Origin of the sequence: Streptomyces sp. NBC_00285 (genome assembly GCF_036174265.1) — a bacterium.
Classification (GTDB): Bacteria; Actinomycetota; Actinomycetes; order Streptomycetales; family Streptomycetaceae; genus Streptomyces.
This window is the reverse complement of sequence record NZ_CP108055.1, coordinates 7,690,967-7,748,637: the sequence shown is the minus strand read 5'-3', so window position 1 is coordinate 7,748,637 and position 57,671 is coordinate 7,690,967. Positions and strand designations below refer to the sequence as shown.

Genomic DNA, 57,671 nt, shown 5'->3' with positions numbered 1-57,671 from the left:
TTGTTGGCGCCGGTGATCCAGGAGGTGCCCGGGGCCACGCGCGGGTCGGCGATGTACCTGACCTTCTCGCCCAGGCCCTGCGGACCGACGTAACCGCGCACCAGATCCGGGCGGCCGACGAAGTCCTCGGCGGTGACCAGCTCGACGGCGGCGGGCGCGAAGTGGGCCTCCACCTTGCCCAGGTCGACCTCACGGTCGCCGGGGACACCGACGGCCACGATCTCGCCGTCGACCTTCACCAGGAGGTTCTTCAGGGTGGCGGAGGCCTCGACGCCGAGGTGGGCGGCGAGGGTCTCGATGGTCGGGGTGTCCGGGGTGGGGATCTCCTCCAGCGCGGCGACGCCGTCCGCGTCCACCGGCTTCAACTCGTACGTGATCGCCTCGGTGTTGGCCGCGAAGTCGCACTTCGGGCAGTCCGCGAAGGTGTCCTCGCCGGCCTCGGCGGGAGCGAGGAACTCCTCCGACTTCGAGCCGCCCATCGCGCCGGCGGTGGCGGCGCAGATGCGGTAGTCGAGGCCGAGACGCGCGAAGACCTTCTCGTAGGCCTGGCGGTGCAGGGCGTAGGAGTGGGCCAGGCCCTCGTCCTCGGTGTCGAAGGAGTACGAGTCCTTCATCAGGAACTCGCGGCCGCGCAGCACGCCGGCCCTCGGGCGGGCCTCGTCCCGGTACTTGTTCTGGATCTGGTAGAGGATGACCGGCAGGTCCTTGTAGGAGGACGCCTGGTCCTTCACCAGCAGGGTGAAGATCTCCTCGTGGGTCGGGCCCAGGAGGTAGTCGGCGCCCCTGCGGTCCTTCAGGCGGAACAGCTCCGGGCCGTACTCGTCCCAGCGGCCGGTCGCCTCGTACGGCTCCCGCGGCAGGATGGCGGGCAGCAGCACCTCCTGCGCGCCGATCGCGTCCATCTCCTCACGGACGATCCGCTCGACGTTGGACAGCACCTTCTTGCCGAGCGGCAGCCAGCTCCAGATGCCGGCCGCGGTGCGGCGGACGTAGCCGGCGCGGACGAGCAGCTTGTGGCTGAGGACCTCGGCGTCCGCGGGGTCGTCGCGCAGCGTCTTCGCCATCAACTGGGACATGCGCTGGACCGGTGCGTTAGCCATGGTTCTCGTACTCCTGCCGGGAAAGGGTGATGGGTGTCGGACACCCCCCAGGAGGTTAGCCGGGCGCCCTGCGCCGGTGGTAATCCGTCAGCGGCGGCGCAGGGGAAGCGGGGCGCCCATCACGGCGTACGGCTTCGGGGCGCTCGGGAAGAGGACCTGGCGGGCGAGGTCCTGGTAGCCGAGGGAGTGGTAGAGGCCGCGGGCCGGGCTGTCGGTGTCGATCGCGGAGAGGATCGAGCGGGGCTCGTCGGCGCCGTCGGTGATCGTGGTGATCAGGGTGCGGCCGATGCCGCGGTTCTGGTGGTGGGGGTGCACATGGAGCTCGGTGATCACGAAGGAGTCGTCGAGCCAGATGTCGTTGTGCTGGGCGCGGAGGTAGGACTCCACGACGGTGGACCACCAGTGGGTGCGGTCGTTGGGCATGCCGTACACGAATCCCACGAGGCGCCCGCCGGCCGTCGCGCCGAGTGCCCGTGCGTCCGGGAAGGTCATGTGGCGCAGGACGATCTGCCTGCGGACCGCCACCTCGTCGGCGCCGAGACCGAATGCGAGGGCCTGGACCGCCAGGGCCTCGTCCACGTGGGCGGACAGGTCCAGGGGGCCGATGACGAGGTCCATGCGGGGAGCGTACAGGGGAGTCCAGGTCGTGTGCCGGTCCAGGTCGGGAGCCGCGGACCGTCCTTCAGAAGAGAACGCTCATGAACGCGCCCACCTCTTGGAACCCCACCCTCGTGTACGCCCTTCTCGCCGGCGTGTTGAAGTCGTTCACGTAGAGGCTCACCACCGGGGCCACGTCCGCCAGCGCGTAGCGCAGCACCGCCGCCATCCCGGGGGCCGCCACTCCCCTGCCCCGGTACTCGGGGGCCACCCACACGCCCTGGATCTGGCAGGCACGGTTCGTCGCCGCGCCGATCTCCGCCTTGAAGACGACCTTGCCGTGTTCGTCGAGGCGGGCGAAGGAGCGGCCGGCGCCGACCAGTTCGGCGACGCGGGCCTGGTAGAGCAGTCCCCCGTCCCCTGCCAGCGGCGAGACGCCGACCTCCTCGGTGAACATCGCCACGCACGCCGGCATGATCGTCTCCATCTCGTCCTTGCGGATGCGACGGACGTACGGATCCGGGGCGATGTCGGCCGGCATGCGGTCGGTGACCATGAGGGGCTGGCGGGTGCGGACCTCCCGGGCCGGGCCCCAGTTGGGCTCCAGCAGCCGCCACAGCTGGGCGGTCGATTCGGCGGCGCCGACGATGGAGGAGCAGCGGCGGCCCGCTCGCCGGGCCCGGTCGGCGAAGGCGCGGATCGCTCGTGGGGTCGCGCAGATCGGGACCAGGTTGGCGCCGGCGTAGCAGAGGGACGTGAGCATGCCGTCCTCGTACCAGCCCCACATCTCGCCGCCGAGCCGCCACGGGTCGAGGCCGGCGACCTGGACCCTCGACGTCACGAAGGCGTTCGCAACCGGCTCACGGTCGAGGACGGCGAGCGCCGCGTCCAGGTCGCTCGGTTCGAGGACCCGGGAGGTCGTCTGGGTCAACACGGGCGGAGCCTCACACTGGGGTCTGCTGATCTCCGCACTGTACCTGCGGAAGCTGAGCCGCGCCGCCCTGAGTTCGGGTGCCGTTCGCCGAACCGTGACCACCGCCCCGCCCCGGCGCTGAAGGGGCAGGTGCTCGCCGCCCTGCGGGACGCGGGAGAGGACGCGGGGCTCCGGCAGGTCATCGCGCCCGTGCGGCCCACGGCCAAGGCCCGCTAGCCGCTGACGCCCATCGAGTCGTACATGCGGTGGCGGCGGGACGACGGCAGTGCCCTCGACCCGTGGATCCGCACGCACGAACACCTCGGCGCCGAGATCCTGGCCGCCGCCCCCGCCTCACAGACGATGACCGGCACGGTCGCCGAGTGGGAGGGCTGGACGGGCCTGGCCCTCCCGGAGTCCGGCGACCACGTGATCCCGGACGGGCTGAATGTGCTGCGGACCGACCGGGACGCAAACGCCGGCTCCTACCAGGAGCCGGACGTCCGGATGCGGCACCGCTGAAACGTACTAGCCCGCGACCGACACCGAAGGCTCGCCCGAGGCGATGCCGTCGGCCTCCATCTGCTCGGCCAGCTTCATGGCCTCCTCGATGAGGGTCTCCACGATCTTCGACTCGGGTACGGTCTTGATGACCTCACCCTTGACGAAGATCTGCCCCTTGCCGTTGCCGGAGGCGACACCGAGGTCGGCCTCGCGGGCCTCGCCGGGGCCGTTCACCACGCACCCCATGACCGCGACGCGCAGCGGGACCTCCATGCCGGTCAGGCCTGCGGTGACTTCCTCGGCCAGCTTGTAGACGTCGACCTGGGCGCGACCGCAGGACGGGCAGGAGACGATCTCCAGGCCGCGCTGCCTGAGGTTCAGCGACTCCAGGATCTGGTTGCCGACCTTGACCTCCTCCACCGGGGGCGCCGACAGGGACACACGGATCGTGTCGCCGATGCCCTGCGAGAGAAGGGCGCCGAAGGCCACCGCGCTCTTGATCGTGCCCTGGAACGCCGGACCGGCCTCGGTCACGCCGAGGTGCAGCGGGTAGTCGCACTGCGCGGCGAGCTGGCGGTACGCCTCGACCATGATCACCGGGTCGTTGTGCTTGACCGAGATCTTGATGTCCCGGAAGTCGTGCTCCTCGAACAGCGAGGCTTCCCACAGCGCCGACTCGGCCAGCGCCTCGGGCGTCGCCCTGCCGTACTTCTTGAGCAGCCGCTGGTCCAGCGACCCGGCGTTGACGCCGATCCGGATCGGCGTGCCGTGGTCCTTCGCGGCCCGCGCGATCTCCTTGACCTTGTCGTCGAACTGCTTGATGTTCCCGGGGTTCACACGCACCGCGGCACAGCCCGCCTCGATCGCCGCGAACACGTACTTCGGCTGGAAGTGAATGTCCGCGATCACCGGGATCTGCGACTTGCGCGCGATCGTCGCGAGGGCGTCCGCGTCGTCCTGCGTCGGACAGGCCACCCGCACGATCTGGCAACCGGACGCCGTGAGCTCCGCGATCTGCTGGAGCGTGGCACCGATGTCCGACGTACGGGTCGTCGTCATCGACTGCACGGAGACGGGGGCGTCGCCGCCGACCGCCACAGACCCGACCTGGATCTGCCGGCTCTTCCGGCGCTCGGCGAGCCTGGTCGGAACGGACGGCATGCCGAGAGAAATCGCAGTCATCTGCTGTGCAACCCCAAGTCGTGGATCAAGGTCCAGGTCCCGTCAGCGGCGGGCTCCGGACTTCGAGATTACGGCACGCGCGTGAACGCGGGCGCACGGTGGCCCGTCGGTTCGCCCTACGGCGTCTCGTATCGGCGGACGGGGCATGGCGTCACCCAAAGGGGACATGCTCTCTGACTGACCACCGTGCCCGGCCTGCTCGATGACCGGCGCCTGGTGGTGTCGCACAGCCGACAACCGGGGTGCTTGCCCCCTCCGCGTCGAGCAGCACCACGATGTCGGCCCCTCTACACCGCAGCTCGGGCCCTGTGACGTACGCACGAACCCCACCCTTCGCTCGTGCGAGCTGCGTGACTGAAGGGTGGGGCCGGAGCATCCAGCGAAGGAAATATCCGTTCAGCTAATTTTGACCGGATTAACTACATCGGCGATCAAAACGAGGACGGTAAAGCAGATGAAGATCCCCGCCACCACATAGGCGACCGGCATCAGCTTCGCCACGTCGAAGGGGCCCGGGTCCGGGCGCTTGAGGACCTTTGCCAGGTTGCGGCGCAGGGACTCCCACAGCGCTCCCGCGATGTGGCCGCCGTCCAGGGGGAGCAGCGGGAGCATGTTGAAGAGGAACAGGGAGAGGTTGAAGCCCGCCACCAGCATCAGGGCCATGGCGAGTTGCTGGGTCGCGGGGATGTCGAGCGTGAAGATCTCGCCGCCCACCCTGGCCGCGCCGACCACGCCCATCGGGGAGTCCGGTTCGCGCGGGGCGTCGCCGAAGGCCGCGTTCCACAGGGCCGGGATCTTGCCGGGCAGGGCGGCGAGGGAGTCGACGGCCTCGCCGACCCGGTCGCCCATCCAGACCACGGAGTCGCCGAAGTCCTGCTTGACGATGCCGGTGGCGGCGCTGAAGCCGAGGAAGCCGGCGGTGACGTACTCGCCCTGGACGTACTGACCGCTGGAGTCCTTCTTCGCGACCTGGTTGCTGGCGATCTTCGCCGTCAGGGTGACGTCCTTGCCGTCGCGCTCGACGACGATCGGGACCGTCCTGTCGGGGTTGGCGCGGATGAGGTCGGAGAGCTTGTTCCAGTCACCCGTCTTCACCCCGTTGAAGGAGAGGATCTTGTCGCCCGCTTTGAGGCCGGCGGCCGCGGCCGGGGAGGCCGGGTCGGAGGCCTTGCAGTTCTCGCGGTTCTGGCTCTGGGCGATCACGCACTTGGAGACCGAGCTGACCGTGTTGGTCTGCTGCGAGATGCCGAAGCCCATGAGGACCGTGAGGAACAGCGCCACGGCGAGGACCAGGTTCGCGAAGGGGCCCGCGAACATCACGATGACGCGCTTCCAGGGCTTACGGGTGTAGAAGAGGCGCTTCTCGTCGCCGGGCTGGAGTTCCTCGAAGGCCGCCGAACGGGCGTCCTCGATCATGCCGCGCCAGGGCGAGGTGGAGCGGGCGCTTATACGGCCGTCCTCGCCGGGCGGGAACATGCCGATCATGCGGATGTAGCCGCCGAAGGGGATGGCCTTGATGCCGTACTCCGTGTCGCCCTTCTTGCGGGAGAAGACGGTCGGGCCGAAGCCGACCATGTACTGCGGCACGCGGATGCCGAACAGCTTGGCGAAGGACAGGTGCCCCAGCTCGTGCCACGCGATCGAGATCAGCAGGCCCAAGGCGAACAGCCCTATGCCGAGGATGAACATCAGGGTCGTCATGCACGGGCCTCCGCCGTCTGTGCCGTCAGTTCCCGGGCCCGGGTCCGCGCCCAGGTCTCCGCTTCGAGGACGTCCGCGACGGTGAGCGAGGTTCCGGCGCGCGGGGTGCCGTGCTCGTCCACCACCCGGGTCACGGTGTCCATGATCCCGTCGAACGGCAGCGCGCCGGCCCGGAAGGCCTCCACGCACTCCTCGTTGGCGGCATTGAACACCGCCGGAGCCGTGCCCGCGAGCTGCCCGACGTGTCTCGCAAGGTTGACCGAAGGGAACGCGTCGTTGTCGAGCGGGAAGAACTCCCAGGTCGACGCCTTGCTCCAGTCGAAGGCCGGTGCCGCGTCGGGGACGCGCTCGGGCCAGCCGAGACCGATGGCGATCGGCCCGCGCATGTCGGGGGGCGTCGCCTGGGCGATCGTGGATCCGTCTGTGAACTCAACCATCGAGTGGACATACGACTGGGGATGCACGACCACCTCAATGCGATCGAAGGGAATGTCGTAGAGGAGGTGCGCCTCGATGACCTCCAGTCCCTTGTTGACGAGGGTCGCGGAGTTGATCGTGATGACCGGGCCCATGGCCCAGGTGGGGTGGGCGAGGGCGTCCTCGACGCTGACGTGGGCGAGTTCTTCCTTCGTACGGCCGCGGAAGGGGCCGCCGGACGCCGTGACGACCAGCTTGCGTACGTCGGCCCTGCTGCCGGAGGCCAGGGCCTGGAACAGGGCCGCGTGCTCGGAGTCGACCGGGATGATCTGTCCGGGCTTCGCGAGGGCCTTGACCAGGGGGCCGCCCACGATGAGCGACTCCTTGTTGGCGAGCGCGAGGGTGCGGCCCGCTTCCAGGGCGGCGAGGGTGGGGGCGAGGCCGATGGAGCCGGTGATGCCGTTGAGGACGGTGTGGCAGTCGGAGGCGGCGAGCTGGGTGGCGGCGTCCGGGCCGGCGAGGATCTCGGGGAGCGGTTCGCCCGCGCCGTAGAGGCTTCCGAGTGCTTCGCGCAGTTGCGGTACGACGTCCTCGCGGGCGACCGCGACGGTCCGGGCCCCGAGTCGGTGCGCCTGCTCGGCGAGGAGCGCGACCCGGCCGCCGTTGGCGGAGAGTCCGGTCACCCGGAACCGGCCGGGGTTGCGCAGCACGAGGTCGATGGCCTGGGTGCCGATCGAGCCGGTGGAGCCGAGGATCACCACGTCCTTGGGGCCGTCGCCCGGGACGGGGTCGTAGACCAGGTGCGGGTCGGCGAGGACGCGGGGCGGGTCCTGCGCCCGCCCCGGAGCGGCAGATGTCGCCCGTGGGGGCGTGCTCTCGGCGTGCCGGGCGTCGAGCCTCGTACCGGATGTACTCGGGTCGGCGGCCGGTGCGGCGCTGGGTGCGCTTGCTGGGCGTCGCGGGGCAGACGGGGCTTCCGGCCCGTGCCCTCGATGGGCTGGACTGTCGCTCATCCCCCCATTGTGGCCGTAAGCGCGGTGTAGGAGGACAGCGCGTCCCCTCTCGGGGGACGCGCTGTCATGGTGCGGTCACCGCACGGGGCGGTGGAGGTTCTCCTTCTCGGACGGTCCGGGTGTCGCGTCGGCGATCCAGGCGCCTTCGCCGGAGGGGTCGACGATGCCGTCCTCCAGCCAGGTGTAGGTGCCGGCCATGACGCCCTTGACGACCTTGCGGTCCTGGTCGTCGGTGTTGTTCCAGAGGCGGCCGAAGAGTTCCTCGACGCGCAGGCGGGACTGGTGGCAGAAGGTGTCGGCGAGCTGGTAGGCCTCGCGGCCGTGGTCCTCGGTGGTGTAGAGGAGTTCGGCGCGTACGCAGGCCGCGCTCATCGCGAAGAGTTCGGCGCCGATGTCGACGATCCGGCCGAGGAAGCCCTGCTTGGTCTCCATGCGGCCCTGCCAGCGGGACATGGCGTAGAAGGTGGAGCGGGCGAGTTTGCGGGAGGTGCGTTCGACGTAGCGCAGGTGCGCGGAGAGGTCGATCTCGCGTTTGAACTCGCCGTAGGAGGTGGGGAGTTGTCCTGGTCCGGCGACCAGTTTGGGGAGCCATTTGGCGTAGAAGACGCCGGCGTTGGCGCCCGCTTTCGCCTTGTCGCCGAGGGACTTGTCCGGGTCGATGAGGTCGCCTGCGACGGAGAGGTGGGCGTCGACCGCCTCGCGGGCGATCAGCAGGTGCATGATCTCCGTCGAGCCCTCGAAGATGCGGTTGATGCGCAGGTCGCGCAGGACCTGTTCGGCGGGGACGGCCTTCTCGCCGCGGGCCCGCAGGGAGTCGGCGGTCTCGAAGCCGCGGCCACCGCGGATCTGGACGAGTTCGTCGGCGATGAGCCAGGCCATCTCGGAGGCGTACAGCTTGGCGAGGGCGCCCTCGATGCGGATGTCGTTGCGGTTCTCGTCGGCCATCTGGGAGGACAGGTCGAGTACGGCCTCCAGGGCGAAGGTCGTCGCCGCGATGAAGGAGATCTTGGCGCCGACGGCCTCGTGGTGGGCGATCGGCTTGCCCCACTGTTCGCGGGCCGCGGACCATTCGCGGGCGATCTTCAGACACCACTTCCCGGCGGCCACGCAGGAGGCGGGAAGCGAGAGGCGGCCGGTGTTGAGGGTGGTCAGGGCGATCTTCAGGCCCTGGCCCTCCTTGCCGATGAGATTCGCGGCCGGGACCCGGACCTGGTGGAAGCGGGTGACGCCGTTCTCGATGCCGCGCAGGCCCATGAAGGCGTTGCGGTTCTCGACGGTGATGCCGGGTGAGTCGGCCTCGACGACGAAGGCGGTGATGCCGCCCTTGTGTCCTTCGCTCTTCGGCACGCGGGCCATGACGACCAGGAGGTCGGCGACCACGCCGTTGGTGGTCCACAGTTTCACTCCGTCGAGGACGTAGTCGTCCCCGTCGGGTACCGCGCTGGTCGCGAGGCGGGCCGGGTCGGAGCCGACGTCGGGCTCGGTGAGGAGGAAGGCGCTGATGTCGGTGCGGGCGCACCGGGGCAGGAACTTCTCCTTCTGTTCCTGGGTGCCGAACAGCTTCAGCGGCTGGGGTACGCCGATCGACTGGTGGGCCGAGAGCAGGACGCCGATCGCGGGGCTCGCAGAGCCGGCCAGGGCCAACGCCTTGTTGTAGTAGACCTGGGTGAGGCCGAGGCCGCCGTACTTGGTGTCGATCTTCATGCCGAAGGCGCCGAGCTCCTTGAGCCCGTTGACGACGTCGTCGGGGATGCGGGCCTCGCGTTCGATGAGGGCTCCGTCGACCTTCGTCTCGCAGAAGTCGCGGAGTCCCGCGAGGAACTCCTCGCCGCGCCGGGCGTCCTCCTCGGGGGGCATCGGGTGGGGGTGGATGAGGTCGAGCCGGAAGCGTCCGAGGAAGAGTTCCTTGGCGAAACTGGGCTTGCGCCAGTCCTGCTCCCGGGCGGCCTCCGCCACCTCGCGGGCCTCGCGCTCGGTGACGACGGGCTTGATGGGTGGTGCGGACATTGACGCTCACCTCGCCATGAATCGGGATCATGGGGCCGTATGGTTACCGACGGGTGCTACTCGATCGTATGTACCCGATCCGGGGCGCGGCCACCACCCCTCGCGCGGCCGTTCGGTCGATGTCTACGGAATACGACCCGGTGTCAAGCAGTCGTGTGCATGTGCGAACCTCGGCGCCGGGCAGGCTCGTGTCGTCGACTCGCGCCTGCCCGTTCGGCCCGTTCGGGTCGCGTCCCAGGTGTAGCGTGCCCACCCACCCGATCTCCGGGTTCCGCGAGGATCCGACAGGGCCCCGCCCGCCCGTTCCATGGCCCGCCGCGACCGGTCGTGGTAGGCAGGACGCGGCTGCCCGGCCTCCCCACATGGCCCGGCTCCGGAAGTCCGTGTCGAAGCGCTTCGACAACCTATGGACACCCACCCCCGGTGGAGCTACTGTCGAACCACCCCCACCCGCCCTTGTTCTTACTGCGCGCTGTCGAAGCGCTTCACAAAGCTTGGAGAGCTGGATGGTCACCCTCGCCGAGGTCGCCCAGCACGCCGGAGTCTCGGCGAGCACGGTGAGCTATGTCCTCAGTGGCAAGCGGTCCATCTCCACGACCACCCGGCAGCGGGTCGAGCAGAGCATCCGCGACCTCGGCTACCACCCGAACGCGGGCGCCCGGGCGCTCGCCAGCAGCAGGTCGAACATCATCGCGCTGATGGTCCCGCTCCGCACCGACATGTATGTGCCGGTGATGATGGAGATCGCCATGGCGGTGGCCACCACCGCGCGGACGCACGGGTACGACGTCCTGCTGCTCACCGGCGAGGAGGGTCCCGACGCCGTGCGCCGGGTCACCGGCAGCGGTCTGGCCGACGCGATGATCCTTATGGACGTCGAACTCGACGACGAACGGCTGCCGTTGCTGCGCGGCACCGACCAGCCGTCCGTGCTCATCGGCCTCCCCGCCGACACCTCGGGACTGACCTGCGTCGACCTCGACTTCCGGGCCACCGGCGCGCTGTGCGTCGAGCACCTCGCGAAGCTCGGTCACCGCGACATCGCTGTCATCGGCGAGGCCCCTGCGGTCTACGAGCGCCATACCGGTTTCGCCGAGCGCACGCTCGACGGACTCCGGTCCCGCGCCCAGGAGTTGGGCGTACGGCTGCTGCACCGGCCGTGTGACGGCGGGTACGACGCGATGGCCGTCACCGTCGCCCGCATCCTCGACGAGCGCCCGTCCACCACGGGCTTCGTCGTGCAGAACGAGCAGGCCGTCGAACCGCTGCTCGCGCTGCTGCGCCAGCAGGGCAGGGCCGTTCCCGAGGATGTCTCGGTCGTCGCGATCTGCCCCGACCCGGTCGCCGTGCAGGCCTCGGTGCGGCTGACCTCGGTCGCCATCCCCGCCCAGGAGATGGGCCGGCACGCGGTCGAGCGGCTCGCCGCCAAGCTTGCGGGCCACGGTGAGGACGAAGTCGTCCTGATCGAACCGGAGTTGACAGTCCGGGGTAGTACGGGTCCGGCGCCTTCGGCGTCCTGACGACCCGCACGCCACACACCACCGCCCGCTCGCCCCACCCCACACACCACGCATGCCGTGCCTGTGCGGCACGCCCCTGTCTGCATTCCTTCAGGAGCACCCCTCGTGAATCAGCCTGCCGAAATCCAGCCCAAGGTCAGCCTCGCGCAGTCGTCCCCCACCGTCGGCACGTTCCGGGAGCGGGACGGCGCACTGGAGTGGAGCGGGCGCCAGGAGACCGTACGGGTCGAACCCTGGGGTCCGGACGCGGTCCGGGTGCGTACCAGGCTCGGCGGGCCGATCCTTCAGGGGCTGCCCGGTGCCCTGCTCGACGAGGCGCCCGCCACCGAGAGCACGGTCAAGATCGGTGACTCAGAAGCCCAGTTGACCGTGGGCGCGCTGACCGTCCACGTCGACGCCGAGGGACAGCTCCGCTTCCTGCGCACCGAGGACGGCGCCGAACTCCTCGCGGAGGCCCGGGCCCACTTCTGGTGGCCCGGCTCACGTCTGTACACCGCGGTCGGCAACGGCCATCACCGGCTGGAGCAGCGCTTCGCCGCCTACGACGACGAGAAGCTGTACGGCCTCGGCCAGCACCAGCACGGCCGCTTCGACCAGAAGGGCCTGGTCCTGGACCTGGTCCAGCGCAACGCCGAGGTCAGCATCCCGGTCCTCGCCTCCAGCCGCGGCTACACCCTGCTGTGGAACAACCCGGCGATCGGCCGCGTGGAGCTGGCCGGCAACGGCACGCGCTGGGTGGCCGACTCGGCCCGCCAGATCGACTACTGGATCACCGCGGGCAACCCGGCCGACGGGCAGCGCCGCTACAGCGCGGTGACGGGCCGTACGCCGATGCTGCCGGAGTGGGCGGCGGGCTTCTGGCAGTGCAAGCTGCGCTACCGCACCCAGGACGAACTCCTCTCCGTGGCACGGGAGTACAAGCGCCGGGGCCTGCCGATCTCGGCGATCGTCTGCGACTTCTTCCACTGGACGCACCTCGGCGAGTGGAAGTTCGACCCGGCCGAGTGGCCCGACCCCGCGGCGATGGTCCGTGAACTGGACGAGCTCGGCATCAAGTTGGTGGTCAGCGTCTGGCCGTCGGTGTCGCCGCTCAGCGAGAACCACGCGGTCATGGAGCAGCGCGGCTACTTCATCGGCACCCAGTACGGTCCGATGGCGCACGCCGACTGGCCGGACAAGGGGGTCGCCTCCACCGTCCAGGTGGCGTTCTACGACGCCACGAACCCGGAGGCGCGGGAGTTCATGTGGTCGAAGGTGAAGGCCAACTACCTGGACCCGTACGGCATCACGGCCTTCTGGCTGGACGCCTGCGAGCCGGAGCTCAAGCCCGGCCACCAGGAGAACCTGCGCTACTGGGCCGGTCCCGGCCTGGAGGTCGGCAACAGCTATCCGGCCGAGAACTCCCGCACCTTCCACGAGGGCCTGAGCGCCGAGGGCGAGGAGGTCATCACCCTCAACCGCTCGGCCTGGGCGGGCAGTCAGCGCTACGGCGCCGCGCTGTGGTCCGGGGACATCGGCACCGACTTCACGACCCTGCGCCACCAGATCGCGGCCGGTCTCAACACCGCGCTGTCCGGGATCCCCTGGTGGAACACCGACATCGGCGGCTTCCACGGCGGCGACCCGGACGACCCGGCGTACCGCGAGGTGATGGTCCGCTGGTTCCAGTTCGGCGCCCTGTCCCCGCTGATGCGGCTGCACGGCTTCCGCGACCCGGGCATGGAGCTGGGCCCCGACATGACGGGCGGCCCCAACGAGGTGTGGTCGTACGGCGAGGAGGCCGGCGCGATCCTGGAGAAGTACCTGCGGCTGCGCGAGCGGCTGAAGCCCTATGTCCTGCACGTCATGCGTGAGGCCCACGAGGAGGGCCTCACACCGATGCGTCCGCTGTTCCTGGAGTTCCCGCGGGACCAGGCGGCGTGGACGGTCGACGACGCCTATCTCTTCGGCGCGGATCTTCTGGTCGCCCCGGTCCTCACGGCGGGGGCGACGGTCCGCACGGCGTATCTCCCGGCGGGCGCGACCTGGACGGACGCGTGGACCGGTGAGACGTACCCGGGCGGCACGACGGTGACCGTCGACGCCCCGCTGGACCGGATTCCGCTGTTCCTGCGGGACGGGGCGCGGTTGCCGGTTCAGGAAGTGGCGCAGTAGGTCTTCTGCCGGCTGCGGCTTCGCTGTGGCTGGTCGCGCAGTTCCCCGCGCCCCTGAATTGCGTGCTGTTTCTCGGTCAGTTGCGGCAGATCGAGGGCAGGGCGCGGTACAGGGCGCGGGTGTGCAGGGCGTCCAGGTGGTCCTCGTGGCGGACCTGGAAGGCGGCCAGGGCCAGTTCGGGGCGGCACGCCAAGGTGCCGCGGTTCTCGGAGGTGTCCGCCAGGGCCTGGACCAGCGCACCGGTGATCCGGTTGATCTGCTCCCGGACGACGCTCAGGTCCGGCTTGGTCGTCGGCGCCTGGTCCGGGTGGTCGGTCCAGCGCTGGAACAGGCCGCGCTGGACGGTCTTGTTGGCCTCGATCTGGTCGCGGAAGATCATCCGGATCTCGTCCGGGTCGGCGCCGAGCTGTGTGGCCTGGGCGGCCACGTTGTCGAGGACCTGCTGTTCACGGGCGGGGTCGTCGATGGGGCTGTCGGTGCCCCACTTGGCGGCGGCGACGAGGTCGGCGGTGGCCAGGCGCTCGGCGGCGAGCTCGACGACGGGGTGCAGGGCGGAGACGGAGTAGGGCGTGGAGAGGGTGTGGGGGGTGGTCACGGGTGCCGCGGTGGTGCCGGAGGCCGGAACCGCGACCGCGGTACCCGTCGCGGTGAGAACGACGGCCGCGGTCGCGGTCACGGTGGTCAGGGCACGTCGGAGGGGGGTGGTGGTACGCATGTCCCCATCCAACCCGACGTCACCCCACGGTCAGGTCAACTACTGCTTACGGTCAGGTTGTTGGTGGTGAAGTTCAGTCCGCCGGACGAGCTGGTGATCTCGAAGCCGAACTGCACGTCACCGATCGTCTCGTTGCCGAACCAGCCCTTGGTGTCCTTGATCCACTTCAGGATCGGCAGGACGTTGACCGAGCCGGAGGTGGAGTTGGAGGTGCGGATGAACGAGAACACCGCGTTGGATCCGTTGGTGCCCTTGTAGACGGTCCACGTGTGGCCGCCGAGCGTCACGTTGCCCTGCGAGGTGCCGATCGGGCCGACGGCTCCGGTCTTGTTGACCCAGAGCATGATCTCGTAGCGGTGCGCGGTGTCCCAGATGTCGTACGACGTGTTGTACGCGCCGGACGACGGGACCGTGACGTTGTAGTTGCTGGTGAGCGAACCCAGCGAGGTGATCGACTTGTTGACCGCCTTCGTCGAGTTCGGGTAGGACTTGATGCCGCCGGTGTTGGGGTGGTTGGCGTTGACGCCCCAGTTGGTGCCGGAGTTGGCCCAGAAGCACTGGCTGCCGGCGCCCGAGCCCCAGATGTTGTTGTAGAGGGTGTAGCCGTTCAGGCTGGTGTTGCCGTACTGGGCGCAGGAGCTCCAGACGGCGGCGGAGGCGGGGGCGGAGGCGAGTCCGACGGTGGCGCCGATGGCCATCGCCGGGGCCAGTACGGCCATGGTGATCTTGCGCAGTGTGCTTGCCATGGTGTCCCTTTCCATGGGTGGGGGGAAATGCGGGGGTGATTACCACGCCTCCAGACGGAGGACGTGGTCTTCTCCGGCGACAAGGTCGAGCGGCTCGGCGCCGGAGAAAGTCCGGAGTTCGATGCGGTGGGTCCGGGTGGGGCGGATCACCGCGGTCGCTTCGTGCGGGCTCCAGGTGAGGTCGAGTGCGGCCCCGAACCGGGTGCGGACGCCCTTGAGGTGTCCGGTCGGGTACGCCTGCGGCACCGCCGGCAGCAGCACCAGCCGGTCCGGAGTCGACTGCACGAGCATCTCGACGATCACGGCGGGCAGGGTGTGCGCGGCGTCCGCGTTGTAGACGTCCCGGTTCGGATAGTGCGCGCTCATCAGGGAGTTGTGGAAGAAGTCGCCCTTCAGTACCTGGCCGAGGGCGTGTGCGACCCGTTCGCCGTCACGCAGCCGGGCCGCGACGAGGGCGTGGTGGAGGTGTCCGTGGGCCGAGTCGTTCTCGGCGCCGCGCAGTTCGAGGGCACGGTGGGCGGCCTTGGCGAGGTCGGGGGTGTCGTAGGGGGTGATCTCGTCGAGCGGCCAGACGCCGTAGAGGTGGCTGAGGTGTCGGTGGTCGTAGGTGTCGTCGAGGCCGGGCCAGGCCCATTCGGCGAGGGCGCCGTCGGTGTTGGTCCGGTGGGGCGGGAGACGGTCGGCGAGGGCCCGCCAGATCTGCGCCTGCTCGGTGCCCGGGTGGTAGTCGGCGGCCGTGCGCAGGGCGTGCCGGGCCGCCGAGAGGTCCATGGCCGCGTTGATCGCGCCCCAACTCGCGTTCGCCGGGCGGTTCTCGGGTGAGTAGGAGGGGACGACGACGAGGTGCCCGTTGTCGTCGACCCGTGTCAGGAAGTCCTCGTAGAACCGGGCGGCTTCGGCGAGGGCGTGTGCGGTGCGCGGGTCCCGCTCGCCGCGTGTCTCGTCGTGGTCGACGAGTGGCTTGAGCAGCCAGTCGGCCCCCGCGGTCCACAGGTGCAGCGGGTACTCGCGGCTGAAGTGGTACGTCAGCCCGGACTCGCCGTCGGAGTGCGGCGGGGCGACGATGCCTCGGGTGCCGAAGATCTCGCGGGCGTTGTTCTGCCAGTCCGGTATCTGACGGTGAATCAGGGAGGCGAGCGCCGCGGTGACTTCGGGGAGGGCCGCGCAGGCCGCCGACGCGGTCTGGAGGTTGACGTTGGCGTCGTTGGTGAACGCTCCCGACCAGGCCGTGTCCCAGTCGCCGGTCCACAGGCCGGTGAGGCGGGGCGGGAAGAGGCCGCTGGCGGAGAGCAGGTGGTAGCGGCCGGCGGCGAAGAGGCGTTCCAGGAGGGCGGGGCTGTCGGGCTTCCGCAGCAACGCCGAGCCCGGCAGGGCGCGTTCGGCGGGGTCGGCGCCGAGGTCGAGGGTCACCCGCTCGTAGGCGGGGCGGTGCGACTCGGTGTGCCGGGCCAGCAGGCCGTCGAAGGGGTCCTGGTCCGGCAGCAGCTCCCCCAGGGACCGGGCCTCGGCGAGCGCGTCCGGTTCGTGGGTGTGCCGCAGGACGCGGGTGAGGAGGAGGACGGAGTCCGCGCCGGTGACGCGGATGCCGGGAGGTGTGAGGGTCGTACGGCCACCCGAGACCGCGACGAGGGTGATGCCGGTGTAGGCGCGGTCGCTTCCGGGGTAGCGGGCGCGCAGGGTGAGCAGGGCGCCCTCGGGGGTGAGGACGGCGCCGTGGCCGACGCCGAGGCCGTGGGGTGCGCCCGGGAGCCGGTGGTCCAGGGAGATGTCCAGGTCGGAGGTGGTGACCTGGTGGACGATGACGTCGTCGGCGCGGGAGACGAAGACGCGGCTGAGGCGGCCCTCGGACTCGGTCTGCGCCACGCCGGTGGTGAAGTCGACGGAGCGGCGGTGGCCGTGGGTCCCGGCGGGCCCGGTCCGTCGCAGCCGTACCGCGAAGGCCGGGTGGAAGGGCTGCACCCACTGCAGCTCGCGCCGGTCGGTGAAGGCCTCGGCCGCGTGCAGGTCGCCGGCGAGCAACCGGTCCTGGAGTGCGGGGAGTTCGGCGGCCAGCCGGGGTGGGCGGGCGTGTTCGGAGCCGTTGGGGCGGACCAGGGTGTGATGGGTGACGACGACCCGCTCGTCACCGGGGTCGCCGAACAGGAGGGCGCCGTGACGGCCGTTGCCGCTCAGGAAGCCGTCCTCCCAGCGCGTGGCCGGTTCGGGCTCCCAGGTGCCGTGGACGGGGTGGTCGCTCGTCACGCGAGTACCGCCGCTCCGTAGCGGCCCAGTGTCACCCGGTCCGTGACGGACTCCCCCGTCAGCAGGTCCCGGTGGGTGCCGGGGACGTCGACCGTCACCGGCTCGCGGTCGTGGTTGAGGAGGAAGAGCAGGTCACCGCGGCGGACCGCCTCGACCCGGTCGGGCAGTCCGCCGAGCGCGGGGCGGGCTCCGGCGTCGTGGGCGATGCGGCCGAGGAGTTCGCGCAGGGCGTCCGGTTCGGGGAGCGTCGAGAAGTACCAGGCGCGGTCCCTGCGGAGCACGGCGGGCTGCCCGTCGAGCTCACCCCCCTTGTAGGCGGCCTCCGTTGTGGCGTTCTCGTCCTTGTCGATCTCCTCCGACCACAGGGTGCCGCGAAATCCTCCGGGTGAGCCGTCGCACTCGGCGTGTTCGCCCGCGTCGAGCGGCCACCACTCGTGCAGGGTGCGGATGCCGAACAGTTCGCGCAGGCGGGCGTCCATGCCGCCGGGGCGTACCCGGTCGTCCTGGTCGGCGACGCCGGTGAGGAAGCCGGAGACGAGGGTGCCGCCCTGGCGGACGTAGGCGAGGAGGTTGTCGATCGCCGTGTCGGTGAGGGCGTAGAGCTGGGGGACGACGACCACCTTGTAGGCGGTGAGGTCGTGTTCGGGGTGGGCGAAGTCGGTGGTGAGGTGGGCCTCCCACAGGGCGCGGTGCCATGCCTTCAGGAGGTCGGGGTGGTCGACCCGGTGGGAGAGCCGGCCGTCCTGGGCGCCGGCCCACCAGGCGTGCCAGTCGTGCAGGACGGCGATGTCGTTGGGTGTGTGACTGCCCGTCACCTCACCGGCGATCCGGGCGAGCTCGGCGCCGAGCTGCTTGACCTCCTGGTAGGTGCGGCCTTCCTCGCCCGCGTGACTGACCATCCCGGAGTGGAACTTCTCCGCGCCCTGCCGGGACTGGCGCCACTGGAAGTAGCAGACGGCGTCGGCACCCCGGGCCACTGCCTGGAGGGACCAAAGACGGTTCAGGCCACGGGGTTTGGGGTGGTTCACGCCCCGCCAGTTGACCGGCCCGGCGGCCTGCTCCATGAGCATCCAGGGACCGCGGGCCTGCGAGCGGGTCATGTCCTGGACGAGGGCGCCCTGTTGGGCGCCGAGGGGGTCCCGCGGGTCGGGGTAGATGTCGACGGAGACGACGTCCTCCTCCTCGGCCCAGCGCCAGGCGTCCTGGCCGACCCACAGCGGCATGAAGTTGGTGGTCACCGGGATGTGCGGGGTGACCCGGCGGACGATGTCCCGCTCGGCGACGTAGCACTCCAGGAGCATGTCGGAGGTGAACCGCTTGAAGTCCAGAACCTGGCTGGGGTTCTTCATGTAGTGGGCGTGGCGTGGCGTGTGGATCTCGGCCCAGTCGCCGTAGCCCTGGCTCCAGAAGGCGGTGCCCCAGGCCTCGTTGAGCGCGTCGAGGGTGCCGTACCTGTGCTGGAGCCAGGTGCGGAAGCGGGCGGCGGCCTCGTCGCTCCAGTCGTAGGTGCAGTACTCGTTGTTGATGTGCCACATCGTGAGGGCCGGGTGGCCGCCGTAGCGGGCGGCGAGGTCCTCGGTGATGGCGGCGGCGTGACGGCGGTAGGTGGCGCTGGAGTGCGAGAAGTGCTGGCGTCCGCCCCAGTGCTCGGTGCGGCCGTCCTCGGTGACGGGCAGGGTGTCGGGGTGGAGATGGCCCATCCACGGCGGCGGCGAGGAGGTGGGGGTGGCGAGGACGACCCCGATGCCGCCCGCGTGCATGAGGTCCATCAGCCGGTCCAGCCAGCCGAAGTCCCGCTCCCCCGGCTGCGGTTCGAGCTTCGCCCAGGAGAACACGCCGAGGGTGACGGAGTTGACGCCGGCGGCCTTCATCAGCCGCACGTCCTCGTGCCAGGTCTCCTCGGGCCACTGCTCGGGGTTGTAGTCGCCGCCGAAGAGGATGCGGCCGCGGGTGGCGTCGCCCAGGTTCGGCCTCTTTTCCGCGGCCATCAGACGGGCTCCCCGTACTGGATGCCCCGGCCGTTGGTGGCGATGTAGACGCGGCCGTACACCCGCGGGTCGGCGGCGATGGTCGCGCCGATCCAGCCCCACTGGTGCTGGTCGTCGTTGATGCGCACCCAGCTCTTCGCGCCGTCGTCGGAGCGGTACACGGCGGTGATCGACTCCGTGGAGCCGACCATGTAGATCGCCGGGTGGTCGGCGCCCTTGGCTGCCTTGCCGAAGGCGAGGGTGTGCGAGGCCCAGCAGCTGGTGAGCTTGGCGAAGGCCGCTCCGCCGTCGGTGGACCGGTAGAGACCGTTCGTCTTGGTGCTCAGCCACAGGTCGCCGGAGCGCCCCGGGGCCGCGGTCAGCTGGAACTGGCTGTCGCCGGAGGGCAGTTGGCCCGCGCGCCCGGTGAAGGTGAGGCCGCTGTCGGTGCTGGCGAACAGGGTGCCGGTGTCGGTGTCGTACGCGTAGAAGCGCGTCGGGTCGGCCGGGTCGGCGAGCGGGGTGGCGCCCTTGGGGTAGCCGGCGACCTCGGTCCAGGTCGCCCCGTTGTCGGTGGAGCGCTGGGCGGGGTACTTGGTGCCGTCCCAGTGCACGAAGGTCCACAGCAGCACGCTGCCGTCGGTGTTGGTGGCGATCGGCCCCGGCGAGTCCTTGGCGACAGCCGGCTGGGCCGCGAAGGGCGCCCAGGTCTTGCCGCCGTCGTTGGAGAAGGCGCCGTTGCCGTGGTCGCCGAAGCCCGTCCGGACGACGTACGACGGCTTGGCGGCGGCCTGGGCGAGTCCCGTCGCCGACCCGAACACGGGGTTCGAGGCCATGCCCCGCGACGGCGACGCCGTCAGCCGCTCGTGGTACATCACACCTATGTCCCCGAGACCGCTGAGCAGATGCGCCTGCCCGGTCGAGGGCGAGATCAGCTGGCGTACGGAGGTCTCCTCCAGGCCGCGGATCTGCGGGGCCCAGTGCTTCAGGTCCCGGGTGCCGTAGAGAGTGGCGCCGGTGCCGTAGACGACGTGCTTCGAGTCGTACGGGTCGAGGGCGACGGCCTGGATCCACCAGCCGAACTTGGGCTTGTCGGCGCCGAAGGTGAGGAACGGGGTCTCGGAGACGTCGAGGACCGCGGAGTCCTTCAGGGACGTCCAGGTGCGGCCGCCGTCCGTGGTCCGGAAGAGGGTGTCGACGGCCGCCCAGCGGTTGTTGGTGGAGACGACGACCGTGCCGGGGCGGCGGGCGTCCACGGCGACGCCTCCGTAGGCGAAGGTGTCCGAGGAGCCGTCGGCGGTGGTGCCGCCGGGCTTCACCGGGGTGACGTCGGTCCATTTGCCGCTCGCCGTGGCCAGCTTGTGCACACTGCCGTCGGACTGGCCGCCCGGGCCGGGCGCGTTGGCGTAGCTGACGTACAGCTCGCGGGTGTGGCAGTCGTAGGCGGCTCTGATAGGCACCTTGGCGGAGGTACCGGAAGGCTGCGCGGGGACGGTCTCCCAGGTGGTGCCGTCGGTGGTGCGGTACAGGTTGGGGGCGGTGCCGTCGGAGTCGCCCCAACCGGCGTAGACGCTGCGGCCCGCGGCGACGAGGAGGGTGACGCCCTGGCCGGTGGCCTTCGGCGTGCCGGGGAAGGTGCTCGCGGCGGCCCAGGTGGCGCCCCGGTCGGTGGACCTGAGCAGCCCGTCGTGCCGTGTTCCGAGCCACAGGGTGTCACTGTCCCGGGGGTCGACGAGCAGCCGCTCCCCCGTTCCCCGGCCGTCCTCGTTCCCGCCGAGCTTCACAGCCAGGTCGGTGCGGGCCCACGTCGCGCCGCGGTCCTCGGAACGCAGAACGGCCCCGTTGCCGGCCCAGGACTGGGCGTAGGTGCCGAGGGACACGTACACGCGATTCGGGTGGGCGGGGTCGACGGCCATGGCCTCGACACCGAGGAGGTTCCAGTCGTCCCAGCCGAGATGGTCGGTGAGGGGGATCCAGCGGTCCGCTCTGTCGTCCCACCGGTACGCACCGCCGATGTCGGTCCGTGCGTAGGCGAGCCCTCGGACGGAGGGGTGGAAGAGAACTCCGGTGACGAAGCCGGTACCGCCGATGGCGACCTGGCGCCAGCGGTAGGAGGGGGTGGCCGCCTCGGCGGTCCCCGAGAGGGACGGAAGGGTGGTGATCGCGGCGGCGGCCGCGGTCCCGGCAAGAACGGCACGCCGACTGAGCCTGGACGCAAGCATGACTAACCTCGCTCTGAACTAAGGGAAAGTGAACCCAACCAGGGGCGCGGGGCCGCATCGATCTGCGGCTCCGCCGCGTGGGCGCGCCCAGCCACCGACAACCCGCAGCCGCCGTCCGTCAGCACCACCCCTCCGGGATGGCGAACGGTCAGCCCTTCACCGCTCCGGTCAACATGCCCTTCTTGAAGTGCCGCTGGACGAACGGAGAAGCAATCGCCACGGGAATCAACGCCAGCACCATCACGGCCATCTGCAGCCCCAGCGATGACAACTGCCCCGTACGCACCGCCTGCGCCAACCCCGTGGGCGCTTCCGTGTTCTTCTGCACCAGCTGGATGAGCACGTTCTGCAACGGCATCATCGACTGGTCGCTGAGATAGATCGACGCGTTGAACCAGGCACTCCAGTACCCGACCGCGTAGAAGAGGGAGATCACGGCCAGCACGGCCCGGGACAGCGGCATGATGATCGTCAGGAGGATCCGCATGTCGCCGGCCCCGTCGATGCGCGCGGACTCGGTGAGTTCGGGCGAGATCCCCATGAAGAAGGCCCGCAGCACCAGGATGTTGAAGACGCTGACGGCACTCGGCAGGATCAGCGACAGATAGGTGTCGGTCAGTCCCAGCGACTGCACCAGCAGATACGTCGGGATGAGCCCGGCCCCGAAGAACATCGTGGCCATCATGGTGATCAGGAAGTACCGGTGCCCGAGGCTGCCCGGCCGGGACAGCCCGTAGGCGGCGAGCACGGACACGGCCATCGAGAACAGCGTGCCGAAAAGCGTGATCCCGACCGAGACCATGATCGCCCGGCTGACCTGTCCGCCGCTGAGCAGTTCCGTGTAGTTGACGAAGGTGATGCCCTGGGGGATCACCACGAGCCCGCCGACCCGGTCGATCACCGGCTTCGGGGAGAGGCTGGTGACGATGACGATCCACAGCGGACCGAGCACCCCGAGGCAGCACAGGAGCAGCAGACCGCTCTTCGCGGTGATGCCGGCCTTGTTGGGCTCCTCCTCCCATGCGGGCCGGGCGGGGGCCTGGAGGCTGCGGATGAGCTGCGTGTTGAGGCTCACTTCTGATACACCCCCTGCTCACCGAGCAGGTGCGCGAACTTGTTCGCACCCAGGACGAGGCACACTCCGATGGCTCCCTTGACGAGGCCGACCGCGGCCGCGTAGCTGAAGTCGCCGTTCTGGATGCCCATGTTCCACACATAGGTGTCGAGGACCTCGCTGGCCCCGGCTCCGACCGCGGACCGCTGGAGCAGGAACTGCTCGAAGCCCACGCTCAGCGCGTCGCCCACCCTGAGGACCAGCAGCAGCGCGATCACCGGGCGCAGCGCCGGCAGCGTGACGTGCCACATACGGCGCCAACGTCCCGCGCCGTCCATGGCGGCGGCCTCGTACAGATCGGTGCTGACGGCGGCCAGCGCGGCGAGGAAGACGATGATCCCCCAGCCGGAGTCCTTCCAGACGGCCTGCGCGGTGACCAGGAACTTGAACAGGCTCGCGTTGGTCATCAGGTCGAAGCCGCTCCGCCCGTGGTCCTCCAGGGTCTGGGCGATGATGCCCGCGCCGCCGAAGATCTGCTGGAACACGGTGACGACGAGGACCCACGAGAAGAAGTGCGGCAGATACATGATCGCCTGTGCCACGGCCCGCACCCGGGGCCGGATCACGCTGTTGATGAGCAGCGCGAGGGCGATGGGGATCGGGAAGAACAGCACCAGCTGGAGCACGAACAGCACGATGGTGTTCTTCGCGGCGCTCCAGAACAGCGGGTCGTCGATCATCCGCGAGAACTGCTCCACCCCGACCCAGGGGCTGTGGAAGATCGCGGTGATGCCGTTGCTGGAGACGTAGGGGTCGTAGTCCTGGAAGGCGACGACGTTGCCGAGCAGCGGAACGTAGTTGAAGAGCAGGAGCAGGGCCATGACGGGCAGCGTCATCAGGATCAGCGTGCGGTCGCGGCGCAGCCGGATCCGGAAGGGGACCTTGCCCGCCTTGACTGCCTTGCCTGCCTTGCTCGCTTCGCGCGGCGCCCGCTCCTTCGTCGCCGAAGCCGCCACCGCCGTGGCGACCGCGGCCGTCGGTTCCTCGACGGCCGCGGGAGGACGAGTCCCGTCGGGCCTGCTCCCGGCCGTGAGAGACATCAGTTGCCGCTGCCGTTCTTGTCGATGAGCTGCTTGTACCAGGCGCGCAGCTTGTCGCCGCCGGAGGACTTCCAGGTGGAGATCGCGGCCTGGACGTCCGACAGCTTGCGGTTGCCGCGCACGTAGTCGATCTCCAGCTGCTCGAACTGGCTGGAGAGGTTGGCGTAGCGGGTCGGCTCGACGATGTTCATACCGAAGGTCGACGTCTTCTTCATGAAGGCGCCCATCCGCTGCTGCCACTCGACCTGCTTGCGGGCGACGTCCGGGAAGTCGGGGTGGGCGTAGTAGGCGGCCGGCGCGGCCAGCATCACCCAGGCGTTGACCACCTCGGAGTTGCCCAGGTCGTTCTTGACCGGGACGCCGTTCTTGACCGTGTAGTGGGTGCCCTCGACGCCGTAGTCGACGAGCATCCGCTCCTTGGTGCCGTAGGGCGCGGCCGAGAAGTCGGCGGCGGCCAGCGCGTTCTCGATCGTCGCCTTCGAGGCGCCCTTGCGGATCATCGACCAGATACCGGCCGGCTGGGCCGCCCACAGCTTCGGGTCGCCGCCGTCGGCGCCGAAGAGGTCCATGCCCTCGATGTCGAAGTCCGGGTTGGACGCGGCCTGTTCGGCGGTCTTGCCGTACCAGGAGGACATGTCGTTGTTGAAGACGAGGATCTGGCCCGCGGTGAAGCGGTTGCCCGCGTCGCCGGTGCGCGCCTTGTCGTCGGGGTGGACCACGCCCGCGTCGAACAGTTTGCGGGTCCACTCCAGGGCTTCGAGGTACTCGGGCTGCTCGATGCGGTACGTCAGCTTGCCGTCGTCGCCGATGTTCCAGCCGATCGACCCGGAACCGCGGACACCGAAGATGTTCCACGCGGTCCAGTTCAGGTCGCCGCAGGCCCACACCTTGGCCTTGGCGCTGGTGGCCTCCTTCGCCCAGCTGAGGAACTCGTCGGGCGACTTGGGGACCGTGTACCCCTTCTTGTCGAAGATGTCCTTGCGGTAGTACGGCACGATGGTGGACGCGCTGGCGGCCGGCATCGGGATACCGCGCAGCGCCCCGCCGAAGATGCCCATGCGCCAGGCGTCGGAGGGGATCGCGGCCAGGTTCGGGTACTTCTTGACCTTGTCGCCCGCCAGATAGGGGCCGAGGTCCATGAACTTCGCGGTGACGGCGTTCGCGATCTTGCCGACCAGTTCCCAGCCGGGCACGACCACCATGTCGGGTATGGAGCTGGAGGCGAGGACGGCGCCGAGCTTCTCGCCGTAGGTGTTGCCGTCCTGGTTCTGCCAGGTGATCTTGGTGCCCGCGGCGGCGTCGAGCGCGGTGTAGTAGGCGCAGCCGGCCTTCGGCGGGGAGCCCCAGAACGGGGACATGATCTTGAAGGAGGCGCCCGTGCCGAGCTTCTTGGGGACCGAGGCATCCAGGGCCGCGAGGTCGACCTTTCCGGTGAATCCGGCCGCCGAACCGTTCTTCGACGGAAGGTCGGGATTGGCTACCTTGCTGGCGACGTACGTCGGGAGCAGCTTGTCCGCGGCCTTGCCCGACGTGGTCCCCTCACGCGATTCGCTGTCCGAGCCGCCACAGGCGGAGAGCAGCGGCATCCCGCCCGCCACGGCGGCGGTGGCGACCGCTGTCGAGGCGAGGAAGCTTCTCCGGCTCGGCCCGTCAGGACCGGAGGAGGGGGCGGCGGCGTTCGGCGTCATTGCGTCAACCCTTCATGGCGCACCAGGACACCCGGCGGTGGAGCCGTCGGCTGTGGTGTCTTGAGTGGAACTGGCTGAGCTGAAGCTGTTCTTCGACCCTTGGTGCGGCGATCCGTAGTCGAAGCGCTTCGATGTTGCTGTGAGGTTAAGTGAACACCCAGGGGTGCACAAGGGTCGGATGCAAGATTCCTCGGCGGTGGAATGGGTGACCTTTTCTTATGCACCGCTTGAAGTGACGGTGTTGATCTCTTGACACCCACCCCGGTGCCGAATGAGCATCGAAGCGCTTCGAAAGCATCGAATCGATTCATCACAAGGGGATCCCCACGTGACCGCACACCCGCCGCACACGCCACCGTTTCGCGATGACCGTCTGCCGTTCGCGAAGCGCATCGACGATCTGCTGTCGCGACTGACCCCCGACGAGAAGATCGGTTTCCTGCACCAGTTCACCCCGGCCCTCGAGCGGCTCGGCCTCGACGGGTTCCGCACCGGCCAGGAGGCGCTGCACGGCGTCGCGTGGATGGGCCCGGCGACGGTCTTCCCGCAGTCGGTCGGCCTCGGCGCGACCTGGAACACCGAGCTCGTACGGCGGGTCGGCGAGGCGGTGTCCAAGGAGGTCCGGGCCATGCGGGCCCGTGACGACCGCGTCGGCCTCAATGTCTGGGCGCCGACGGTCAACCTGCTCCGGCACCCGCTGTGGGGCCGTAACGAGGAGGGCTATTCGGAGGACCCGAAGCTCACCTCCGCCATCGCCACCGCCTACACCCGCGGGCTGCGCGGCGACCACCCGACGTACTGGCGCACCGCCCCGGTGCTCAAGCACTGGCTGGCCCACAACAACGAGACGGACCGGGCGACCGCGTCGAGCTCGGTGCGTCCGCGCGTGCTGCACGAGTACGACCTGCGCGCCTTCCGCGAGACGGTCGAGGCGGGCGCGGTGGCCGGTGTGATGCCGGCGTACAACCTGGTCAACGGCCGCCCCAACCACGTCTCGCCGTATCTGCGCGAGCAGTTGCGGGCCTGGACGGACGAAGAGCTGCTGGTCTGCTCGGACGCGGGCGCGCCCTCCAACCTGGTCGACCACGAGCACTACTTCGACACCCACGAGGAGGCGACCGCCGCCTCCCTGCGGGCCGGCGTCGACAGCTTCACCGACCACGGCACGGACAGCTCGCAGATCACCGCGCGCATCCAAGGGGCCCTGGAGCAGGGCCTGTTGACCGAGGCCGACATCGACACCGCGGTCCGCAGGCAGCTCTCGGTGCGCTTCCGGCTCGGCGAGTTCGACCCGCACCACGACCCGCACGCCGACGACAAGGACTTCGACACCCCGGAGCACCGCGCGCTCGCCCAGGAGGCCGCCGAGCAGGCGATCGTCCTGCTCAGGAACGACGGTGTGCTGCCGCTCGCCCCCGATGCCCGGATCGCCGTGGTCGGTCTGCTCGCCGACGAGTGCAAGCTGGACTGGTACAGCGGCACGCTCATCCACCGCTCCACCCCGCTGGAGGGGCTGTACGAGCGGTTCGGCGCCGAGCGCGTGGAGTTCGCGGAGGGTGTGGACCGGGTCCGGCTGAAGACCTCGGCGGGGACGTTTCTGCACGTCCCGGCCTCCGAGGGCGGCGAGGACGAGGTGCGCGGCGCCGAGGGCGCTCTGGACCCGGCGCTGCTCGCGGGCCGCACCGACCTGCCCCCGCTGACGACGGACGCCACCGGCACCGAGTTCGCGCTGATCGACTGGGACGAGGGCGTCCTCACGCTCCGCGCCCCCGACGGCCGCTATCTCTCCGTCGCCGAGGACGGTTACCTCCGCGCCTCCGCCGACCAGCCCGGAGGCTGGGTCGTCCAGGAGACCTTCCGCCTGGAACAGCACGGCAGCGGTCACCTCCTCAGGCACATCGGCACGGGCCGCCACGTCACTGTCGCCGCGGACGGAGTAAAGGTTGCCGACGAAAACGGCGGGAACGACGGGAACGGCGAGAACGCGGAAACCTTTGAGCTGATCATCGTCGAACGCGGCGAAGATGCAGTGACCCGCGTCACATCCGAGGCGGACGTCGTCCTGGTCGTCGCGGGAAACGATCCGCACATCAACGGCCGCGAGACCGAGGACCGCGCTTCCCTGCGGCTCCCCGCCCATCAGGAGCGCCTGCTGCGGGCGGCCCGCGCCGCGAACCCCCGCACGGTCCTGGCGCTGGTGTCGGCCTACCCGTACGCGGTCGACACCGCCGGCCTCTCCGCGGCGCTCTGGACAGCGCACGGCGGTCAGGCGGCCGGTACCGCCCTGGCCCGCGTCCTGGCCGGCGACGCCTCCCCCGCCGGCCGCCTCCCGCAGACCTGGTACGAGAACGACGCCGACCTGCCCGGCCTGCTCGACTACGACATCGTGGGCAGCCGCCAGACCTACCTCTACTTCGAGGGCACCCCCCTGTTCCCGTTCGGGCACGGGCTGTCGTACGCGTCCTTCTCGTACGGCGACCTCGGCGTGCGGATCGACGACGGGACGGCGTACGTCTCGTTCGCGATCACGAACACCGGCGACGTCACCGCCGACGAGGTCGCCCAGCTCTACACCCGCGCGGTCGACCCGGCACTCCCCCGCCCGCGCCGCGAACTGGTGGCCCACCGGCGGGTGACACTCGCGCCGGGCGCCCGCGAGGAGCTGTCCTTCGAAGTCCCCCTGCGCGCCTTCGAGTTCTGGGACGTGACACGGAGCCGGTGGCGTCTGGACCCGGGCCCGTACGAACTCCTCGCCGGCGCGTCCAGCGAGGACATCCGGCTGCGTACGACGGTACTGCTCGACGGCGAGCCCTCCGCGCCGCGACCTGTGCTCCAACGGGGCCTGGACAGCGCGGACTTCGACGAGCAGAGCGGGGTCGAGATCGTCGACCGGACGAAGGCGGCGGGCGACGCGGTGACCGCGTCCGAGGGCCGCACCGGTGAACTGGTCTACAAGGACTGCGACTTCGGCGACGGCGTCACCGAGGTGACGGCCCTGGTCTCCGGGAAGGGCGCGGTCGAGCTGTCGCTTGACGGGGGCGCGGTGCTCGCTGTCCTGGAGGTGACGGAATCCGACTCCGGGCCGTACGCCTACACCACCCTCGGCGCCGGGATCGTCGCCGAGGGCGTGCACGACGTGCACATCGGACTGCGCGGCCCGCTGCGGCTCGCGCATGTCGGCTTCTCCGGCTGAGGGTCCGGAGCGGCCGACGACAAGAAGGGGCCCGGCACCGGAAGGCATCGGTGCCGGGCCCCTTCGGGGCGGCGGGTCAGCGTCGCTGCGCCAACTCTACCTGAAAATGGTTCCCATTAGCTAGTGGAGTCCGCCGCGGGACGCACGGATTCTCAGAGCGCGAGCCCCGTGAGCACCAGCACCCGCTCGTAGGTGTAGTCGTCCATCGCGAACTTCACGCCCTCGCGGCCCACCCCGGACTGCTTGGCGCCGCCGTACGGCATCTGGTCGGCGCGGTAGGAGGGCACGTCGCCGATGACGACACCGCCGACCTCAAGGGCCCGGTGGGCGCGGAAGGCGGCCTGCAGGTCGTGGGTGAACACGCCTGCCTGGAGCCCGTACTTGGAGGAGTTGACGGCGGCGAAGGCCTCGTCCTCACCGTTCACCTTCTGCACGGTCAGGACCGGCCCGAAGACCTCCTCGCAGGAGATCGCCGTGTCGGCCGGGACGTCGGTGAGGACGGTCGGCGCATAGGAGGCGCCGTCGCGGTCACCGCCCGTCAGCAGGCTCGCGCCCGCCTCCACGGCCTCCTTCACCCACGCCTCGACGCGCTTGGCCGCGTCCTCGCTGACCAGCGGACCGACGTCGGTCCCGTCGTCGCCCGGGTCGCCCGTGCCCTGAGCCTCGACGGCGGCGACGATCCTCGGGAGCAGCCGGTCGTACACCGACGCGTCGGCGATGACCCGCTGCACGGAGATGCAGGACTGGCCGCCCTGGTAGTTGGAGAAGGTCGCGATACGGGTCGCGGCCCAGTCGAGGTCGACGTCGGAGGCGTAGTCGCCGAGCACGACCGCGGCGCCGTTGCCGCCCAGCTCCAGCGTGCAGTGCTTGCGCGGCACCGAGTCCATGATCGCGTAACCGACCTTCTCGGAACCGGTGAAGGAGATCACGGGCAGCCGCTCGTCCTGGACCAGGTCGGCCATGCGGTCGTTCGGGACGGGGAGGATGCTCCAGGAGCCGGCGGGCAGTTCGGCCCCTGCGGCCGCGGCCGCGGCGAGGAGCTCGCCGATGATCAACCCGGACAGCGGGGTGGCGGGGGCCGGCTTGAGGATGATCGGCACACCGGCCGCGATCGCCGGGGCGATCTTGTGGGCGCAGAGGTTGAGCGGGAAGTTGAAGGGCGCGATGCCGAGGACCGCACCCTTCGGGAAGCGCCGGGTCAGCGCGAGGCGACCCTGGCCGCCGAGGTCGGTGTCGAGCCGCTGGGCCTCGCCGCCGTTGAACCGCCGGGCCTCTTCCGCCGCGAACCGGAACACGGACACCGCACGCCCGACCTCCCCCCGGGCCCACTTGACCGGTTTGCCGTTCTCGGCGGAGATCAGCCGGGCGATCTCCTCGGTGCGCTCGACGAGCCCGCGGCTGACGTGGTCGAGGGCCGCCGCGCGGACGTGGGCGGGGGTCGCGGCGAACTCGTCCCGTACGGCGTACGCGGCGGCCACGGCCTCCTCGATCTGCTCGCCGTCCGGCACGGCGACCCTGCCGACCAGCCGGCCGTCCCAGGGAGAGGTGACGTCGAAGGTGTCCTCGCCGGCGACCCGGCGGCCGGCGAGCCAGAAGGCGTGGGTGGAAGTCATGCCCCCACGGTAGGGCCGGGGCGGCGGGATCGAATGTGTCCGGGGTGTAGCAGTGGGGAGGACCTGCACACCGGTTTGGCACACCGACCGCCCGGCGGTCGCTCCCCAGCCCCGTCGGGCCGTCGGGCCCGCCCCACGGGCGGACGACGCTGCTTTCGGAACGCGTCCTAGTCCGCCGACGTCGCCTTCAGCGCCAGCCACAGCTCCATGCGTACGTCGGGATCGTCCAGCGAGCGGCCCAGGATCTCCTCGACCCTGCGCATCCGGTACCGCAACGTGTGCCGATGCACTCCCAGATCGGCGGCCGCCGCGTCCCACTGCCCGTGCCGGGAGAGCCAGGCCCGCAGGGAGTCCACCAGGTCACCCCGGCCGGTCGCGTCGTGCTCGTGCAGCGGGCGCAGCAGTCCGCCGGCGAACGCCTTCACCGCGTCGTCGGCGAGCAGGGGCAGGACGGACCCGGAAGCCAGCTGTTCGTGCTCGACGTACAGCCGGCCCCGCCGCCGGGCGACCGACAGTGCCTGTACGGCCTGCTTGTAGGCGGCGGCCGCGGCGATCGGCCCCACGGGTGCCGAGACCCCGACGACCGGTTCTTCCTCGCTCTCCGCGGTCGTCCGCTCGCTGGTCCGCGCCGCCTCCAGCGCCACCATGTACTGCCCGCACGCGGCGACCGCGGCTCCGCCGTCCGCGGCCAGCACGACCAGCCGCTCCCCCTCGGGGACCACGAGCACGACCTCGCCGGACCGGGCCGCCGCGGACTCCACGATGTCGGTGAGCGCCCCGAGCGGATCGCCGCCGCTCCCGGAGGCGGCGGTCCCGGAGGCGGCGGTCCCGGAGGCGGCGGCGGGCACCGCGACGGACGGCACCCGGGTCTGCGCCCCGACGGGGATCCGCACGGACGACACGGCGACGGTCTCCGCCACGAGCACCCGGAAGGGCGCGTCCAGAAGGCCGCCGTAGAGATCGCCCGCGACGGTACGCGCGTGCTCCGGCTCCCCCGCGAGCAGCATCCGCAGCACCGCCGCCCCGATGCGCTGCTCGGCCGCCTGCAGGGAACGGGACCGCTCGGTCGTGAGCGTCAGCAGCGCGATCGCCGAGTGCACCGCATACCGCTGGGCCGTGCCGAGCGCCGCGGCCGTCCCCACCGCCAGCGCGGCCCGGGGGCGCCGCCCGGTGCCCAGGGAGTGCAGCTCGACCCGGTCGTCGTCGTCCGCGGTGTCGGACCCGCCGACCACGGAGGAGGCGGGCGCGGGCCGCTCCCGCAGGCGTTCCACGTCGGCGACGATCCGCGCGGCCCGGCGCCCGGCCCACTCCGGTGCGGCGGCGACGACGGCGCCCGAGGCGTCGTAGAGGGCCGCCCAGCCGTCCACCTGGGAGGCGAGCGCGGCGAGCAGCCCCTCGGGGCCGTCGGTCAGGGCCTGCCTGGTCAGCTCGCGCTGAGCGGCGAAGCCCGCGGTGACGGACCGGTACTGGTCGGCGGCGATCGCCGCGGACACGGCCTTGCTGATGGCGAGGAAGGGTGTGCGGCGCGGTACTTCGAGCAGCGGCAGCCCTTCGTCGCGGGCCGCGTCGACGAGTGCGTCGGGGATCTCCTCGTAGTTGACCCCGACGGCGAACCCGAGCCCGACCACGCCCGCCTCGGCCAGCCGCTTCACATACCGCCGCATCGCCTCCGGGTCCTCCGCGTCCAGCTTCAGCGCGGTGATCAGCAGCAGCTCCCCGCCCTCCATGTACGGGACGGGATCGGCGAGCTCGCTGACATGCGCCCAGCGGACGGGCACGTCCAGCCGGTCCTCGCCCGCGCGCACGGTCAGCTTGAGCGCGGAGTGGTGGACGAGCGAGGCGAGGGTGGGGGGCATGGGGCCGGGACCTTCAGAGAGGTGGTCGGAAAAACGTTCCGCGAGGCGTTCCGAAAGATGTTCCGGGAGCTGTTCCGGGAGGCGTGATCATTTGGCCGCCACGTATGAACGGCCTGTCCCGATTCTGCCTCACCGTACGGTCCTCAGCTCGCGTCAGCCCCGCAGATCCACCAGCAGCGGCGGCGCGTGTTCGCCCGTCACACTCGTCAGGGAGAGCACCGCGTGCCCCGGCGGCACCCCGTGCGCCAACTCGGACGCGGACCACCGCTCCCGCTCGACCTGCCGTACGGTCACCGCGCGCGCGGTCGGCGCCTTCCCGGTGATGACCCGGCGCACCGCGTGCAGCACCTTGCCGGCCGGTGTCTCCGCGATGATCTGCCGGTCGGTGACGTCCCGCGCCTCGATCCACTCCTTGCCCCACACCTCGGCGAAGTCCTGCCCGTCCCACGGGGTGAGCCCGGCCAGCGCCATCCGGCATCCGACGGCCCCGAGCAGCGGTCCGCGCAGCGGCCGGGGTACGTCGTCCAGCGTCCGCAGCGTCAGCACGACCCCGGCGTTGCCGGACCGCAGCCGCTGCACTCCCCGCACGGCTTCCGGCGTCACGACCCCGGTGGCGTCGTCGACGATCAGGCAGGCGAACAGCGACCGGTCCTCCCGCACCGCGACGCTCGCCGTGAACTGCGCGAGCACCAGCCGTGCCAGGATCCGCGAGGCGTCGGCGTGCCCGCGCTGGGGCAGGTCGATACGGACGCGGACGGGATGGTCCAGGGCCTTCAGCGAGAACGGCCGCGACTGCCCCGCCGGGTCGAGGTCCGCGCTCTGGAAGAACGCGGCGAACGCGGGCCGGTCGAGCAGTGCGATCCGGTCCGCGAGGATGTCCCCCACGTCCCCCGCGTGCCCCATCTGCCGCTCCCGCGCGTCGAGTTCACGCAGCAGCGACTCCTGCCCGGAATCCTCGAGACCCTTGCGCAGCGCGGCCAGCGGCCCGGGGGCGCCGTCGAGCAGCCCGCGCAGCTCAGGCACGGAGGGGAAACGGCCGTGGACCGCCCGGAACGGGCCGAGGAGCTGGGCGAGCACGGTGGTGGAGCGCCGGGTGTCGCCCCCCTGGTGAGGCTCGGCGAGATCCCCGACCAGCGCTTCCGCGAGCACGGCCGCGGCCTCGTCCGGGTCGGTCGTCCCGCCGTACAGGTCGAGGTCGTACACCGAGTCCGGATTCCCGATCTGTACGACGACGTCGTAGGAGTCGGCCGGTCCGAGCCCGGCGCCCGCCGCGCCGACCACCACGACGGCGGCCCGTCCGGCGAGGGCGTGCAGACACAGCGACTCGGCGAGCGGCCTGATCACGGTCCCGGTCTTCCCGGAACCGGCCGGTCCGACGGCGAGCAGCGAGGTGCCGAGCAGCTCGGGCGCGAGCCCCAGGCCGGTACCGCGGTAGCCGTACGGATTACGGGCGTCGTCAGCTGTCGTCCCCAGCCGCACCTGCCCGGTCATCAGGTCGTGCCGGGCGAGCCGGGCGGGCAGGTCCCGCTCCCCGGAAGGATGCAGACAGGCGGCGGCGCCGTCCTGGAGCACCGCACCGGTGAACGTGCCGAGGCCGAACCGGCCACTGCGCACACCCTGCCAGGCCCGCACGATCCGGGCGTGGTCGACGTCGCGCATCAACCCGGCCCTGGCCTCGGCAGCGAGCCGCTCGGCGGCGTCGGCGGCACCGGCGGCACGAAGCTGGGGCCATTCGGCGGGGTCCTGCTCGGGAGTGGGAGGCGGTTCATGAGCCGCCGCGGCCTTGTGACTCCAGGCGGGCGGCCCGAAACGACGCCAGATCTCGCCCCAGCGACTGATCTTCCCGAAGACCGCGAAGATGCCGGCGAAGAACAAATACTTGTAGACGTAGGAAAGGGCACCCAGCCAGCCCGCTTGCCCATGAGTCCACGAATCGGGCGCCAACACGTACCACGGCCAGAACCAGTAGCCGCCCAGGTAACCGTTGTTCAACAGGGAGCAGAGCAGCCACCCGCAAAGGAATCCGATCACCGCGCCACTCACCAGCTGCCGCGTCGGGATCTGCTCCGGCTCCTTCTCCGGCCGGGGCTGATGGCCGAAGCGCCACACACCGGGGGCAGCCTCGGGGCGCGGCGCCCTCAGCCAGCCCAGGAACGCCGAGCCGTCCGGCACTGGGGGCATCCCGGGTGCCCGGGAGGGCATCGGCGGGACCACGGAGGGCTCGCGCGGCCCCGCGGGTCGTGGCACAGGATTCGCATGCGTACCCCGCGCGTCCTGCGTCCCGTCGCTGTCCATCGCCCCTGCTCCCTGACCAGCCGTTCCGTCCACCGTCAGCGGCCAATCTAACGCGCCCGCAAAGGGAGTTCACGGTTTGCGGGGCCGATGCGTCACACCGCTCCGGAAACCGGCTATGTCCACCGCGGACAACCCACACCCCCGACAACGCCCACATGGAGCATGCCCACCCCTCCTCCCCCGTCCTAGCCTGCAAGAAAAGACTGGACAGAGTCCGCGAAGTCAACGCCCGCACCACCCCAGGAGCCCCTCATGACCGCACTTCCGCAGGAGCGCCGCATCGTCACCGCCATCCCCGGGCCCAAGTCCCAGGAGCTTCAGGCCCGCCGCGTCGCCGCGGTGGCGCAGGGTGTGGGGTCCGTGCTCCCCGTGTTCACAGCGCGCGCGGGCGGCGGGATCATCGAGGACGTCGACGGGAACCGGCTCATCGACTTCGGTTCCGGCATCGCCGTAACCAGCGTCGGCGCCTCCGCCGAGGCCGTCGTCCGCCGTGCCACGGCACAGCTGGCCGACTTCACCCACACCTGTTTCATGGTCACCCCCTACGAGGGCTACGTGGCGGTCGCCGAGGCCCTCGCCGAGCTCACCCCGGGTGACCACGCCAAGAAGTCGGCCCTGTTCAACAGCGGTGCCGAGGCCGTCGAGAACGCCGTCAAGATCGCGCGGGCGTACACGAAGCGGCAGGCCGTGGTCGTGTTCGACCACGGGTACCACGGCCGCACCAACCTCACGATGGCGCTGACGGCGAAGAACATGCCGTACAAGCACGGCTTCGGGCCGTTCGCGCCCGAGGTCTACCGCGTGCCGGTGGCGTACGGCTACCGCTGGCCGACCGGCCCCGAGAACGCCGGACCGGAGGCCGCCGCCCAGGCCGTCGACCAGATCTCCAAGCAGGTCGGCGCGGAGAACGTCGCCGCGATCATCATCGAGCCGGTCCTCGGCGAGGGCGGCTTCATCGAGCCCGCCAAGGGTTTCCTGCCCGCGATCAGCGAGTTCGCGAGGGCCAACGGCATCGTCTTCGTCGCCGACGAGATCCAGTCCGGCTTCTGCCGTACCGGCCAGTGGTTCGCCTGTGAGGACGAGGGCATCGTCCCCGACCTGATCACCACCGCCAAGGGCATCGCCGGCGGCCTCCCGCTCGCCGCCGTCACCGGGCGCGCCGAGATCATGGACGCCGCCCACGCGGGTGGCCTGGGCGGCACCTACGGCGGAAACCCGGTCGCCTGCGCGGGCGCGCTCGGCTCGATCGAGACCATGAAGGAGCTCGACCTCAACGCGAGGGCGAAGGCGATCGAGGCGACGATGAAGGCCCGCCTCACCGCGATGGCCGAGAAGTTCGACGTCATCGGCGACATCCGCGGCCGCGGCGCCATGATCGCCATCGAGCTCGTGAAGGACCGTGCGACCAAGGAGCCGGACCCGGAGGCGACCGCCGCGCTCGCCAAGGCCTGCCACCAGGAGGGCCTGCTGGTCCTGACCTGTGGCACCTACGGCAACGTCCTGCGCTTCCTGCCCCCGCTCGTCATCGGCGAGGACCTCCTGAACGAGGGCCTCGACATCATCGAGCAGGCCTTCACCCGCATCTGACGTCCCGGGCTTGACACCCCCTGGGGATTCCGGGGCTGCGATGGCGAACGGCAGAGGGTGTGAAGAAGGTGTGCGAGGTGCTTGCGAGGATGGGATTGTGCCTGTCGTATCCCGTCCCCCTGCCGTAGGTTCGGAGCAGATGAGAGATACACCCCGCCCACAGGGAACTGTGGGCGAGATCAGGCCGGGGCCTCCCCAGCTTCGACCTGGTCGTGCCCTCGCGCACACAACTGGAGCCTCCAGCTCCGGATCTCCTCACCGATCGGACAGTCGTCCGCCCCAAACCCCCCGGGGCGGCCGACGACCCGATCTGATCGGCCGCCCCGGAACCACCCCCCCTGTTCCGGGGCGGCCGGCCTTCTTCACCTTCCTTCTCGGAATTCCGGCCCTCCTCTTCGCCCTGATCACCTGGCAGGTCGTCGAGGACGGGCCGCTTCTGCGTGTCGACGAGCGGGTCAGCCGGGCGCTGATCCACCCGGACCGCCCGTCGGCCGCGCTCTCCGACCTGGGCAACGCCACGGTCGCGATCCCGGTCCTGGTGCTGGCGCTCCTCTACTCAGCCTGGCGCGCCCGCCGCAGCGGTACGGACCGGTGGTGGCTGCCGCCCACCGCGGCGGCCGTCCTGATGGCACTGGTCCCGGCTCTGATCGTCCCCCTCAAGGAACTCACCGACCGCCCGGGCACCCCGGTCGTACCCCCCGCGACCGGCTACTTCCCGTCGGGCCACACCGCCACGGCCGCCATCGCGTACGGCGCCGCCACCCTGCTCGTCCTGCCGTTCCTCCGATCCGCCCGGACCCGCCGCCTCCTCGCCCTCGGCTACGTCCTTGTCGTCCTCGGCGTCTCCTACGGCCTGGTCCGCCACGGCTGGCACTGGCCGCTGGACGTGGTGGCCAGCTGGTGCCTCAGCACCGACCTCCTGCTCCTGTTCCGGCTGTTCCTGGCACGACACAGCCGACCCTGAACCCCTGGGCACACTGGGCGTGGCCGCTACCGGCGGGGGACGCCCGCAGCGCCGCACTCCCACTGTGCACAGGACTCTCCGGCCCGCGTCGGCCGCACGGACGGCCGACGACAGCGCGGTGGAACGTCGGTCAGCCGTCACCCTCCGTCGCCAGGCCCGCCGCCGCCTCGTGCATCGCCAGTTCGAGGAGCGCCGGGTCGGTGAGGGTCCCGGACCCGTCCGGCGGGACCAGCCAGCGCACCCCTCCCCCGGCCACCCGGCCCGGGTACGGCACGACGATCCAGGTGCCGGCGCCGGCCGTGCGGATGCCGGTGCCGAGCCAGCGGGCCGCGGTGCCCGGCGGCACGAAGAAACCCATCCGCGCGTCGCCGAAGTCGACGAGCACCGGGCCGAGCTGGTCGAGGATGCGGGTCAGGACATCGAGTGTCGGGTAGCCGAGATCACCCGGCAGGATCAGTACGTCCCAGACCTTGCCCGCCGGCAGCAGCGCGACCCCGAGGGGGTTGCGTTCCCACTCCCAGCGGCAGGCCTCGGGATCCGGTGCGACGGATGCCAGCCACTCGACCGCCGTCTTCGCCCCAGTCATGAAGGGACCTCCCTTTCTCTCGTCGACGCTGGTCGCGTCACGAGGGAGAGCGAGGTCCCCTGGCAGCATTACGCGGGTTCTGACCACTCGTTGGGGTGAATCGGATCACATACGATCGTTCAGCTGTCGAATCCCAGACCGAGCTTGTCCATGGTCCGCAGCCACAGATTGCGCTGCCCGGCGTGCGAGTCGGCGCGGGCCAGCGACCACTTGGTGAGGGCGATGCCGGTCCAGGCGAAGGGTTCCGGCGGGAACGGCAGCGGCTTCCTGCGAACCATCTCCAGCGAGGTCCGCTCGGTGCTCTCCCCGGCCAGCAGGTCCAGCATCACGTCGGCGCCGAACCGGGTCGCACCGACACCGAGGCCCGTGTAGCCGGCCGCGTACGCCACCCTGCCGCGGTGGGCGGTGCCGTAGAACGCGGAGAACCTCGAACAGGTGTCGATCGCGCCGCCCCACGCGTGGGTGAAGCGCACTCCCTCCAACTGCGGGAAGCAGGTGAAGAAGTGCTCGGCGAGCCTGGCGTAGGTCTCCGGCCGGTCGTCGTACTCGGCGCGCACCCGGCCGCCGTACTGGTAGACGGCGTCGTAACCGCCCCACAGGATCCGGTTGTCGGCGGAGAGCCGGAAGTAGTGGAACTGGTTCGCCGAGTCCCCGAGCCCCTGCCGGTTCTTCCAGCCGATCGCGCTGAGCTGTTCGCCGGTCAGCGGTTCGGTCATCAGCGCGTAGTCGTAGACCGGCACGGTGTACGCCCGCACCCGCCTGACCAGGTTCGGGAAGATGTTCGTGCCGAGCGCGACCTTGCGGGCGCGCACGGAACCGTACGGGGTGCGTACGGCCATGCCGGCGCCGTACGACTTCAGGTCCAGGGCGGGCGTGTTCTCGTGGATCCGCACGCCGAGCCGCAGACACGCCCGCTTCAGGCCCCAGACGAGCTTGGCCGGGTTGAGCATGGCCACGCCCCGGCGGTCCCAGAGTCCGGCCTCGAAGGTCGGTGAGTCGACCTGCTCCCGTACCGCGTCGGCGTCCAGGAGGTCGACGCCGCCGGCGAGGCCCTTCTCCTGGAGTTCCTCGTACCACTCGCGGAGTTCCCTGGCCTGGTACGGCTCCGTCGCCACGTCGAGTTCGCCGGTGCGCTCGAACTCGCAGTCGAGGTCGTGCCGGGCGACCGCCTTCTCGATCTCGTCGAGGTTGCGGGCGCCCAGCTCCTGAAGCCGGTGGATCTCGTCCGGCCAGCGGGTCAGCCCGTTGGACAGGCCGTGGGTGAGGGAGGCGGCGCAGAAGCCGCCGTTGCGGCCGGAGGCGGCCCAGCCCACCTCGCGGCCTTCCAGCAGGATCACGTCGCGCTGCGGGTCGCGCTCTTTCGCGTTGAGCGCGGTCCACAGTCCGCTGTAGCCGCCGCCGACGACCAGCAGGTCGCAGGTCTCGGCGCCGGTGAGGGCGGGTTCGGGGTGGGGCCTGCCGGGGTCGTCCAGCCAGTACGGAAGCGGCTGGGCTTCGGAAAGTGCCTTTGTCCAACGGCTCATGGCGCTTGGGGCCATGATGTCAACTCCCTACAGGGGGCTCCAGAAAACAGGGGCTCTTGAAAAGGGCTTATGCCTTTTGCTTGTTCCGGCGGTTGCCGATGACCATCGAGGTCAGGACCAAAAGTACGGCGACCAGGAACATGGCCGTACCGATGACGTTGATCTGAACGGGTGTGCCGCGTTGTGCCGAACCCCAGACGAACATGGGGAAGGTGACGGTCGAGCCCGCGTTGAAGTTGGTGATGATGAAATCGTCGAAGGAGAGCGCGAAGGCGAGCAGCGCGCCCGCGGCGATTCCGGGGGCGGCGATCGGCAGGGTGACCCGGACGAAGGTCTGGAACGGGCCGGCGTAGAGGTCCCGCGCTGCCTCCTCAAGGCGGGGGTCCATCGACATCACGCGTGCCTTGACCGCCGTCACGACGAAGCTGAGGCAGAACATGATGTGGGCGATGAGGATCGTCCAGAAGCCCAGCTGGGCGCCCATGTTGAGGAACAGGGTGAGCAGCGAGGCAGCCATGACGACCTCGGGCATCGCCATCGGCAGGAAGATCAGCGAGTTCACGGAACCGCGCGCCCGGAAGCGGTAGCGGACCAGCGCGAAGGCGATCATCGTGCCGAGTACGGTCGCGCCGATCGTCGCCCAGAACGCGATCTGGAGGCTGATGGAGAGGGAGCCGCACATGTCGGCGACCCCGCACGGGTCCTTCCAGGCGTCCGTGGAGAACTGCTGCCACTGGTAGTTGAAGCGGCCCTTCGGTTTGTTGAAGGAGAACACCGTGACGACGACGTTCGGCAGCAGGAGATATCCGAGCGTCAGCAGTCCCGCGACGACGACGAATTTGCCCTTGAGCCAGTTGACGAAGGCCATTTAAACCAGGTCCTCCGTCCCGGACTTGCGGATGTAGAGCGTGACCATGAAGAGGATCGCGGCCATCAGGATGAAGGAGAGCGCGGCCGCCGTCGGATAGTCGAGAATCCGCAGGAACTGCGTCTGGATGACGTTTCCGACCATGCGTGTGTCCGTGGAGCCGAGGAGGTCCGCGTTGACGTAGTCACCGGCCGCCGGGATGAAGGTCAGCAGTGTCCCGGAGACCACACCCGGCATCGACAGCGGGAAGGTGACCTTGCGGAAGACGGTGACCGGCCTGGCGTACAGGTCGCCCGCCGCCTCGTGCAGCCGGCCGTCGATGCGCTCCAGGGAGGTGTAGAGCGGCAGGATCATGAAGGGCAGGAAGTTGTACGTCAGACCGCACACCACCGCGAGCGGTGTGGCGAGGACACGGTCGCCGGCCGTCCAGCCGAGCCAGTTGGTGACGTCCAGGACGTGCAGGGTGTTGAGGGCGCTCACCACCGGGCCGCTGTCCGCGAGGATCGTCTTCCAGGCGAGGGTGCGGATCAGGAAGCTGGTGAAGAAGGGCGCGATCACCAGGATCATGATCAGGTTCCGCCAGCGTCCCGCGCGGAAGGCGATGAGGTACGCGAGCGGGTAGCCGAGCACCAGGCACAGGATCGTGGCGGCACCGGCGTAGAGGATTGAGCGCAGGAACTGCGGCCAGTACTGGGACAGCGCGTCCCAGTAGGTCGCGAAGTGCCAGGTGACCTTGTAGCCCTCCTCCAGGGAGCCCGTCTGCACGGACGTGGAGGCCTGGTAGATCATCGGCAGCGCGAAGAAGACCAGCAGCCACAGGATGCCGGGCAGCAGCAGCCAGTACGGCGTGAAGCGGCCCCTCTTGCGCGGGGGCTTCTTCTCGGGTGCCGTCGGGGAGAGCGGCGGGGGCGCCTCGGTGAGCGTCGCCATCAGACCGTCGCCTCTTCCTGGATGCCCGCGTCGATGTCCTGGTCCGCGTCCAGACCGAAGGTGTGCGCCGGGTTCCAGTGCAGGACGACCTCGGCGCCGGGCACGAGCCGGTCGTCGCGGTCGATGTTCTGGGCGTAGACCTCGAACTCGGGGCAGACGGGGCTGTCGATGACGTACTGCGTGGAGACGCCGATGAAGGAGGAGTCGGCGATCTTGCCAGTGATCCGGTTGCGCCCCGCGGGGATCTCGCCGGCCTCGCCGGCGTGGGTGAGGGAGATCTTCTCGGGCCGTACACCGACCAGCACCTTGCCGCCGGTCGTCGTGGGCCCGGAGTACCTCGTCTCCGGCAGCACCAGCTTCCCGCCGCCCGCCTTCAGCACGATCTCGCCGCCGCTCCTGGAGTCGACCTCGGCCTCGATGAGGTTGGAGGTGCCGAGGAAGTTGGCGACGAAGGTGGTGTTCGGGTTCTCGTACAGATCGGTCGGCGAGCCGAGCTGCTCGACGCGGCCCGCGTTCATCACGGCGACCGTGTCGGCCATGGTCATGGCCTCCTCCTGGTCGTGCGTGACGTGCACGAAGGTGATGCCGACCTCGGTCTGGATGCGCTTCAGCTCCAGCTGCATCTGGCGGCGCAGCTTGAGGTCGAGGGCGCCGAGCGGTTCGTCCAGCAGCAGCACCTTGGGCGTGTTGATCAGTGCCCGGGCCACGGCGACCCGCTGCTGCTGGCCGCCGGACAGCTGGTGCGGCTTCTTCCGCGCCTGCTCCCCCAGCTGGACGAGCTCCAGCATGTCCTCGACCTGCTTCTTCACCGACTTGATGCCCCGCCGGCGCAGGCCGAAGGCGACGTTCTCGAAGATGTCGAGGTGCGGGAAGAGCGCGTAGGACTGGAAGACGGTGTTCACCGGCCGCTTGTAGGGCGGCAGCCGGGTGACCTCCTGGTCACCGAGGTGCACGGTGCCCGTGGTGGGCTCCTCCAGACCGGCGATCATGCGCAGGGTGGTGGTCTTGCCGCAGCCGGAGGCGCCGAGCAGGGCGAAGAAGGAGCCCTGCGGCACGGTCAGGTCGAGCGGCTGCACCGCCGTGAAGCCGTTGTCGTACGTCTTGCTGATGCCGGAGAGGCGGACGTCGCCGCTGTTGTCTGTGGTCTTGTTCGTCACGGTGGTCACGGTGGTCACGCCCCAGTCAGCTTCGCGAACTTCTCTTCAAAGGCCGTCTCTTCCTTCGAGCTCAGTGAGCGGAAGGGGTGGGACTTCGCGGCCATGGCCTTGTCGGGGATGATCAGCGGGTTGTTCGCCGCATCCTGGTCGATCTTCGCCAGCTCGGGCTTCACGCCGTCGACGGGTGAGACGTAGTTGATGTACGCGGCGAGTTCAGCAGCCGGCTTCGGCTCGTAGTAGAAGTCGATGAGCCGCTCGGCGTTCGTCTTGTGGCGTGCCTTGTTGGGGATCAGCATGTTGTCGGTCGACGTCATGTATCCGCTCGCCGGAATGATGAAGTCGATGTCCGGGCTGTCCGCCTTCAGCTGTACGACGTCACCGGCCCAGGCGATACAGGCCGCGAAGTCGCCGCTGGTCAGGTCGGAGGTGTAGTCGTTGCCGGTGAAGCGGCGGATCTGCCCCTTGTCGACGGCCTTCTGGAGCCGTGCGATCGCCGCGTCGTAGTCGTCGGCGGTGAAGTTCGCCGGGTCCTTGCCCATGTCGAGCAGGGTCATGCCGATGCTGTCGCGCATCTCCGACAGGAAGCCGACGCGGCCCTTGAGCTTGGGGTTGTCGAGCAGGTCGGAGACCGACTTCACCTCCACGCCGTCCAGGGCCTTCTTGTTGTAGGCGATGACGGTCGAGATGCCCTGCCACACATAGGAGTACGCCCGTCCCGGATCCCAGTCCGGGTCCCGGAACTGCGCGGACAGGTTGGCGTAGGCGTGCGGGAGGTTGGAGGCGTCGAGTTTCTGGACCCACCCGAGTCGGATGAGCCTGGCGGCGAGCCAGTCCGTCAGCACGATGATGTCGCGCCCGGTGTCCTGCCCCGCCGCGAGCTGCGGCTTGATCTTCCCGAAGAACTCGACGTTGTCGTTGATGTCCTCGGTGTACTTGACGGTGATGCCGGTCTGCTTCTTGAACTGGTCGAGCGTGGGGTGGTGCTTCTCGCTCTTGTCCACGTCGATGTACTCGGTCCAGTTGGAGAAGTGGACGGTCTTCTCCTTGGCCGAGTGGTCGTCCGCGGAGACGCCGCCCTGGGTGGTGCCGGCCGCGGGGATCCCGCAGCCGCTCAGCGCCCCGAGGCCGCCGACCGCGAGCGCGCCGCCCGCGGAGGCACGCATCAGGGACCGCCGGGTCATGGCGGCCCGGCCGCCTCGGAAACTGCGCCGCATGGCGGCCACTTGGGCCGGTGACAGGCGGTCGGGCTCGTACTGCTCCATGCGCTGGTGCCCTTTCGGGAAAGTGGGCGGCCGCGGGTAGGGCGGCCCGAAAACGGCTATCGGTCCCCGAAGATCGTGCGGTGCCAGTCCTTCGCGGCAACCGCAGTGTTGTCGAACATGACGTGCTTGATCTGCGTGTACTCCTCGAACGAGTACGAGGACATGTCCTTGCCGAAGCCGGACGCCTTGTACCCGCCGTGGGGCATCTCGCTGATGATCGGGATGTGGTCGTTGACCCACACGCACCCGGCCTTGATCTCACGCGTGGCCCGGTTGGCCCGGTACACGTCCCGGCTCCAGGCGGAGGCGGCCAGCCCGTACGGTGTGTCGTTGGCGAGCCGGATGCCGTCGTCGTCGCTGTCGAAGGGCAGCACCACGAGGACCGGCCCGAAGATCTCCGACTGGACGATCTCGCTGTCCTGGGCGGCGTCGGCGACGAGCGTGGGCCGGTAGTAGGCCCCCTTGGCCAGCTCCCCCTCGGGCACCTCGCCGCCGGTCACCACACGAGCGTAGGCACGCGCACGGTCGACGAAAGCGGCGACCCGGTCCCGCTGGACGTGGGAGATGAGCGGTCCGAGGTCGGTACCGGCGGCGAACGGGTCCCCGAGCCGTACGGTCTCCATGAGGGCGGCGGTCTTCTCGACGAAGGCCTCGTACAGGGGCCGCTGCACGTACGCGCGCGTGGCCGCCGTGCAGTCCTGCCCGGTGTTGATGAGGGCGCCCGCGACCGCCCCGTTGACGGCGGCCTCCAGATCGGCGTCGTCGAAGACGACGAAGGGAGCCTTGCCGCCGAGTTCCAGGTGCAGCCGCTTGACGGTGGCGAGGGCGATCTCGGCGACCCGCTTGCCCACCGCGGTCGACCCGGTGAACGAGGTCATGGCCACGTCGGGATGCCCGACGAGGTGCTCACCGGCCTCCTTCCCCGTTCCGTTGACGATGTTGATGACACCGTCGGGGATGCCCGCGCGGGTGGCGGCCTGGGCGAAGAGAAGCGAGGTGAGGGGGGTGATCTCGGCGGGCTTGAGCACGATCGTGTTGCCCGCGGCGATCGCCGGAAGGATTTTCCAGGCGGCCATCTGGAGGGGGTAGTTCCAGGGCGCGATGGAGCCGACGACCCCGATGGGCTCCCGCCGCACGTACGACGTGTGGTCGCCGGAGTACTCACCGGCGGACTGGCCCTGGAGATGCCGGGCTGCACCGGCGAAGAAGGCGGTGTTGTCGATGGTCCCCGGGACGTCGAACTCCCGGGTCAGCTTCAGCGGCTTCCCGCACTGCAGCGACTCGGCCCGGGCGAAGTCCTCGGCGCTGTCCGCGAGCACGGCGGCGAACCGGTGCAGGGCGTCCGAACGGTCACCGGGGGTGGTGGCCGCCCAGCCGGGAAAGGCGGCACGGGCCGCGGCGACCGCCGCGTCCACGTCCTCCGCGCCGGCGAGTTCATAGGTGAGGACATCCTCACCGCTCGCGGGGTCCACGACCGTGTGCGTGCGCCCGGAGGTCCCCTTGGTGAGGCGCCCTCCGATGAACTGCGCACCGTCGGCGAACCGCTCCTGGGCCGCGAACCGGTCCGGGGTGGAAGTGCCCGGGTTGTGCATGTCGCTCTCCTCGCCTTCACCCCTCGCGTCCCGAGGGCGGGTGGCGTAGCTCCAGCTCGATTTGAGTGCCGATCCTGACAGAGCAATGACACTCCTACAAGTGATTCCGTTGTTGCCTTTCGGTTACGCGACGGAATCTGTCGACCAGGTGTCGAGTGATCCGCGAAAAGGAAGGACGGAGTGTCAGTGGTACCTGCCAGACTCGCGTGCATGGGGAAGATCACGGGGACGATCGATTCACAGGAAGCCCTGGTCAGGCAGATCCGGGCAGGCGCGAAGGTCAAGTATCTGCACTTCTGGGGCCACCGCCCGCGCCCGGACGGCCGTGTCGGCGCGAGCTGTCTGAGCCAGTGGTGGCCGTCACCGTTCGTGGTGGACGCAGTGGCCTACGCGACCGCCGAGCACTGGATGATGGCGGGTAAGGCGCGTCTTTTCGAAGATCAGGACGCCGAGCGCCGGGTTCTGGCAGCCGGATCTCCGGCTCAGGCCAAGAACATGGGCCGTCTGGTCAGGGGCTTCGACGAGCAGACCTGGCAGCGCGAGCGCTTCGGGATCGTCGTGGAGGGCAGCGTCCACAAGTTCGCGGCACACGACGATCTGCGGCAGTTCCTGTCGAACACCGGCGACCGGGTGCTGGTGGAGGCCAGCCCGGTCGACCGGGTGTGGGGCATCGGCCTCGCCGGGGACGACGAGGCGGCGGGCGATCCCGAGCGGTGGCGCGGTCCGAACCTTCTGGGGTTCGCGCTGATGGCGGCGCGGGAGCGACTCAGAGCCGCCTGATCAGTACTGCTGGACCGCCGTGACGGCGTGCAGGGAGCCGTCGTAGTAGTCGGACTGGTCATCGGAGGTGTCGGAGTTGATGGCGGTCGCGATGAAGACGGCCATCACGGCGATGACGGCGATACCGAGGATCGTCCCGATGATGCCCATGATGAAACCGGCCTGCGCCTGCCCGTGGTTGGTGGCCTCACCCCGCTCGGCCCGCTTGCGTCCCTTGACGCCGAAGACGATGGCGAGGACGCCGAGGACCAGCGAGAGAATGCCGTACATGCAGAACAGGGCGCAGGACAGGATGCCCAGCACCATCGCCGCGACACCCATGCCGTTCTGCGGGGGCAGCGGAGGGGTGGGCCAGCCGCCGTACCCCTGCGGGTAGCCGGGGTAGCCGTATCCGGCGGGGCCACCGGGGCCACCGGGGCCGCCGGGGCCGCCGGGCGCTATGGGCGGGGGCGGTACGGAGCCGGGCACACCCTGGTCCGGGGTGGGGTAGGCGTAGCCGGGAGCGGGGGCGGCGGCGCCGGGAGGCGGGTAGGCGTAGCCGTCGCTCGGCACGGACGTCATCGTGGCCTGGTCGTGCACGGGGGGCGGTTGCGGCGTCGCCGACTGACCGGCACCGGGCGACGGGCTCTTCTCCAGCGAAGGCCCGCTCTCCGGTGGCGCCCACGGGTCCCTACCTGCGCCGGGCTCCCCGTTCGACTGCGTTCCGTCCGTCATGCTCATGTCCCCCTTGGTCGTTGCTGCGGTAATGCTACGGGAGCGCTGCGGGCGGCCGGGGCCGGCCTTGTGCGGGCCCCGCCCGAGGAGGTGCCTCGCAGGTCCCGGGGCGGGTGCGGGTCGGTGGGGGCGAGCGTTTGCGCAGTTCCCCGCGCCCCTTTTACGCCTGCGGCGATCCGCTTCGGGTGCGGTGGGTGGGTCGGGGCCGGGGGGGGGGTGTCCGTCCTCGGTCCGGCGGCTCGGCCACTCGAACAGTGCCCGGTGCCGGACGCCGGCCGCTGCGGGCGGACACCCCCCACCCCGGCCCCTCCGCGCCGTCGGCGACTGACGGCCCGTCGTGGCTCACGCCCGCCTGCATGCGTTGCCCCTTCGCGCCTTACGCGGCCGACGGCCCGTCGTGGCTCACGCCGCCTGTATGGGTTGCCCCTTCTCGCCGTACGCGGCCAGAGGTGCGTTCACCGTCCCCGCCCAGGGGCGCGGGGAACTGCGCGACCGGCCCCCACCGGGCCCGCAGACACCCGACCCCCCGCCTACGATGAAACCGCATCGATCAGCCGATCACCGCGCCACACCGCACCGCACCACCGTGCCCGGCGCCCAGCAAGGGGAGGCCCCCATGACGACGACCGACCACCTGCACACCTTCATCGCCGGCCTGCCCAAGGCCGAACTCCACGTCCACCACGTCGGCTCCGCCTCCCCCCGCATCGTGTCCGAACTGGCCGCCCGCCACCCCGACTCCAAGGTCCCCACCGACCCCGAAGCCCTCGTCGACTACTTCACCTTCACGGACTTCGCCCACTTCATCGACGTGTACCTCAGCGTCGTGGACCTGATCCGCACCCCCGAGGACGTACGGCTCCTGACCTACGAGGTCGCCAGGGAACTCTCCCGCCAGCAGGTCCGCTACGCCGAGCTGACCATCACGCCGTTCTCCTCGACCCGCCGCGGCATCGAGGAGCGCGCGTTCATGGACGCGATCGAGGACGCCCGCAAGGAGGCCGAGAAGGAGTTCGGCACCGTACTGCGCTGGTGCTTCGACATCCCCGGCGAGGCGGGCCTGGAAGCCGCCGAGGAGACGGCACGTCTCGCCACCGACGACCGCGTCCGCCCGGAGGGCCTTGTCTCCTTCGGTCTCGGCGGCCCCGAAGTCGGCGTCCCCCGGCCCCAGTTCAAGCCGTACTTCGACCGGGCGATCGCAGCGGGCCTGCACTCGGTCCCGCACGCCGGCGAGACGACGGGCGCGGAGACGGTGTGGGACGCCCTCACCCACCTCCGTGCCGAGCGCATCGGCCACGGCACCCACTCCTTCCAGGACCCGAAGCTCCTCGCCCACCTCGCCGAGCACCGCATCCCGCTGGAGGTGTGCCCGACCTCCAACATCGCCACCCGGGCCGTCCGCACCCTCGACGAGCACCCGGTCAAGGAGTTCGTGAAGGCCGGGATCATCGTCACGATCAACTCCGACGACCCCCCGATGTTCGGCACGGACCTGAACGGCGAGTACGCGGTGGCGGCAAGGCTCCTGGACCTCGACGAACGGGGTCTGGCCGACCTCGCGAAGAACGCGGTCGACGCGTCCTTCCTGGACGAACCCGGCAAGACCAGGATCAAGGACGAGATCGACACCTACACCGCTGCCTGGCCCGCCCGCTGAGTCCACCCCCTGGGCCCACCACAATGGGCGCATGCACAAGCTGACGGCCGTGGCACACCGCGGCGACCCCTACCGCGTCCGTGAGAACACGATCGGCTCCCTGCGTGCCGCGCTCGACCGGGGCGCGGACGCGGTGGAGATCGACGTACGGCTCACCAGGGACGACGTGCCGGTCCTGCTGCACGACCGGACGCTGAAGCGGCTGTGGGAGCACGACCGGCCCCTGCGGTCCCTGTCTGCGGACGAGGTGCGAGGGCTGACGGACGGCGGGGTGCCGACCCTCGCGGAGGCACTGCGGGCCACCGACGGCCACCGCCTGATGCTGGACCTGCCCGGCACCCGCGAGGTCCACGTGGCCCGCCGCATCGTCGACGTCGTCCGTGAGTGCGGCGCGCAGGACCGCGTCTACTACTGCGCCGACGCCACCGCCATGCTCGCCGTACGCGGAGCCGACCCGTCCGCCGAGATCGCGCTCACCTGGACGACCCTCGCGCCCCCGCGCCCCACTCTCCTGGACGCGGTGAAGCCCCGCTGGCTCAACTACCGTTTCGGCCTGATCGACAAGAACCTCGCCGACCGCACCCACGCCGACGGTTACCTGATCTCCGTCTGGACCCCCGACACCCGCCGTTCGATGCGCCGCCTGGCCGCCCTGGGCGTCGACTCGATCACGACGAACCGCGTGGACGTGCTGTGCGCGCTGCGGGCGCAGGCACGTCAGCTGCCGGAGTGAGCCAGCGGGGGCGCGATCGCCTGCGCGTCCGCCCCCTCCCCGACCCACAGCCGGATCAGCAGCGCGGCGGTCGCCTCCACGAGGCCCGCCCGGTCCAGTCCCCCGGCGTCGAGCGGCTCACAGCCCAGGTCGCGCACGAGTCGCCGTACGACGGTCAGGGCCCCCTCGTCGTCCCCGCACAGCGGCACCGCGAGGGGGCGGCCGTCGAAGACGGGCGGGGTCAGCCGCCAGACGTCCTCATGGCACAGGTTGAAGGCCTTCACGACGTGGGCCGAGGGCACGGCGCAGGCGATGCGTTCGGCGGCCGAGGGTCCGCCCGCCGTGAGCAGACCGAAATCGCGGCCGACCGGGTTGGTGCAGTCGATCAGTACCTTCCCCCGAAGTGCCTCCCCCAGCCCTTCGACAACCTCGACCACCGCCTCGTACGGCACCGCGAGCAGCACCGCGTCCGTCCCGGCCTCCGCCGCCTTCCGCAGCCCGCCGTCCGAGCGGCTCCCGGCGACCACTTCGTGGCCGGCCCGCCGCCACTGTGTGCCCAGTGCGTCCGCCATGCCGCCCCGGCCGATGACTCCCACCCGCATGACGTCTCCTCCTGTTGCCCGGATCTGCCGTTTCTCCGGATCTCCCACGACAGTAGGAAGCCGCTCGGGCACCATTCGGTACGTGACCATCGACCCGGCCTTCCTGGCCGACTGCCGCACCCGGCTCGCCTTCGACCTGGTCTCCAACACCTGGAACGCCGTGCTGATCTGGGCTCTCAAGGACGGACCGGAACGTCCCGGGGAACTGCGGGCGCGCGTCGGCGGGATCAGCCAGAAGGTGCTGACGGAGACCCTGCGCCGACTGGAGTTCAACGGACTCGTCGCACGACGGGCGTACGGCGGTTCACCGCCCCGTGTGGAGTACGAACTGACGGCGCTGGGGCGGACGTTGCTCGCGCCGATCCAGGCCTTCGGCGTCTGGGCGCACGATCACGGGGACGAGGTGGTGGATGCGCAGGAGCGCTACACGCGGGACTCCTGAGCCACGGTCGCCGGGTCGGCCGGGGTCGACCGGGTGAGGTACTGCGGTACGGGGGTGTCGTCCTTGCCGGTGTCGCGGACCAGGCCGTAGCGCTTCGCGCCCTGGGCGGGGCCGGTGGTGATGTCCTTCTCGGCCGCGTCCCAGGTGGAGGGGAAGACGCTGAGGCCGTAGTCGGCGCCGCGTTCGTTCACGGTGAGGGTGACGGTGCCGTCGAGGTAGAAGTACTCGTTCTGCCACATCTGCTGGGTGCCTGCGGGCGGGACGGCGTAGCCAGTGGTCGGGGTGCCCATGCCGGTCGCGGTGGGGTCGGTGGCGCTGACGGGGTCGTCCATGCGGCGGCCGCCGCCCGAGGCGACGTGGAAGAGCCTGCCCGTGAGGCCGGTCCAGGACGGCATGACCAGGCTGCCGGACCGGTACTGCGGTGAGATCTGCCAGCGGACCAGGACATAGCCCCTGCCGGTGAGCGTGACGCCGTCCCCGCGGTGGTTCATGACGGCGTGCGCGCCGCCGGTGCTGGTGATGCCGGTCTCGGGCCGGTGCGGCAGGGCGGCGGGCGGGGTGCCCGGGTCCGGTGCCCGGTCGACGGCGTCGACGACGCTGCCGTAGAGAACCGCCCTGGTCGGTGTCGCCGAGGGTGAGGACGGGGGCGAGGGGGACGAGGACGGTGACGGCGTCGGGGCCGCGGACGGTGCCCGGTGCGTGCTCGCCGCCGTGGGAGCGAGCACGGCGCGCGGTGGCGGGGTGTCCGGGGCCTGGGTGACGACGTACGCGCCGCCCGCAACGATCGTCGCGCCCGCGGTGGCCGCGAGGACGGGGTGGGTGAGCGCGCTCATGACCTTGGCGGACCAGCTCACCGACGCGACCGTGGCGGCCGCGGCCGTCTTGCCGCCCAGGGCCAGGGAGAGCGTGAACCCGACCGGAATGGGCACCAGCGCGATCCCCACGAGGAGCCGCTCGGCCGGTACGACGGACTCGCCGGTGTCACCGCAGTAGCCGCAGCCACGCAGGTGCCGGGCGAGCCGCTTGCGCCAGACGGAGTCGGCGCGGCCGTTCCAGCGTGCGGCCAGTTCGCGCAGGTCAGGGCAGGCGCCGTCGAGGGCGCGGACGATGCCCCGGGAGGTCTCCAGGCGCTCCTTCATCCGCTGGACGCGCACGGCGGCGTGCTGCCGGCTGATGCCGACGGCGGCGGCCAGTTCACGCCGGGTGAGCTCGCCGGCGACCTCCAGCCACCACAGGGACAGTAGTTGCCGGTCCTCGTCGTCGAGCCAGCGCGCCGCCTCCGCGACCTCACGCCGCTGACCCTCCAACTGGAGTCTCAGTACGGTGAGTTCGGCGAAGTCGGCGGCCTCGCGTGCGGCCGACTCGTCCAGCGGGGCGGTGGTTCTGCGGCGCGCCCGGTCCCGTATCTGACGCATGGCGATGGCGACCAGCCAGGACCGGAAGCTGTCCGGGTCGCGCAGGCTGCCGAGGTTGTCGACGGCGCGCAGCATGGTCTCCTGGACGACGTCGTCGACGTCGGCATGGCCGTTCAGGGCACGGCCGACGATGTTGTACACGAGTGGCAGCCAGCCCTCGACGAGCTCGTCCAGCGCCCGCCGGTCGCCGTCCTGTGCCGCCGCGATGGTGTCGCGCCACTGCCGCGTGTCCACGTCGTCCTTCCGTGCCGTCGTCACTTCGTTTCCGCAGGCACACTCTCGGGCGGGCCGGTGATGTTGGCTATGTCGGGGATCACACCGTGGAGACGGAGTGAAGGACTCCGCGATAACACTTTTCTGCACCCCTAGGGGTTCTCCCGCACAACTCCCCTTGCTGCGGCGGCGGTTGCTCGGGGTACGGCCAGGGTCCGGCACCCTCCTCCTCGACGATCCGGGGTCCGGCGCGGCGTCACAGGATGAACACCGACACCCCGACACCCCTGGAGCCGCCTCATGCCCGCCCTCCGCCGCAGGACGGTCCTCGCCGGCTCCCTCGCGCTCGCCCTCTCCCTGGGCGCCGGCCCTCTGACCGCGTCCGCCGCCTCCGCCTCCGCCTCTGGCGCTACCTCCATGTGCAGCTCCTCCGCACCGGATGCCGAGGCGCTGCGCGCGGCGATCGCGGGGCTTCCTGACGGGGACGCCACCGCGGCCCTGGTGCGGATCGGGGGCTGCGGCGGCACCTGGCGCGGCACTTCGGGCGTGCGCGACCTGGAGAGCGGACGGGCCGCCGACCCGAACGGGCGGTTCAGGGCCGGGTCCACGACGAAGGTGGTGACGGCCGCGGCCGTACTGCGCCTGGCGGCCGCGGGCCGGATCGACCTGGACACCCCGGTCCAGCGCTACCTCCCCGGTTTCCTCGGCCGGCAGTTCCGGCCGGTCACCGTGCGGCAGCTGCTCGACCACACCAGCGGCATCCCGGCGGGCGACGGTCTCGGCACCACCTTCGAGGAGGTGTACGCCCACCGCTTCGACACGCTCACCCCGCAGCGCGTCGCAGCGTCCGCAGGCGTGAAGGAGCCGGAGTTCGACCCGGGGAAGCAGCAGCACTACCTCAACATCAACTACACCTTTCTCGGCCTTCTGATCGAGAAGGTCACCGGACGGCCGTACGCCTCCGAGGTCAGGCGGCTGGTGCTGGCGCCGACGGGGATGCGGGACACGTACTTCCCGGGCACCGACCCGCGCATCCTCGGCCCGCACAACCGGGGTTACCAGGCGGTGAAGAAGGCCGACGGGACGACGGAGTTCGTGGACGTCACCGAGTGGAACCAGGCGGACCGGTTCGCGGCCGGGGACATGATCTCCACCACCGCGGACCTGGAGCGCCTGCTCACCGCCCTCTTCCGGGGCCGGATCGTCCCGCGGCCACAACTGGAGGAGATGTTCACCGTCCCGGACCACATAAAGGGCGCGACCTACAGCGCGGGGCTCCAGTGCTACGAGTCGGGCGGCAAGGTCTACTGGGGCAAGTCCGGCGGCCGGTACGGCTACAACTCGGCGATCGCCGCCACCCGCGATCTGAGCCGCACCGTCGTCTACTCGGTCAACGCCACCGACGCGAAGAGCGAGAACGCGAACCCGGTCATCGGCAGGATCATCACGGCTGCGCTCAAGTAGCGGGCACCGCAGGGGTGTTGTGCGGGGCGTCGGCGGCCGCGGTGAGCGCCTCCAGCTGCTTGATCTTCCGCCGTACGACGTACAGCGGGACCACCCCGACCACGCCGAACGCCATGTCGATCACGGTCCACCACAGGGGGATGCCCCGGATCGGTCCGCAGATCAGGGCGAGCGGGACGATGCCCGCACAGGCGATCATCCCGAACTCGACGACCCAGATGTTGCGGACCGGGTCGCGGTAGGGGCCGTAGAAGGCGACCGCGATGACCAGGTGGGCGAAGGCCAGCCAGTCCGTGCCGTAGAGGAGGAAGGGGTAGTCGGAGTCCGCGGTGTCGAGCCCGCGCCGGACGCGCGTGATCCAGTCCGTCAGGGCGTCCGGCGCGGGAAGGTGCCGCAACAGTTCCTCGGCCCAGCGCAGTTCGGGGACCAGCGGAAAGGCCGTGGCTCCGCTGAGGACGAGACAGACGACGAAGAAGACCAACCATGCGCGGATGCCCTTGAGTCGGGCGGCTCTGTCGCTCATGACAGCAGCGTACGCCTGAAATTGAACACGTTCAAAAGAGTTCGAGGAGATGCGCGGTGGTGTGCGTCACCCCTCGGTACGGCCCGCGGACGGCTCGGTCGACGGGGCCCGGGTGGCCGACCCGCCGGTCGAGGCGGACGCGGCGGGACGGGAGGGGGACGAGTCGGAGGGGACGGAGCGGGTGGCGGACGGGGTCGGGCGGGTGGCCTCCGAGGCCCGGCCGGTCGGGCGCCGTTCGGTGGACGCCGGGCTCTGGGGAGGCGACGCGGAGCTGTCGGACGCGGGGGCGGTCGCCGTCGGCGGGGCCATGGGGATCGTCGGGGAGCGTTGGGTGCCTGGGGCGGACGGCCGCAGGGGCAGCACGACGAGCACGCCGACACCGACGGTCAGGGCGGCTCCGGCGGCGGCGCGCAGCAGCTTGCGGCGGGCGGCGCCGCGGCGGATCGCCTCGTAGCGGCCGGGGGGCACACCGAGGTAGTCGGCAGGGGGACGCAGAAGGACGGTGAGCGGGTCGTCGGGGTCGTGGTCCGGGCCCTCTTCAAAGTGTGTGATCAAGGCTTCTGAAGTCATGCGCCTCTCTTGTGCCGACTGCCGACTGCCGACTGCCGACTGCCGATCCTGGTCGCGCATGGGCCCCCGCCCGCCTACAACCCCACGATCGCGTTCCACCGCTTCGCGTACTCCACCCGCTCCTTCGACGTGATGTCCCGCGCGATCACCAGCCGCTTGCGCATCCCGGCGTCCGGGAAGATCAACGGGTTCTCGGCGAGGGAGGCGGTGTCCTCGTCCTTGGAGGAGGACAGGACGTCCTGCGCGGCGGGGACGGGGCAGACGTAGTTGACCCAGGCGGCGAGTTCGGCGGCGACCTCGGGGTCGTAGTAGTAGTCGACGAGGCGTTCGGCGTTGGCCTTGTGCAGGGCGCGGTCGGGGATCATCAGGGAGTCCGACCAGAGTTCCGCGCCCTCCTCGGGGACGACGAAGCGGATGTCGGGGTTGTCGGCCTGGAGCTGGATCACGTCGCCGGAGTAGGCCTGGCAGGCCAGGACGTCACCGGTGACGAGGTCCTTGGTGTAGTCGTTGCCGGTGAAGCGGCGGATGTGGCCGTTCCTGACGTATCTCTCGACCTGGTCGCAGACCTCGTGGAAGTCGTCCGCCGTCCACGAGGTGATGTCGACGCCGTTGCCCTGCATGAGCAGCGCGAAGGCCTCGTCGAGACCGGAGAGAAGGGTGACCCGGCCCTTGAGGTCACTCGCCCACAGGTCCTTGACGTGCCGGATCTCGCGGCCCAGCTTCCTGTGGTCGTACGCGATTCCGGTGATGCCCGACTGCCACGGCACGGTGTGCCTGCGGCCGGGGTCGAAGACGGGTGAACGCAGCAGCGGGTCAAGGTACTTGGTGACGTTCGGCTGGTTCGCGCGGTCCATCTCCTGGACCCAGCCCAGCCGGACGAACCGCGCGCACATCCAGTCGCTCATGACGATCAGATCGCGGCCGGTCTGCTGGTGGTTCATCAGCGCGGGGCTGATCTTGCCGAAGAACTCGTCGTTGTCGTTGATCTCCTCGACGTAGTCGACGGAGATCCCGGTCCGCTTCTCGAAGGCGTCCAGAGTGGGCCGCTTCGTCGAGTCGTTGTCGTCCGTGTCGATGTAGAGCGGCCAGTTCGCCCAGTTCAACCGCTTGTCGGTGGCGGAGCGATCGGTGACGGCCCGGTCGCTCGCGGCCACGTACGCGGCGGGCACACCGCAGCCGGCGAGGCCGCCCAGCACCGCCCCGCCGCCGAGCGCGCGCAGCACAGTCCTACGGGAGAGCGGGGGCGTCCTCGGCGTGAGTGGCATTGCCGCAGCATGCCGCCCCGGACTGTGCGCCGACAATCGACGCAGCGTCGAGCGGAGAGGGGCCCGGCGGACACCCTGTCGAGCACCCAACCCACCCCAGGGGCGCGGGGAACTGCGCGACCAGCCCCCACGCACCCGCGGCCGAAGAACCACACGCGCCCCCGCCCGCAAGAACTACGCGTCCAACGAAGTCATCACGTGCTTGATCCGCGTGTAGTCGTCGAAGCCGTACCCGGACAGGTCCTTGCCGTACCCGGACTTCTTGAACCCGCCGTGCGGCATCTCCGCGACCAGCGGAATGTGCGTGTTGATCCACACGCACCCGAAGTCGAGCTTCTTCGACATCCGCATGGCCCGGCCGTGGTCCTTGGTCCACACGGAGGAGGCGAGCGCGTAGTCAACCCCGTTGGCCCACTCCACGGCCTGTTCCTCGTCGGAGAAGGACTGCACGGTGATGACGGGCCCGAACACCTCGTTCTGGATGATCTCGTCGTCCTGCTTCAGCCCCGACACCACGGTCGGCGCGTAGAAGTACCCCTTCTCACCGACCTGGTGGCCCCCGGTCTCGACCTTGGCGTGCGCGGGCAGCCGCTCGATGAACCCGGAGACCTGCTTCAGCTGGTTCGGGTTGTTGAGGGGACCGAACAGCACGTCCTCGTCGTCCGGCTGCCCGGTCTTCGTCTCGGCGGCGGCCTTCGCCAGCGCCGCCACGAACTCGTCGTGGATCGACGACTGGACCAGCACCCGCGTGGCCGCCGTGCAGTCCTGCCCGGCGTTGAAGAAGCCCGCCACCGAGATGCCCTCGACGGCCTTCGCGATGTCCGTGTCCTCGAAGACGACGACCGGGGCCTTGCCGCCCAGCTCCAGATGGACCCGCTTGAGATCCTTGGACGCGGACTCGGCGACGGACATCCCCGCCCGCACCGATCCCGTGATGGACGCCATCGCCGGCGTGGGGTGCTCGACCATCAGCCGCCCGGTGTCCCGGTCACCGGTGATGACGTTGAAGACGCCCTTGGGCAGGATCGAGCCGATGATGTCGGCGATCAGGACGGTCGACGCCGGTGTCGTGTCCGACGGCTTCAGCACCACCGTGTTGCCGGCCGCGATCGCCGGCGCGAACTTCCACACGGCCATCATCATCGGGTAGTTCCAGGGCGCGACCTGCGCGCACACCCCGACCGGCTCGCGCCGCACGATGGAGGTCAGACCCTCCATGTACTCACCGGCGGAGCGTCCCTCCAGCATCCGCGCCGCACCGGCGAAGAAGCGGATCTGGTCGACCATCGGCGGGATCTCCTCGTCCCGGGTGAGACCGATCGGCTTGCCGGTGTTCTCCACCTCGGCCGCGATGAGCTCCTCGGCCCGCTCCTCGAACGCGTCCGCGATCTTCAGCAGGGCCTTCTGGCGCTCGGCGGGGGTCTTGTCGCGCCAGCCCGGGAAGGCGGCGGCAGCGGCGGCCATCGCGGCGTCCACGTCCGCCGGGCCCGACAGCGGCGCGGTCGCGTACGCCTCACCGGTCGCGGGGTTGACCACCTCGGTGGTCCGTCCGTCGGCGGCGTCCCTGAACTCACCGTCGATGTGGTTACGCAGACGACGCAGTTCGGTGCTCACTGCCGGCCTCCTGAAGGGGTTGGAACTGTCCACTGGCTGAGACACCCACCCTAATCGGCAGGCCCACGTTTTCAACACCCCCGATCGCACCATCGCTGCGAAATCCGCAGGTCTCGGTCACGTAAACGACGGATTTCATCGCCTCGGCCTTGCGGAAGTGTCGAGACGTCGTGCACAGTGACGTCGTGGCCAGTCGAAGCGCAGACCCCAGGGACTCCCGTGAGTCCAGGAACGGCAGCAGCCCCAACCTGGACGCCGTCTCCCTCGCCATCATCGAGCAGCTCCAGGAGGACGGCCGCCGTCCGTACGCCGCGATCGGCAAGGCCGTGGGCCTCTCCGAGGCCGCCGTGCGCCAGCGCGTCCAGAAGCTGCTCGACCAGGGCGTGATGCAGATTGTCGCCGTCACGGACCCGCTCACCGTGGGCTTCCGGCGCCAGGCGATGGTCGGCGTTCACGTCGAGGGCGACGTGGAGTCGGTGGCCGAAGCGCTGAGCGCCATGTCCGAATGCGAGTACGTGGTGATGACCGCCGGGTCCTTCGACCTGATGGTGGAGATCGTCTGCGAGGACGACGACCACCTCCTGGAGGTCATCAACCGGCGCATGCGGGCCATTCCCGGAGTGCGCTCCACCGAGAGCTTCGTTTATCTGAAGCTCAAGAAGCAGACCTACATGTGGGGAACCCGATGACCGTGAGGACCCGATAACCGTGAGCACCAAGGACCTCAGCCAGACCGCGTACGACCACCTGTGGATGCACTTCACCCGCATGTCCTCGTACGAGAACTCCCCGGTCCCCACCATCGTCCGGGGCGAGGGCACGTACATCTACGACGACAAGGGCAAGCGCTACCTGGACGGTCTAGCGGGCCTGTTCGTGGTCCAGGCCGGTCACGGCCGGGTGGAGCTCGCCGAGGCCGCGTTCAAGCAGGCGCAGGAACTGGCGTTCTTCCCTGTGTGGTCCTACGCCCACCCCAAGGCCGTGGAGCTGGCCGAGCGGCTCGCGCACCACGCGCCGGGCGACCTCAACAAGGTCTTCTTCACCACCGGCGGCGGCGAGGCGGTCGAGACCGCCTGGAAGCTCGCCAAGCAGTACTTCAAGCTCACCGGCAAGCCCACCAAGTACAAGGTGATCTCCCGCGCGGTCGCCTACCACGGCACCCCGCAGGGCGCCCTGTCGATCACCGGGCTCCCGGCCTTGAAGGCGCCCTTCGAGCCGCTGGTCCCCGGCGCGCACAAGGTCCCGAACACCAACATCTACCGTGCCGCGCTCTTCGGTGACGACCCGGAGGCCTTCGGCCGCTGGGCAGCCGACCAGATCGAGCAGGAGATCCTCTTCGAGGGCGCGGACACGGTCGCCGCGGTCTTCCTTGAGCCCGTGCAGAACGCGGGCGGCTGCTTCCCGCCCCCGCCCGGCTACTTCCAGCGGGTCCG

At 70.2% G+C, this 57,671-nt stretch carries 45 protein-coding genes (2 of these 45 running past the window's edge); 13 read left to right on the top strand and 32 right to left on the bottom strand.

What is annotated here, in order from left to right; translation table 11 throughout:
• From OHT57_RS35820 to OHT57_RS35810, 3 genes are all read right to left on the bottom strand, one after another.
• Positions 1-1,100, bottom strand: the 5' portion of a protein-coding gene (locus OHT57_RS35820; RefSeq protein ID WP_328750907.1) for a proline--tRNA ligase. It extends 604 nt beyond the left edge of the window; 1,100 of the gene's 1,704 nt are visible here — the first part of the coding sequence; it begins with the start codon at positions 1,098-1,100; the stop codon falls past the left edge of the window.
• A gap of 87 nt (positions 1,101-1,187) precedes the next feature.
• Entirely contained in the window at positions 1,188-1,718 is a 531-nt protein-coding gene (locus OHT57_RS35815) for a GNAT family N-acetyltransferase (RefSeq protein WP_328750906.1), read from the bottom strand.
• A 64-nt stretch (positions 1,719-1,782) separates the two neighbouring features.
• Positions 1,783-2,631 carry a GNAT family N-acetyltransferase gene (locus tag OHT57_RS35810; protein WP_328750905.1) on the bottom strand — a complete coding sequence of 283 codons (849 nt, stop codon included), beginning with the start codon at positions 2,629-2,631 and terminating at the stop codon, positions 1,783-1,785.
• A 240-nt stretch (positions 2,632-2,871) separates the two neighbouring features.
• On the opposite strand from OHT57_RS35810, the gene OHT57_RS35805 reads away from it, so the two are divergent.
• Positions 2,872-3,132, top strand: coding sequence for a hypothetical protein (locus OHT57_RS35805; protein ID WP_328750904.1), 261 nt, complete (start codon positions 2,872-2,874; stop codon positions 3,130-3,132).
• Positions 3,133-3,138: 6 nt separating this feature from the next.
• Here OHT57_RS35805 and ispG read toward each other — a convergent pair whose 3' ends face one another.
• From ispG to OHT57_RS35785, 4 genes are all read right to left on the bottom strand, one after another.
• A complete protein-coding gene (ispG, locus tag OHT57_RS35800) occupies positions 3,139-4,296 on the bottom strand; it encodes a flavodoxin-dependent (E)-4-hydroxy-3-methylbut-2-enyl-diphosphate synthase (protein ID WP_328750903.1) in 1,158 nt (385 codons plus the stop codon).
• Between the two features lie 396 nt (positions 4,297-4,692).
• Positions 4,693-5,985 (bottom strand): M50 family metallopeptidase, encoded by a 1,293-nt coding sequence (locus OHT57_RS35795; RefSeq protein WP_328753420.1) that lies wholly within the window; start codon positions 5,983-5,985, stop codon positions 4,693-4,695.
• An 8-nt stretch (positions 5,986-5,993) separates the two neighbouring features.
• A complete protein-coding gene (gene dxr / locus OHT57_RS35790) occupies positions 5,994-7,427 on the bottom strand; it encodes a 1-deoxy-D-xylulose-5-phosphate reductoisomerase (RefSeq protein ID WP_328750902.1) in 1,434 nt (477 codons plus the stop codon).
• 75 nt (positions 7,428-7,502) lie between these two features.
• On the bottom strand, positions 7,503-9,434 hold the full coding sequence (locus OHT57_RS35785) for an acyl-CoA dehydrogenase family protein (RefSeq protein ID WP_328750901.1): 1,932 nt from the start codon (positions 9,432-9,434) through the stop codon (positions 7,503-7,505).
• A gap of 506 nt (positions 9,435-9,940) precedes the next feature.
• Between OHT57_RS35785 and OHT57_RS35780 the strand changes: the two genes are divergently transcribed.
• Together OHT57_RS35780 and OHT57_RS35775 are read left to right on the top strand one after the other, a co-directional pair.
• The gene (locus OHT57_RS35780; RefSeq protein WP_328750900.1) at positions 9,941-10,954 is read left to right on the top strand and encodes a LacI family DNA-binding transcriptional regulator; all 1,014 of its coding nucleotides are present in this window, start codon (positions 9,941-9,943) and stop codon (positions 10,952-10,954) included.
• A 105-nt stretch (positions 10,955-11,059) separates the two neighbouring features.
• A complete protein-coding gene (locus tag OHT57_RS35775; RefSeq protein WP_328750899.1) occupies positions 11,060-13,108 on the top strand; it encodes a glycoside hydrolase family 31 protein in 2,049 nt (682 codons plus the stop codon).
• Between the two features lie 76 nt (positions 13,109-13,184).
• Here the strand turns inward: OHT57_RS35775 and OHT57_RS35770 are convergent, their stop codons facing one another.
• The 8 genes from OHT57_RS35770 to OHT57_RS35735 form a co-directional block, all read right to left on the bottom strand.
• Positions 13,185-13,823 carry a chorismate mutase gene (locus OHT57_RS35770; protein WP_328750898.1) on the bottom strand — a complete coding sequence of 213 codons (639 nt, stop codon included), beginning with the start codon at positions 13,821-13,823 and terminating at the stop codon, positions 13,185-13,187.
• A gap of 35 nt (positions 13,824-13,858) precedes the next feature.
• Complete coding sequence (locus tag OHT57_RS35765) at positions 13,859-14,569, bottom strand: glycoside hydrolase family 12 protein (RefSeq protein WP_328750897.1); 711 nt, start codon at positions 14,567-14,569, stop codon at positions 13,859-13,861.
• Positions 14,570-14,608: 39 nt separating this feature from the next.
• Positions 14,609-16,810: a glycosyl hydrolase family 95 catalytic domain-containing protein gene (locus OHT57_RS35760; RefSeq protein WP_328750896.1), complete on the bottom strand. Its 2,202-nt coding sequence runs from the start codon at positions 16,808-16,810 to the stop codon at positions 14,609-14,611.
• Complete coding sequence (locus OHT57_RS35755) at positions 16,807-18,798, bottom strand: beta-galactosidase (RefSeq protein ID WP_328750895.1); 1,992 nt, start codon at positions 18,796-18,798, stop codon at positions 16,807-16,809. The genes OHT57_RS35760 and OHT57_RS35755 overlap by 4 nt, the downstream gene beginning before the upstream one ends.
• Positions 18,798-20,999, bottom strand: coding sequence for a WD40/YVTN/BNR-like repeat-containing protein (locus tag OHT57_RS35750; protein WP_328750894.1), 2,202 nt, complete (start codon positions 20,997-20,999; stop codon positions 18,798-18,800). Before OHT57_RS35750 ends, OHT57_RS35755 begins: the two co-directional genes overlap by 1 nt.
• 148 nt (positions 21,000-21,147) lie before the next feature.
• Positions 21,148-22,074: a carbohydrate ABC transporter permease gene (locus tag OHT57_RS35745; RefSeq protein WP_328750893.1), complete on the bottom strand. Its 927-nt coding sequence runs from the start codon at positions 22,072-22,074 to the stop codon at positions 21,148-21,150.
• Positions 22,071-23,153, bottom strand: a complete 1,083-nt coding sequence (locus OHT57_RS35740) for an ABC transporter permease (protein WP_328750892.1) — start codon at positions 23,151-23,153, stop codon at positions 22,071-22,073. Before OHT57_RS35740 ends, OHT57_RS35745 begins: the two co-directional genes overlap by 4 nt.
• On the bottom strand, positions 23,153-24,841 hold the full coding sequence (locus OHT57_RS35735; RefSeq protein WP_328750891.1) for an extracellular solute-binding protein: 1,689 nt from the start codon (positions 24,839-24,841) through the stop codon (positions 23,153-23,155). Before OHT57_RS35735 ends, OHT57_RS35740 begins: the two co-directional genes overlap by 1 nt.
• 328 nt (positions 24,842-25,169) lie before the next feature.
• On the opposite strand from OHT57_RS35735, the gene OHT57_RS35730 reads away from it, so the two are divergent.
• The gene (locus tag OHT57_RS35730; RefSeq protein WP_328750890.1) at positions 25,170-28,034 is read left to right on the top strand and encodes a glycoside hydrolase family 3 C-terminal domain-containing protein; all 2,865 of its coding nucleotides are present in this window, start codon (positions 25,170-25,172) and stop codon (positions 28,032-28,034) included.
• 152 nt (positions 28,035-28,186) lie between these two features.
• On the opposite strand, the gene OHT57_RS35725 is transcribed toward OHT57_RS35730, so the two are convergent.
• The 3 genes from OHT57_RS35725 to OHT57_RS35715 all read right to left on the bottom strand — a co-directional run bounded on the left by OHT57_RS35725 (position 28,187) and on the right by OHT57_RS35715 (position 33,798).
• Positions 28,187-29,647 carry an aldehyde dehydrogenase family protein gene (locus OHT57_RS35725; RefSeq protein ID WP_328750889.1) on the bottom strand — a complete coding sequence of 487 codons (1,461 nt, stop codon included), beginning with the start codon at positions 29,645-29,647 and terminating at the stop codon, positions 28,187-28,189.
• Between the two features lie 167 nt (positions 29,648-29,814).
• Complete coding sequence (locus OHT57_RS35720) at positions 29,815-31,503, bottom strand: PucR family transcriptional regulator (protein WP_328750888.1); 1,689 nt, start codon at positions 31,501-31,503, stop codon at positions 29,815-29,817.
• Between the two features lie 153 nt (positions 31,504-31,656).
• Positions 31,657-33,798: an ATP-binding protein gene (locus tag OHT57_RS35715; protein ID WP_328750887.1), complete on the bottom strand. Its 2,142-nt coding sequence runs from the start codon at positions 33,796-33,798 to the stop codon at positions 31,657-31,659.
• A gap of 252 nt (positions 33,799-34,050) precedes the next feature.
• Between OHT57_RS35715 and gabT the strand changes: the two genes are divergently transcribed.
• Both gabT and OHT57_RS35705 read left to right on the top strand, forming a co-directional pair.
• Positions 34,051-35,385 (top strand): 4-aminobutyrate--2-oxoglutarate transaminase, encoded by a 1,335-nt coding sequence (gene gabT, locus OHT57_RS35710; RefSeq protein ID WP_328750886.1) that lies wholly within the window; start codon positions 34,051-34,053, stop codon positions 35,383-35,385.
• Positions 35,386-35,554: 169 nt separating this feature from the next.
• A complete protein-coding gene (locus OHT57_RS35705) occupies positions 35,555-36,349 on the top strand; it encodes a phosphatase PAP2 family protein (RefSeq protein WP_328750885.1) in 795 nt (264 codons plus the stop codon).
• Between the two features lie 130 nt (positions 36,350-36,479).
• Here the strand turns inward: OHT57_RS35705 and OHT57_RS35700 are convergent, their stop codons facing one another.
• The 7 genes from OHT57_RS35700 to OHT57_RS35670 form a co-directional block, all read right to left on the bottom strand.
• The gene (locus OHT57_RS35700; protein ID WP_328750884.1) at positions 36,480-36,935 is read right to left on the bottom strand and encodes a hypothetical protein; all 456 of its coding nucleotides are present in this window, start codon (positions 36,933-36,935) and stop codon (positions 36,480-36,482) included.
• A gap of 119 nt (positions 36,936-37,054) precedes the next feature.
• Complete coding sequence (locus OHT57_RS35695) at positions 37,055-38,473, bottom strand: NAD(P)/FAD-dependent oxidoreductase (protein WP_328750883.1); 1,419 nt, start codon at positions 38,471-38,473, stop codon at positions 37,055-37,057.
• 52 nt (positions 38,474-38,525) lie between these two features.
• Positions 38,526-39,326, bottom strand: a complete 801-nt coding sequence (locus tag OHT57_RS35690; protein ID WP_328750882.1) for an ABC transporter permease — start codon at positions 39,324-39,326, stop codon at positions 38,526-38,528.
• Entirely contained in the window at positions 39,327-40,256 is a 930-nt protein-coding gene (locus OHT57_RS35685; protein WP_328750881.1) for an ABC transporter permease, read from the bottom strand.
• Positions 40,256-41,422 (bottom strand): ABC transporter ATP-binding protein, encoded by a 1,167-nt coding sequence (locus tag OHT57_RS35680; RefSeq protein WP_328753418.1) that lies wholly within the window; start codon positions 41,420-41,422, stop codon positions 40,256-40,258. The genes OHT57_RS35685 and OHT57_RS35680 overlap by 1 nt, the downstream gene beginning before the upstream one ends.
• 5 nt (positions 41,423-41,427) lie before the next feature.
• On the bottom strand, positions 41,428-42,675 hold the full coding sequence (locus OHT57_RS35675) for an ABC transporter substrate-binding protein (RefSeq protein ID WP_328750880.1): 1,248 nt from the start codon (positions 42,673-42,675) through the stop codon (positions 41,428-41,430).
• A 56-nt stretch (positions 42,676-42,731) separates the two neighbouring features.
• Entirely contained in the window at positions 42,732-44,267 is a 1,536-nt protein-coding gene (locus OHT57_RS35670) for a gamma-aminobutyraldehyde dehydrogenase (RefSeq protein ID WP_328750879.1), read from the bottom strand.
• Between the two features lie 210 nt (positions 44,268-44,477).
• On the opposite strand from OHT57_RS35670, the gene OHT57_RS35665 reads away from it, so the two are divergent.
• A complete protein-coding gene (locus OHT57_RS35665; protein ID WP_328750878.1) occupies positions 44,478-45,047 on the top strand; it encodes an NADAR family protein in 570 nt (189 codons plus the stop codon).
• Here the strand turns inward: OHT57_RS35665 and OHT57_RS35660 are convergent, their stop codons facing one another.
• Positions 45,048-45,761, bottom strand: coding sequence for a DUF4190 domain-containing protein (locus OHT57_RS35660; RefSeq protein ID WP_328750877.1), 714 nt, complete (start codon positions 45,759-45,761; stop codon positions 45,048-45,050).
• A gap of 535 nt (positions 45,762-46,296) precedes the next feature.
• Between OHT57_RS35660 and OHT57_RS35655 the strand changes: the two genes are divergently transcribed.
• Both OHT57_RS35655 and OHT57_RS35650 read left to right on the top strand, forming a co-directional pair.
• Positions 46,297-47,418 carry an adenosine deaminase gene (locus OHT57_RS35655; RefSeq protein WP_443053518.1) on the top strand — a complete coding sequence of 374 codons (1,122 nt, stop codon included), beginning with the start codon at positions 46,297-46,299 and terminating at the stop codon, positions 47,416-47,418.
• Between the two features lie 31 nt (positions 47,419-47,449).
• Positions 47,450-48,151, top strand: coding sequence for a glycerophosphodiester phosphodiesterase (locus OHT57_RS35650; RefSeq protein ID WP_328750876.1), 702 nt, complete (start codon positions 47,450-47,452; stop codon positions 48,149-48,151).
• Here the strand turns inward: OHT57_RS35650 and OHT57_RS35645 are convergent.
• A complete protein-coding gene (locus tag OHT57_RS35645; RefSeq protein ID WP_328750875.1) occupies positions 48,136-48,732 on the bottom strand; it encodes an NADPH-dependent F420 reductase in 597 nt (198 codons plus the stop codon). The genes OHT57_RS35650 and OHT57_RS35645 overlap by 16 nt on opposite strands.
• Before the next feature lie 82 nt (positions 48,733-48,814).
• On the opposite strand from OHT57_RS35645, the gene OHT57_RS35640 reads away from it, so the two are divergent.
• Complete coding sequence (locus OHT57_RS35640; RefSeq protein ID WP_328750874.1) at positions 48,815-49,174, top strand: winged helix-turn-helix transcriptional regulator; 360 nt, start codon at positions 48,815-48,817, stop codon at positions 49,172-49,174.
• On the opposite strand, the gene OHT57_RS35635 is transcribed toward OHT57_RS35640, so the two are convergent.
• Positions 49,156-50,823: a sigma-70 family RNA polymerase sigma factor gene (locus tag OHT57_RS35635; RefSeq protein WP_328753417.1), complete on the bottom strand. Its 1,668-nt coding sequence runs from the start codon at positions 50,821-50,823 to the stop codon at positions 49,156-49,158. The genes OHT57_RS35640 and OHT57_RS35635 overlap by 19 nt on opposite strands.
• 279 nt (positions 50,824-51,102) lie before the next feature.
• Between OHT57_RS35635 and OHT57_RS35630 the strand changes: the two genes are divergently transcribed.
• Positions 51,103-52,266 carry a serine hydrolase domain-containing protein gene (locus OHT57_RS35630; protein WP_328750873.1) on the top strand — a complete coding sequence of 388 codons (1,164 nt, stop codon included), beginning with the start codon at positions 51,103-51,105 and terminating at the stop codon, positions 52,264-52,266.
• Here OHT57_RS35630 and OHT57_RS35625 read toward each other — a convergent pair.
• The 4 genes from OHT57_RS35625 to OHT57_RS35610 form a co-directional block, all read right to left on the bottom strand.
• Entirely contained in the window at positions 52,259-52,789 is a 531-nt protein-coding gene (locus OHT57_RS35625) for a hypothetical protein (protein WP_328750872.1), read from the bottom strand. The genes OHT57_RS35630 and OHT57_RS35625 overlap by 8 nt on opposite strands.
• A gap of 66 nt (positions 52,790-52,855) precedes the next feature.
• Positions 52,856-53,359, bottom strand: coding sequence for a hypothetical protein (locus OHT57_RS35620; protein ID WP_328750871.1), 504 nt, complete (start codon positions 53,357-53,359; stop codon positions 52,856-52,858).
• Between the two features lie 74 nt (positions 53,360-53,433).
• Complete coding sequence (locus tag OHT57_RS35615) at positions 53,434-54,624, bottom strand: polyamine ABC transporter substrate-binding protein (RefSeq protein WP_328750870.1); 1,191 nt, start codon at positions 54,622-54,624, stop codon at positions 53,434-53,436.
• 174 nt (positions 54,625-54,798) lie between these two features.
• The gene (locus tag OHT57_RS35610) at positions 54,799-56,238 is read right to left on the bottom strand and encodes a gamma-aminobutyraldehyde dehydrogenase (RefSeq protein ID WP_328750869.1); all 1,440 of its coding nucleotides are present in this window, start codon (positions 56,236-56,238) and stop codon (positions 54,799-54,801) included.
• Between the two features lie 170 nt (positions 56,239-56,408).
• Between OHT57_RS35610 and OHT57_RS35605 the strand changes: the two genes are divergently transcribed.
• Both OHT57_RS35605 and OHT57_RS35600 read left to right on the top strand, forming a co-directional pair.
• Positions 56,409-56,927: an Lrp/AsnC family transcriptional regulator gene (locus OHT57_RS35605; RefSeq protein ID WP_328750868.1), complete on the top strand. Its 519-nt coding sequence runs from the start codon at positions 56,409-56,411 to the stop codon at positions 56,925-56,927.
• A gap of 19 nt (positions 56,928-56,946) precedes the next feature.
• Positions 56,947-57,671 carry the 5' portion of an aspartate aminotransferase family protein gene (locus tag OHT57_RS35600; protein WP_328750867.1) on the top strand. Its footprint extends 640 nt past the window's final position, so only the first 725 of its 1,365 coding nucleotides appear in the window; the start codon lies at positions 56,947-56,949; the stop codon falls past the right edge of the window.

Bases quoted from the DNA above. Each gene is read 5' to 3' on its own strand.
- OHT57_RS35815 (WP_328750906.1), bottom strand. From the start codon at position 1,718: ATGGACCTCGTCATCGGCCCCCTGGACCTGTCCGCCCACGTGGACGAG.
- OHT57_RS35805 (WP_328750904.1), top strand. From the start codon at position 2,872: ATGCGGTGGCGGCGGGACGACGGCAGTGCCCTCGACCCGTGGATCCGC.
- ispG (WP_328750903.1), bottom strand. From the start codon at position 4,296: ATGACTGCGATTTCTCTCGGCATGCCGTCCGTTCCGACCAGGCTCGCC.
- OHT57_RS35795 (WP_328753420.1), bottom strand. From the start codon at position 5,985: ATGTTCATCCTCGGCATAGGGCTGTTCGCCTTGGGCCTGCTGATCTCG.
- dxr (WP_328750902.1), bottom strand. From the start codon at position 7,427: ATGAGCGACAGTCCAGCCCATCGAGGGCACGGGCCGGAAGCCCCGTCT.
- OHT57_RS35785 (WP_328750901.1), bottom strand. From the start codon at position 9,434: ATGTCCGCACCACCCATCAAGCCCGTCGTCACCGAGCGCGAGGCCCGC.
- OHT57_RS35780 (WP_328750900.1), top strand. From the start codon at position 9,941: ATGGTCACCCTCGCCGAGGTCGCCCAGCACGCCGGAGTCTCGGCGAGC.
- OHT57_RS35770 (WP_328750898.1), bottom strand. From the start codon at position 13,823: ATGCGTACCACCACCCCCCTCCGACGTGCCCTGACCACCGTGACCGCG.
- OHT57_RS35765 (WP_328750897.1), bottom strand. From the start codon at position 14,569: ATGGCAAGCACACTGCGCAAGATCACCATGGCCGTACTGGCCCCGGCG.
- OHT57_RS35755 (WP_328750895.1), bottom strand. From the start codon at position 18,798: ATGGCCGCGGAAAAGAGGCCGAACCTGGGCGACGCCACCCGCGGCCGC.
- OHT57_RS35750 (WP_328750894.1), bottom strand. From the start codon at position 20,999: ATGCTTGCGTCCAGGCTCAGTCGGCGTGCCGTTCTTGCCGGGACCGCG.
- OHT57_RS35740 (WP_328750892.1), bottom strand. From the start codon at position 23,153: ATGTCTCTCACGGCCGGGAGCAGGCCCGACGGGACTCGTCCTCCCGCG.
- OHT57_RS35735 (WP_328750891.1), bottom strand. From the start codon at position 24,841: ATGACGCCGAACGCCGCCGCCCCCTCCTCCGGTCCTGACGGGCCGAGC.
- OHT57_RS35725 (WP_328750889.1), bottom strand. From the start codon at position 29,647: ATGACTTCCACCCACGCCTTCTGGCTCGCCGGCCGCCGGGTCGCCGGC.
- OHT57_RS35720 (WP_328750888.1), bottom strand. From the start codon at position 31,503: ATGCCCCCCACCCTCGCCTCGCTCGTCCACCACTCCGCGCTCAAGCTG.
- OHT57_RS35715 (WP_328750887.1), bottom strand. From the start codon at position 33,798: ATGGACAGCGACGGGACGCAGGACGCGCGGGGTACGCATGCGAATCCT.
- gabT (WP_328750886.1), top strand. From the start codon at position 34,051: ATGACCGCACTTCCGCAGGAGCGCCGCATCGTCACCGCCATCCCCGGG.
- OHT57_RS35700 (WP_328750884.1), bottom strand. From the start codon at position 36,935: ATGACTGGGGCGAAGACGGCGGTCGAGTGGCTGGCATCCGTCGCACCG.
- OHT57_RS35695 (WP_328750883.1), bottom strand. From the start codon at position 38,473: ATGGCCCCAAGCGCCATGAGCCGTTGGACAAAGGCACTTTCCGAAGCC.
- OHT57_RS35690 (WP_328750882.1), bottom strand. From the start codon at position 39,326: ATGGCCTTCGTCAACTGGCTCAAGGGCAAATTCGTCGTCGTCGCGGGA.
- OHT57_RS35685 (WP_328750881.1), bottom strand. From the start codon at position 40,256: ATGGCGACGCTCACCGAGGCGCCCCCGCCGCTCTCCCCGACGGCACCC.
- OHT57_RS35675 (WP_328750880.1), bottom strand. From the start codon at position 42,675: ATGGAGCAGTACGAGCCCGACCGCCTGTCACCGGCCCAAGTGGCCGCC.
- OHT57_RS35670 (WP_328750879.1), bottom strand. From the start codon at position 44,267: ATGCACAACCCGGGCACTTCCACCCCGGACCGGTTCGCGGCCCAGGAG.
- OHT57_RS35665 (WP_328750878.1), top strand. From the start codon at position 44,478: ATGGGGAAGATCACGGGGACGATCGATTCACAGGAAGCCCTGGTCAGG.
- OHT57_RS35660 (WP_328750877.1), bottom strand. From the start codon at position 45,761: ATGACGGACGGAACGCAGTCGAACGGGGAGCCCGGCGCAGGTAGGGAC.
- OHT57_RS35655 (WP_443053518.1), top strand. From the start codon at position 46,297: ATGAAACCGCATCGATCAGCCGATCACCGCGCCACACCGCACCGCACC.
- OHT57_RS35650 (WP_328750876.1), top strand. From the start codon at position 47,450: ATGCACAAGCTGACGGCCGTGGCACACCGCGGCGACCCCTACCGCGTC.
- OHT57_RS35645 (WP_328750875.1), bottom strand. From the start codon at position 48,732: ATGCGGGTGGGAGTCATCGGCCGGGGCGGCATGGCGGACGCACTGGGC.
- OHT57_RS35630 (WP_328750873.1), top strand. From the start codon at position 51,103: ATGCCCGCCCTCCGCCGCAGGACGGTCCTCGCCGGCTCCCTCGCGCTC.
- OHT57_RS35625 (WP_328750872.1), bottom strand. From the start codon at position 52,789: ATGAGCGACAGAGCCGCCCGACTCAAGGGCATCCGCGCATGGTTGGTC.
- OHT57_RS35620 (WP_328750871.1), bottom strand. From the start codon at position 53,359: ATGACTTCAGAAGCCTTGATCACACACTTTGAAGAGGGCCCGGACCAC.
- OHT57_RS35615 (WP_328750870.1), bottom strand. From the start codon at position 54,624: ATGCCACTCACGCCGAGGACGCCCCCGCTCTCCCGTAGGACTGTGCTG.